Here is a 43,107-nt window from a genome sequence, read left to right on the forward strand (position 1 = left end):
TAACTTCGCTCGTAAGGGCGACCTTAAGAGCGCAGCCTCGCTACCGTGCCGTCCTCTCGCAAGGCGGCCTTCGCCGGAGGGTATCTTTCCAGAAGTTAGAGATCATCATCTCTACGTCGCGCCGGCAAGGGCACCTGGCGCATCGATCGCCTCGAAACGAACAGCATCCGGGGTCCCAAAGGTTTGAGGTGTCCTTGCTGAGGCAGGCGAGCCAACTTTCGCAAGCGTATTCGGATGGCCGTGCCAGGTGAACGCCTATCCGCGCCTGCTACTAGCTCCTAGTCGGGATGCGAGCGAGGCGGCAACAGTTGGGTATTGATCAGACAAGCGGGAACGCGCAACGGAAAGGGGGCTTCAGAACTTTGTCGGCAGTCACTCTACGATCTTCAAAGCCTGAGCAAGGGCAGACCGATGTCCCGCAGCCACACTACGACATACAACGAATGCTGCCGCTCGGCAAATTCCCAAAACGCGAAGTATAGGGGCCCAGTAGCGGTAAGCCTTCCACTATTGCGCGAGCTTCTGGGGTCGCAAACCAGATGCCCGCCACCCCTCGCTTGGAGCACAGATCGTGCAGAAGTGTTCGCAGCGGAGGTTCAAATATCAAGACAATAAATTTCGCGTTCCGGTGTCCCGCGTTATACGTAAAATTACACGCTAAGTGTAATAGTCTAAACTCTTTGACTGGAAGCCCTGAATCTCGATCAACGACAAGCTCCACAAACACATTCCGCCTTGTCGACGGTGTATTCATCACGGATGCAATGACACGAAAGGCTCGCTCGGCATTGTATACCTGCTCCTCATATCCCTCAATATAGTCCAAACCGCAATATTGATACCCCCTCTCGTGTTCCAACCGAAATGGTAGAAATGCTTCATCTCTCGGGCTTCGTAGGGACTGGCGGCATCCCTCACAAAAGATGCTGGGCACTAACCGGTTAAGATCAAAGGTTATGTTCTTTCCACAACGCTCACAGGTCGTCGTCCCGGCGTTGAAAAAGACAAAACTATTGCCACACTTCGAGCAGCTAACCTGCTGCTCGTGATCTGCACATTGGACTGAGAGCTTCGATCCGCAGCCGTCCTCGGGACACCGAAGGGTGACGAGCATGGGCACCTCCTCTCATTCGATATGCGCAATCAGCGCGCGTCGAAAGCTTTCCGCGTCAGCCGGCTTCAGGTTCGCTACATCGGTGATTTCCGAAGCCTCAGCTCTGAGTAGACCATCAAGGTTTTTGAAATGTGTGGTAAGGCGCGTCATCTCATCCTCAGTCAGCCGATAATAGCGCAGTCGAGCAAGGAGTGTATGCGAAATGGCACGACTGAGCCGCTTGTCCATCAGGACCTGTATATCCCGATGAGATGGCGTCCCTTTACGCTCCAACGAAGCTTTTATGGCAGCCGCTATCTCTGCAGGGTCGTCGTCCAATCGTTCATAGGTTATGCTAAGTTCAGCGCGAAGGTCCGCAGGCATCTCCGCACCCGCATTTGCGCTACGAAGCAAGAATAACGGGCCTGCTTCTGCAATCAGCGCTGCACCCACCTCCATCATAACACTGGGATTCGCATCAGAAATATCCGCGATGAAAGCGTCTGACTCTGCAATATGTGCCCTAACGCTTTCGATTATCCTTCCCTCGCGCATAAAGTCTCGCGCCAATACGACTTCAAAAAAGTATGGTTTGTCTTCAAAAACGTCCCGGACAGCTGCCTCCAGGTTGTTGTATCGATTTTCAAAGGGCATAAACAACATCATTCGCGTCGGTTCATCCGAACTCCGAACGCGCCCGCCGCCCACTCCCTTGCTCGAACCGGGCTCTGGTAGGCTGACAGCCAATGACTGCTTGATCTCGCGCAGCAGGTCCATCAAGACCGTGCATATTGAGCCGTATACCGCTTGCACCTCATTGCTGCGCAGCTCTGGCACAGCTGACATGTATGACATGTTGTACAAGGCCCGGCAAACTGCGACCTGTGCGTCGTAGGGGACCTCTCGCAGCTCTCTGATCAGCTCATTGCCTACGTTTAGATAGAAGGCGACGCCTTTGTTCGCTGCTCTGTCCCTCTTGAAGAGCGCCTCGAGATCCTCAACGAATTGCCGCTGTCGATCTCCTGACGCATCCCTGAGGTTATGGAGCAGTTCCTCTCGTCGCTCATGCATAGTCTTGTCTTCAATCAAAATTGCGGGAATATGCAATGGTTCAAACCGACGTAGGTCCGCCGCGATATTGTTTTCGGCACACGCCGACAACAGCGTTCGATACTGTGTCGCGTCGTCAGCGTTCAAAGGGGCGAAAAGCTTATCGGCCAACGCTCTGAAATTGACTTTCTCAATTTCTTCCTTGGCGCAAACGGCGTCGGCAAAAAGGCTATCAGCTCGACTATAAAGGGCAAAAATCGGAATATGCGTCGCATCCGACACCAGATTCGCCGCAAATTCCTGCGCATGGCTCTCAAAACAATAGAGGGTACGGTCCAACTTATGGAAACGACGCAGCTCCTCAAGATAAGCTGGAATAGTCATTTTCCTGGTACGAGCCCGCAATCGCATCTTGTCCCAAACAATTTCCAGCAGCTCAGGATTGTCGACGGCACACTCCTTTATAACGTCGTCGTGAGGGCCTATTATCCTCCAATATTCATCTTCCGTGAGCGTTCGTAAAGTGCGAAACGCGTCATGAATACATTGCGTCAGAAACTTCCTGACGTCTGACGCATTGCTATCGGATTTAACAGTATTTCCAGAAACGATACGACGTAATTTATTAGAATTTATCATGCCTCTTAAGAATCGTGCCCACGATGGAAGAACTATGCTATCGTCGGCCATTACAAACATACGCTTTATGAAAATATCCAATCGACCTTCGTCCTGAATCCTCCGACGCCTAGGGAACCAAAGGACACCTTGCAAATCTAGCTCTTTGGGGGAGCTGTACACTGGAATGATATAGAGCGGCTCATCGTCGGTCATCTTGACTATAGCCTCACGCCAGTCGTTTTCCGTTGCGTGCGCTGGATCGATCCAAGCAGAAGGCTGAGGATTCAATAAATCCCCATTAAAATACAAATCAAACGGAAGTATTTTTGTGAAGTTTTCAAGGCTTCCACTCACGCTAAGTGAGTCTATGGTGTAAAGATTAACTATAGACTGAGACAAACTGCATACAATCATTGTTCCGCCAGATGCCGTGGCCACGCGATGCACGCCGCGGGCTTTGCCCGCTTCTGAGGCCGCAATCTGCTTTACGTTTGCAATGCGGCTCCCCTTGTCAAACGACCAGACGGCGGCCTCTAGAGTTCCCTCAGTGTGGCTAAAGACCTCCACTCGATCACTGACCGCCATTGCAGACAAGAATCCAACCCCGTACTCCCCAATTAGCTGATCGGGTGTTTCTCTCCCTTCTCCATGTAGAGCTTGCTGTAACTCTCGCTTCTCCGAGTGCGCAAAGTTGTTTAGCTTATCGGAGAGCTGATCTGCAGTCATGCCAATACCATTGTCGGCGACGACAAGAATTTTCTCGGCATCGGAGAAATTGACATCAATTCGATGCCGAAACTGCGGCGCGACTGGCAAGCCATCCGTCGAACTCGACGCGATTTTCTCGACGATACCGTCATGAGCGTTTTGAACAAGCTCGCGTACCACCGAACCAAAGTCCGTATACAATGCATCGCCAAAAATACTAATCAGGCCGGTTAGGTCGACGATCAGTTCTACGTCTTGCTCGGTTTCCTGCATAAGCATTTCCCGAATGCTAGTTGTCTAGCCGTTGACATTTCAGAATTCGACAGCGTCTGAAAGCTGCGCGCCATCGGCGTTGCGGAATCCCCTCTGTGTTCGGAACGTCGTTTGCGTCCAACACTTGAAGATATTACTGCCGGAAGGAGTGCCAAGTATGTCTTGGTTCGTGAAGCCTAGGATGCATGATGGCAAGGTCTTCCCCCCAATAATTTCAGCAAAAAGCCGCCTCGTTTTCCAACAGCCTGGCGATAGCATGATGCGGTCAAATTCCTTCAGCAACATGGGGATTTGGTACTCCATGCCTTCGCGCGCCTGCACCTTTCTTCACTATGTCATCGAATCCTAATGCATACAATCTATTCGACCCGCGGCGGGTGGTTCGGCTTCAAAAACCGGCGCATGGAGAGGAACGTGCTGTGTTGGTACTCCCGTCATCCAGGCTTCGCTTTGGTTCCGAACGCCGACAGAACGCGGGAAGGTCGTGTAGGGATATGTTAAGGCAAAACGCCTCGGGATCCCACAGCAAGACGGCACTGTGACCATAGACACTCCGTGATTTGGTTCGGCCATCTCGGTGCCGAGCGCGTGTGGCACAGGGCAACCCCGGACTGATTGCAACCTGATTGTATGGGAACGCCAGCGGTGAGATCGGCATATCCGAACCGAATGGGACACCATGGCTATGGGGAAATGTCAAATCGGTCTACCGCTTCTTCGCGTCCGTTTGTTTTTGGCGAATACTGATCGACCTCCAGTACAGAAAGAGTAAGCTCGGGCGTGCCACACAACCGCTGGGTGGGGAAGATAACCCTCTCCAAAGTTGGCATGCTGAGGTTCTTTTCGCATGGGGGCAAGAATGTCGGTTCTGAGGCTGACTGTCATCTGGCACGGTAATTTTGCGGGGGGAGGGCCCATTGCCGAGGCCCTCGCTGCTCATTTCGAGGGCGCAGAGGACGAGCCAAACTCCAGTGGACTCACCATTCCCGTGCGTGTCCGGTGCAAGGGCGCCGACCCGAGTGATTCGCTGTCTGCCCCGCTTCCGCTCATGACGGGTGACGATACGATCAACATCGTCCTCCTGCTTTTCGAAGGCAATCTCGTGACCGCGTTCGAGAAGCACTGGTCGTCCTTCGCCAACAGTATCCGTGCCGAACTTGATGCTCACCCGGACCGCACGCTTGTGCTTCCGATGAGGCTAGGTGACCGAAGCGCGATCGCGCCTTTTGATGACATACAGTCGATTCCTACATCGCTTTTTCTGGGAAGCGGCTTGTCCGACCCGCGCTGGATGCGCCGTCTCACCCTGACGATCGTCGCGCATATCGGAAACTACCTGCGCCGGCTCGAGCAGTTCGAGAAGGATCCGGCCACGCCGATTGACGAGACGCTGCTAAGCCGCTTCCCCCTGTTCCTCAGCCATGCCAAGACGGACGCCCTCGCCGTCGTCAATGCCATTCGCGATCATCTGGCCAACAACAACTATGGCGTGGACACGTTCATCGATGCCAAGGACCTTCCCGCCGGCCTCGGCTACGAAAAGATGTTTACTGCAGCAATCCGCGCCGGTGCCGTGGTTGCCATCCGTTCCGATGCCTATTCGTCGCGACCGTGGTGCCGATGGGAAACACTAGAAGGCAAGCGGCTGCTGCGGCCGATCGTCGTGCTCGACTTGTTCCGGGACGCAGAACTACGAATGAACCCCTATGGCGGCAATGTCCCGGCACTCCGGCTGGTCGACCCATCCGTTTCCGGCGAAAATGCTCAGGCCGAGATGGATCGGGCCGTCCTAGCCATCATGACAGAGGCGGTCCGTATCATGGTATGGAACAGAAGAGTGATGAGCCTTGAGGCGGCGGCCAGAGCGAAGTATCCTGGCAGGGATATCAGGAAACTGCCACGTCCACCGGAACTCGTCGATATCGCCAACATCCGCATCGAAACGGCCTCGCCTATTGTGGTTCTCCATCCTGGACCGCCCCTGCCACGTCCCGAGGAAAAGATGATCCGGGCAATCGGCGGTGATCTTGAACTCTGCGCTCCGTCCGACCTTGGGGTACCGCTCTGATGGAGAAGATGGTCGCAATCTCCGTCTCGGACGGACCGGATCTACAGCTGTTTGGCTTCCTGCCACAACACCTCAGGAGACTTCTCGCGTCGCTCGCCGCAGCGACCCTCCGCGCCGGCTGGCGAATCGGATATGGCGGCGACCTGCGTCGAGACGGGTTTACCCGCTCGCTTCTAGCCGACATGGCTGCCGCATTCGGTCGCGGTGAATTCCAGGGCCGACCCCAGGCTGCGGTCGTCCATTTCTTCGCGCTTTCCTCGTGGCGGGACTTGTCAGTCCAGACGATCCTGGAACACATGACGGACAGGAAGCTCGGCCCTACCGAGGCGCCGATCGCCCCGGTGGTCGAAACGCGTTTTTTTTTGAAAGGGAAGCCTGCAGGTATCCTGCCTGGCAGCAGCACTGGACCATTCGTCGGCATCGTAGTGCAAGATGGTGCCCTTCGCCTGGTCGAAACCGGAGACGAGATCGAGGAATCCCGCTTCATCTCAATCCTTGAAACTGCTGCGAAAGTACCCTCGACGCCGGGGGCTGCTCTAACATCGATGCGTCGCACCATGGCCGCCGTCTGCCCGCTGCGCATACAGTTTTCCGGCAAGATCGACGCGTACCAAGGGGACCGGCCGGGACTTCTGGAAGAGGCCACCGAGCAGATACGCGCAGGGGGCATTGTCATGCCACTCGGTGCATTCGGTGGAGCTGCCCGCGAGGTGGCGATCGCCCTTGGTCTTCTGCGTGCCGAACGGACGCGTTACACGAGTTATGGCCGCAGCTATCAACGCTCTTTTGCGAAGCTGGCGGGCCTTGCCGAACAGCATGAACGCCAAGCAAGCCACGTTTGGCCATATCTCCAGGAGGCGGCCGGTCTTGGAACACCGCATCGGATCGTCTTTCACCTCAACGCCGTTCTGGCCGAGATGCAGCGAACCCTTGCCTGACAGGTCTCTTTTGCCTCGCACCAATGCCGCGCGATCCCGCGATCAACAGAGGAGCAATTCAGGATGACGATCCAACCCTCGCCGTTTTCTCCCGATCAACTGGCGGCACATGACCTTCTATCAGAGTTGCGGACCCGCATCGCCACGCAGCCCTTGCCCTACCGGTATGGAGTCGAGGCGCGCGCACTTGAAAGCCTGTGGGAGGTGTTCGCATTGGCACGTAAGGCCATGAAGGATCATTCCGGTTGCGCAGAGTTCGCCCGGATAACAACGAACATGCTGAACGTCGAATTGAGGCCGGTCACAGCTAAATGGCACAGGGCGCATAAGGCAGGTCTGCTCGACTCAAAGGACGGCGCCAACGAATTTCGCGCAGATCTGGCGGCAGTGCGGACAAAACTGGTCGCGTTCGCAGAGAAGCTGCAGCTGATGGCTTATGGGACTGCCATTCCGGACGAGACGACGCCGAACGCCCTGGGCGACGACGAGATAGAACGTTGCTTCAGGCCCGTGCCGTTCGGCATTGGGACGGATACCTCCGGCCCCTTTGTAAACGCCAGGGAGATCAACCTGTCAGAGGCAGCGGAGGTCGCAGCCCGACGCGAGGTGTACAAGATCAAGACCGAAGCCGGAACTAATGCAGTTGGGCTCTCTCTTTCTGGCGGCGGTATGCGATCCGCCACTTTCTGCCTCGGGGTCGTTCAGGTGCTCGTCGAGCGGGGTCTCATGAAGGATTTCGACTATCTCTCTACGGTGTCAGGAGGTGGATATGCGGGTAGTTTCATCTCGTCCCGGGTGGGAGGGGGGCAGGACTTTGCCGCGATTGGAAATCCCTATGGACCCGACACGGGACCGGTCAGGCATCTTCGACAGAACGCGAAATACCTCAGCGCAACTGATCTGAAACAGCGTTGGTTGATGGTGACCGGCACTCTGGCGGGATTGTTGCTCAACTGGACCGCACCGTTATGCGTTCTCGCTGCAGCAGCCCTGACCAGCAACTGGGTGGCAACACGTTTCCCTGCCGAAGCATGGCTCTGGGCCGCAGGCATTCTAGGCGCACTGACCGCGATGTCGATGTTCGTATATGGAGTATCGTTGCGATTCGGCGCCGGTGCCCGCTACGGCGGGTTGGTGTTTGGCTGGGGAGCGGCGCTTACACTTGTTTCTGCATGCATCTTCGCAATTGAGCGCTGGTATCCACATTTCGCGGAGGCAGTTCATGCGCATTGGACCCTCCCGGGAGGAGTAGTTGCGGCTTCCGTCGTCACAGGACCGTCCATCGCCCGCTTCGTCCCGATCTTCAGATCTCCTGGTGTGCAGAAAATAGCGCTCAAGATAGCGTTGCTTGCGGCAGGCTTGGTAGTGCCCTTGGTGGCAATCGCATGTTTCTATCTTCTCCGCATGCTCGGCTCGCTCGCGCTTGATCCGGGTGCGCCAGCCCTGTCACCTATGCATTATGTCGACGGCACGTTTGCGCTCGCCGCTCTGGCTGTTGCCACGGGCCTGTTCGCGGTCTTCCTGCTGAACGTGAACCTGACAGGACCGCACAAACTCTATCGCGATCAACTGGCAAAAGCATTCGTCGATCGTGACGCCGATGTGTCCAACCTGCCTTTGAGCTCTCTAAACGGAACGCACCGTGCCCCGTATCACCTCATCAATACCACCCTCAACCTTCCGTCCAGCACAAGCCCCATCCTGAGGGAGAGGAAAGGCGACTTCTTCGTTCTTTCCAAATGCTGGAGCGGGGCGCCGGCTATCGGCTATCTTCCCACCCCCACATGGAATACCAACGGTGAGGAAGTCGATCTCGCCACTGCGATGGCAATCTCCGGAGCTGCAGCCTCTCCTCAAATGGGACTTGCTTCGATGCCAACGCTGTCGGCCCTCCTCACGCTGCTTAATGTCCGTCTCGGATTCTGGATTGCAGATCCGCGTCGGCACGTGGCCGGTGCACCAGGATTCATGTGTCTGTTGCGTGAAATGACGGGCGTCGCGATGTCCGAAAAGAACGCCTGGTACAACCTGTCCGATGGGGGTCACATCGAGAATATGGGTATCTATGAACTGCTTCGAAGACGCTGCAAGTACATGGTCTGTGTCGACGGAGAAGCCGATCCGAAGTCAACTTTCCATGGGCAGATGACGCTCGTCCGGCATGCGCAGATTGATTTTGGCATACGTATCGAACCGCGGCTCGACGAGTTTCGCCCCGATCCCACTTCGAAATTCAGCCGAACTCACTCTCAAACGTTCAGGGTACACTATCCTGAAGCTGGCGATGGACGACCCTCTGCGATCGGCCTGATACTGTATCTCAAGCTGTCCTTGACAGGCGATGAGATGGAGCTGTTGAAGCGTTACCAGGCGATCCATCCCGATTTTCCTCATCAATCGACCATTGATCAATTCTACGATGAGGAGCAGTTCGAAGCCTACCGGCAGCTTGGCGTCCATGTAGCAGAAGGCACGTTTTCTCCAGCGCTGATGACCCAAAAGCCCGATCCCGAGGACGTCGAGTCCTGGTTCAGGCAGCTTGCAGCAAACATGCTGGAGCCGGGCAAAGCATGAGGCTTGCCTTGGGTGCATGGCACGACGTGTCGGACAAAGGGGGGCCGGTAATCTTTGCTCAGTTACACACCTTGCAGGTGACGCACTCTTCATCGGTCAATTGTCGGATGCTACGCTGGACAGCAGCTGATAGAGATCGTCGTCGCTGATTGGCAGTTGATCCAGGATCAGATGCTGCTCATTCCGTCCTGGCCCTTGAGATGTCGAAAGTTCTGCATCTCGACCGCGCAGTTGATGTCTTTCGGTATCATAGGTTACATGCCTCTACTGGGACCTTGTTGGAAATTGCCCTGCAGAATCAAAGTCAGGTCCCCCAGATTCGCCGCGTATGGTCATAGCCAGCGGTTGCAATCTGCCTCTCCCCAAGCTACCCGGAGAGTTCCCTCTGGCTCGACCATCGAGATATTGATCGAACCACTTCCGTGCTCCCAATGAATACCGGTGGTCCGCCTTCGACTTGCAGGACACACAACCCAATTCACCGGCTCATCGCATTCCGCAATGAGACCCAGGACGTCATACAGAACCAGGGCTCCTGTGTGTGACCTGACAACGGCTTTCCCATTTCTGCTTTGGGTTTAATAAGGGCATATCCTTTGGAAAGGGGGACACTGGTATCCAATACTTCGTAGCAAATAAAACAGATCAGGCAGGTGCTGGTGTTTTCCGCCAGATGGTAGCAGGATTGGCTGAAACAGCGCGACTTCACACAAGCTCATGGTGGCGCAATGGTTGTGCAACGAGATTTCAATCCAGTCCGTAGGCTGTTTGATCGCTTTTTCGGCTACGATGTCTTTATCTCGTACTCACGTCGCAACTCGAGCGCTTACGCCAGTTCGCTTGAACAGGAACTGCGGAGAATTGGCCTCGCCTGCTTCATTGATAATGGAGAGATTCCACCAGGAGCAATTCTAAACAGGAGCATTCATTCCGCGATAGGTCGCAGCGGCGCCCTCGTACCCATCATCGCGAAGGGAACAGATCAGTCTACCTATGTTCCGGACGAAATCGCGACCGCGATTGAGGCAGGCAAGCAAATCCTGCCAATAAACGTCGATGATGAAATTCGCGAGACGACGTGGCAGGCGATCCAGCAATACCGCTGGATCGACGAAAAATCTCTTGCCGTGAAGAACGGCTGCCCAAGCGACGGGATCGCGGCGGAGATAAGTCGGACATTCTCCGCACTACGGCGGGCCCAGTTCAGGCGCCTGACGGTGGCCGGGATAGGCCTGGTGGCGCTGGCGATTAGCGCGCTCGCCTATTCCGGATATCGCGACGCCCGAATACAGCAGGCCTTCGGCCTGTTCACCAAGGGACTGGAGGCCAGAACCCGGCAGGACAGCCATGTTGCCATGCTGTTTTTCGCGAAGGCGTCGACGAGAAACGATTCCGTCGAAATCCGCCGGGCCATGACTTCAGTTCTTCAAGGTCCTCGCTGGCTCTGGGACGTCCAGATTCCGGTCGACCCGGAAGACAGGTCGGCCGCTGCTCCAACGATCGCCTTCACCAACGGGACGTCACCAGCACTTCTCGTCGCCTATGGGCACAGACTCACCGTGATCGACCGTCAAACCGGCACCGAGCGTCGCGCCCTGAAATTCCCCAATGAGCTAACCTCGATCACTGTCGGGGACCATGCCGGCACTATCGCACTGGGCGACGCGCTGGGACACGTAATTCTGTTCGCCGATGAACTAACTGCGCCAACAGGATCATGGTTCGTGGAAGGCGCCGTTACAACCTTGGCATTCGATGGCGATGAATCGCTGATCGGCGTTGGAGTTCGCAACGCCGGAATGCGAGTTCTCGATCCAAGGACAGGCGAGCTCTGGTTTCATTCGCCGGCCGATCAGCAGGATGCAACTGTCAACTCCATAGGTTTCTCACACAGATCCAGCCGCCTGTTTTTCAACATGGGGCGATATCTCTATTCCGCCGAGCCTGTGAAGCAATCTTTTGGAGCGGCCGGTCAGCAGAACGATGTCATCAATGCAGTTGCCTGGGCTCCATCAGACGACGTTGTAGCGGTCGCCGGAATAGATGGGCCGATCCAGTTGAAGAGAATGAACGCACCTGCCAATCTGCCGTCCTATCTGATGTCAACACGGAAGCGGGAAAAACCCGAGATATCGGAGGTGGCTGGACAGGTGGCCGGCGTGACGTCGATTCGATTTGTCGGTGATCATGGAACTCTCGCATCGGCAAGCTATGACGGGACGCTCGATCTGTGGGGCACTGATGCTCCAGGGCTCCTGTTATCTGTTCCCGCTAGTCGATCTGCGATCTCTGATTTGGCCGTATCGAGTGACGGAGCATTCATGGCTGCCGTCGGGAATGATCTGCATGTGCGTTTGTGGAAGACGGCCAACGATTTTGGCGCCCGGCTGTGGGATACACACGCCCTGGCTGATCAAACATCTTTCGCTGCGGGTTCCGGCGGTAACGACGTTGCTTCATTGGCCGCCGTCGGCGGCAAACTCATCATCGGGCACTCGAGCGGGTCCATCACATTGCTGGACGGCTATGTGGCCCGGCCACTGCTGTCTCTCCAGCAGGTGATGCCAAGGCCCGGTTATCTCAAGCCCGCCCCCGGCGGCGAAGCCTTCCTGGCTGTGACACCAGTTTTCGAGTCACTCCGCCTTCAGGCATTGCAGATGGAACCGCTCAGGCTTTTCCTCAAATCAGCCGGGAACTGGGCGGAAGCCGACATCAAGACGGACCTGAAGGTGCTCGACGCGGCATGGACAGGCAGCCCGGATGAAATTGCCGTGCTGACCGTCGACCGCAGGATTCACTTCGGGACGGCAAAGGGCGGCGGGTTCAAGGAGTTGCGCTCCCTGAACGTGGATGCAAAAGGGGCACCCGAGTACATTGCCGCTGCCACCAGAAATGCGACGCTGGCTGTCTCTTTCGATGACGGTGATGTTGCCATTTTAAGGGAGAACGTTCGAACAGACGTTCATGTAGATGGTCAGATCTACAAGATTGCCCTTTCTCCCGACGGGAGGTTCCTGACGGTCATCACCTCCGGGCCCGAAGCCAGAATGTTAGTGATGGCGCCGGCCGCCGACATACCTGCCGTTGATGTTCATGACTGGATCCGCGATGTCGCATACGATCCGTCGTCGCGCTACATGCTTGCGGCTTCAGATCCCGGTGGCGAGATTACACTCTACGAGACCGGCTCCTGGACCGAGATCGCGAGGTGGACTGCGGATCGGAGCGGATTGGCTGCGGCAGCCTTCAGCTCGGATGGAGACCGGATCTATGCTGCCGGAAATGACGGAAGTCTGACTTCCTGGCCGATGCAGTCAATCAGCGAGGCCGAAACCGGATCTCCGGACGATGTGCTGGCCAACGCGAAAATGTCAACCGGCCTCGATGTAGACGCAACCAACCAGATATCGCTGACGACAGCCAAGCTGCCAGGCCCATCCGGCCAACAGGTCAAGCTGGATGTCCCCCCACCGGACCCAGACGTTGAGGCTGCCAATAGCGTTTTAGAGGCACAGGGCGATCAGGACCGACTCGCAGACGCGTGCCGGGCGATCCCTGCACCGGACTGGCATTTGGCTACGGGAGACGAGACTACCAATTTCGCTATCGCCGGGTTATGCGCGGATGCCGGCGGAAAACGCGACGTGGCCAAGTCCGCCTTCGACTCGTTTTATGAACAGATTTCCGGCTCGAAGCAGAAGAGAAGCAAACTCACACTATTGCCGGGTCTCAGAAGCGGAGCGCAGGCCTATCTGGCCCATGCCGCCGAGCAACAGTCCATAGACGATCTCGATCGGGCGCTCGAGGTTATCAATGCGGAATATCAAGCATCCTGGCGGAAGGATTCGTTCATCAGACTACCGTCAGCGGGATTGGTCGAAAGTTACAAGGCAGCATTGTCGCTGGATCTTGACCGTGCCCAAGCCGACCGGATTGCGGCGCGCGCAGATCAGTTTCTGAATGGAGTCGGCGCGGACTGGGTGCAAGGCGCTTCGCTGGATGAAGCGACGGCTGTACCTCAACTACTGTTCATTCTGGCCATCGGTCGACAGACCTTGCCCGACGACACGGGGGCATGGAAGTACATGAACCGCGCGGCGGAAGCGGAGGGAGTGCTGGTCGGAAGGGAGGCGATGTCAGGCAACCCCGACGAATCCGATGAACGCCAGGCTTGGGCTCGGCTCCTGCTCGAAGCAGTTGCTGCCGCATGTCAAGTCGTCAAGAATTCGGAGCAAGAAGGCCTGTCAGCAACGGCTGTCAAAGAGATCGTGGATAAGGCAACCGCCGATAACCACAGCCTTTTGGCCCAGGTGCAATCGTCGGACGGTAGCCCCCTCCTCGATCGTCAGATGCTTCAACGTATTGCCGCGCTGGAGGAACAACTTCAAGTCTGCCCAAGCCTTATACCCGAACAATGAAGTAATACAGCCCGGCATCATGTCCCGCAATGTTTGCAAAATCCCGATTCACCGACCGAGCCGTGCCTGGCATGGCGTAAGCCGAAACGTGTTGCCTTGGCGACCCCGAGCCCGTTTCTACTGTCGCTGCACCGAATACGTCTTTAACCTTCAGTGATGTCGGCCGGGTGTTCAACACTGATTGCGGGCTTGTCCAGCTGGGCTGGCCGGGGCTACTTTGCTGAAATTGGATGCTTGGGCATTGGGCTGCAACGCATGGGAAATCCCCCGGTCCAGGACACGCTCGGCCGGCGAAGTCGAGTGGCAATCGTCAGCCTTTTCGATCGGATATCCCGGTTTGCGTCAGCCTTGCGTGCCGAGCGCCTGCGCGACGTCCTGTTCGGGTTCGACGTTTTCATCTCCTACGATTTCGACGAAGCCGGTGACTACGCGACAGCGCTGAAGAAAGCACTGGAGGGTCAGGCCCTTCCCTTGCGCTGCTTCCTCGACCGCGAAAATTTCCAGGTGGGCGATGAACTGAACAAGGCTTCGCGACGGCGGCTCGGCATGTCACGACACCTTGCAGTTATCCTGACAGAAGGCGTTGGCAAACCGGAATCGTGGGTGCCCCGCGAGCTCCAGTTGTTCACCGATGACGGCAGGAAGAACAGTGAACTGATTCTTCCATTGAACGTTGCAGAGAGCCTGCAGGGTTTCCCTCCCGACGCGAAGATCCGAAAATACATCCCGTTTGCGAGCGGCCCGGATGCGGGGGCATCACTGCTCTTCCATCCTGTGTCCACTGGTGAGTTCGCCTCCAGTAAGCCTTCGGATCTCACGATCCGGAGAATCGAGGATCTGGTGGCTGATCGGCGGGTAGATCGACAACGCCTGCGCTTCTTTCAGGCGCTGGCGTTGGTCATGGGTTGCCTGTTCCTTGCCGCCCTGGGTCTTGCCACGTACGCCACGTGGCAGCGGGACGTGGCGCGAGTTCGCCAGTATGTCGCCACATCGGTTGCATCACAGGAGCAAGGCAGCCCCGAGCTGTCCGTTTTCGAGGCCGCTCAAGCCGCTGGCGGAATGTGGCTGTGGGGTCACGCCGTTTTACCTGAGGCCAAGCAGCAGCTGCATCGGGCACTTCGGCTGTCGGGTGTCAGGCTGGCTTTGGTTGGGAATCGAGGCCCCGTCAGCAAGATTGCATGGTCTCCGGACGGAATGCAGATTGCGACCGGGGGCGAAGACGGCACGGTCAGGGTATGGGCAGCGGGAAGCGGCAAGGAGTTGCTGACGTTCGTGCATGACACCCAGGTCCGCGGAATAGCCTGGAGTCCTGACGGTGGACGGCTCGCGACGGGGGAACTGAACGGCGCGTTGAGAATATGGTCGGCGACCGACGGCCAGACGCCACCGCTACTCGTGAACGAGTTTCAGTCACCGATCGACAGCATAGGTTGGCAGCCCGATGGCACAAATCTGGCAGTGGCACGTTGCGATGGCTCGGTTGAAATCCGGGATGCGGGGACCGGGAAGCTGCTTTCCTCGCTTGGCAAAGGCGGTGGCCAACCGAACCAGTGCTATCCCGGCGGAGCTTGGAGCGTCTCCTGGGCGCCGGATGGAAAACGGCTGGCAATTGCGAGGGTGTCCGGCGAGACCGATATCTGGGATGGAAGTGCGGGCACCGAGTCGCAACACTTTGAGTCCGTCGACGAGGCTGCGACAAGCGTTGGCTGGAGCCGGGATGGTAAATGGCTCGCCACCAGCTATGCCGACGGCTCGACCACGATATGGGACATCGCATCGACCCAAAAGCCGCGATCGCTCCCCCCGGCCGGATCCTATGCCCACAGCGTCGCGTGGAGCCCGCGCAATGATACGATCGCGGTCGCCGGAGATGATGGAACTGTAGTGGTCTATGATGTGACCGGTACCCGGCTACTGACCTTGGGCGGGCCAAGGCAGTCCATATACAGCCTGGCCTGGAGTCCCGATGGCCAGAGCATTGCAACCGCGAGCGAAGACGGAATTGCGAGGGTATGGGGACCTGTGGCCGGCTCAGGCATCGAGCTGGCGGCTCTGAAAGGCAACGATCTTGCCTGGGCGCCGGACAATAATGTTCTGGCAGTTTCGGATACGGATCTCAACGATATTGACTGGAATGACGCCGGCGCAACCCTGCTGGCCCTGCAAGGGACCAATGCGGTTGAAAGCACCAGGGTCGTATGGAGCACAGATGGAAAACGGCTTGCGGGAATTTCTGGTGATCACAGGGTCATCTGGGACGCGACGACGGGGAAACTTTCCGAGTCAGTCGCTCTGGACCAGTACGTGTGGCCGGTCTGGAGCCCCGATCTTACACGTTTCGCGGCGACCAGGGGCGGAGAGACTGTCCTTAGAGTGCACAATGCAGAAAACGGCAACGAGCTCTCTGTCTTTGAGTTCGGAAACGAGAACATCTCTGAGATCACTTGGAGCCCGGACGGAAAGCGTCTGGCGATTGTGGGCGGGGGAGGCTCACAGGCCGGCTCCGGCGGATATGGAACGGCCGAAGTCCGGGATGCAGGAACCGGCAAGCTCGTGGCGGAAGGTCCGGTAGAACAAGGCGTGGAATATGTTTCCAGGGTCGCATGGAGCTCTGACGGCAGGCGGCTGGCGACCGACAGTTCAAAAAACGGACTTTACGTCTGGAATGCCGCAACTGGCGATCAACTGTCCGAACTGGTGGATCACGACCATGCCACAACGGCCATCGCATGGAGTCCTGACGACCTCGAGATCGCCACCGGCAGCACCGATGGCACCGCCAGGATCTGGGACAGCTCAACCGGCAGGGAGCTCTATGCCTTCAGGACCGATTCCGGCAATATTACAAAACTTGCCTGGAGTCGGGATGGAAAACGCCTGGCAGCCCTTGGCGTGGACAAGAGCATACACGTTTTTGCTATTGATGTTCCTCTTCTGTTGCAGCTTGCGCGAGTGAGAACCATGGGATCGCTGCCGGATGACGGCTGCAGAAAGTTTTTGCTTGAGGGTGCCTGTCTGCGGTTCCCTTCCCTCTCCTTCTGGTGAGCCACAATATGCAGCTGGTGTCAGAAGTAGCGCCGTCTCGGAGGCGGGTGGCAGTTTTTAACAGGGCGGCCTTGCCGGATACTTGATGCAGGATAGGATGACGCAGAGAAATCGACCATGAACATTGCCAAGATCCAGACCTCCCATGCAACAAGGCAAACTAATTGAGGGAAGCACTCTTGTAGCCATCCATCGCAGCCAGGTATCATCATGGACTATCAGTATGACATCTTCCTGAGTTATCCACGGGCGGGGCCACCGGGGAATGGGTCCGCAACCATTTCCGGCCAGTACTAGAAGACTGCCTTGACCTGGAGATGCAGTCGCCGCCAGTGATCTGGTACGATGAGGATCAGCGCCCGGGTCTGAACTGGCCGTTGAATCTCCAGCAGGCTCTCCTCCATTCACGGCTCCTGGTCGCGGTCTGGTCCCCGCCTTACTTTCGTTCTCCCTGGTGCATGGCGGAATGGCAAAGCATGCTGGCTCGCGAGCGTACGCTTGGGCTGTCAACTGTGCAGAACCCGCTCGGCCTGGTTTATCCAGTGGTCTTCGCTGACGGCATCCACTTCCCACAGGAAGCGCGCGACGTGCAGTCGCGGATAGATCTCAGTACCTGGGGAATACCCTTCCCGCAGTTCAAGAAGACGGAGGAATATCAGCAGTTCTGGGCCCTGATGCGCCAAGTGGCAACTCAAATAGCAGTGCATCTTTCCTCGATCCCGCCCTGGTCTCCGGGCTGGCCGATACTCACACCGCCTGCAGCTGCGCCGCCGCAGGCACCTCTGCCGAGGCTGTGACATGGCACGAGGATCAATCGTCACCTTTTACTCATACAAGGGCGGGGTCGGCCGCAGCTTTGCCCTTGCCAACGTAGCCACGATCCTCGCCCGATGGCGCTTCAAGGTTCTCTGTGTCGATTGGGACATCGAAGCGCCCGGCCTGTCGTACTATTTTGCAAGTTACCTGCCGACTGATGTCATTGGCGGCGGGCTTGTTGATATGCTGGCGGGATTCCCTGACTCCCCAGGCTCCCAACTGCCGTGGAACAGCTACGCCACAACAATGAACCTGCCAGGCGTCGCGGCCATCGATCTGATTTCGGCTGGTCAGCGCGACGATGGCTATGCCGCCCGCGTTCAGGCCCTGAACTGGTCCGAGATGTACAGTCAGGGACTCGGCTCGGCGCTGGAGCAGATGTGCCTGGAAATCCGTGAGGCCTATGACTTCATCCTGATAGACGGACGCACAGGGGTGACGGACTTCGGCGGAATCATCACCGCCCAATTGCCGGACATTCTAGCCTTTCCTGTTTACTGCAAATGACCAGAGCCTCGAAGGTGCAGCCAAGGTAGCGGAACGCGCAGTCCGCCTGCGCAATGATCTGCCGTTCGACCGTCCTCGTCTCCTGCTTCTGCCGGTGCCGGCCCGCTTCGAAGCGAACGTTGAGTACCAGACGGCGCAGTATTGGAAAAGCCGGTACGTTGACAGGCTCGATAGGTTTTACAAATCATGGGCCGTAAAGGATACTCCGGTGCGAACGCTGGTCGATCACACCACCATCCCGTATGTGGCCTATTGGAGTTTTGGCGAGCGCCTGTCAGCTCTCGAAGAGCCCACGGCCAGCCCCAGCGGGATCAACTACAATCTCGAAACACTCGCGGCACTTCTTGCACTCCGCCTGGACAGGACTGATTTACTGGCCGAAAACCGGGACGCGTTCGTCGACGCTGCGCGGCGCCTCGGAGCGCGAAGGAGCGAAGGCGTTTCAGCAGTCTTCATAAGCTACGGATCCAGGGATCGTAGCTTCGCAGATGGGTTGAGGAACGCACTCGTGGAAAGGAACATCAGCTCGATCTACGACAGTGACATCTCGTCAGGCGAATCTTTTTCAGAAGCCTTGGACCAGACCATAAATCGCGCCCAGCATATGGTCTTGCCGATCGGTGCCAAGGGAGTGGAAAGCAACCATGTGGATCAGGTCATCCGCCGTTTTCAGCGCCAGTCGGCCAACGAAGAGAGCAGGACGCGACTTCTATTGCCGGTGTTGCTTCCGGGCGCTTCCCCATCGGCCCTTCCGAAAAGCATAGTAAACCTGCAGTACATGTCTCTTGACAGCCAATCTCTAGACGAGGTCGCGGATCGTCTCGCCGAAATAGTCGCCGTCGAGCCACCCAAGATCGCGTGAGACGCTGGCGAAACCCCGGTCGTCGGGACATTTCCCAAACGAGCCTTAATTGCGATTTGACAAACTCGCAGGCATCAAGAAGAATTCCAAAATTGCGACAGTAACGAATACACTTCCTGTCAGCCAACTGCTTAGCTTCCTCCAGTCGGATCTTTTGGCACTGATGTCGAGTCCGATGCTCCCACCACCGACGGTTGCCGCAGCCAGCGGCCAGGGTGGCGCGCCAACGTCTGGTGAGCCTGCGGCCAGGGCCGTATTTGAGAACAGAGGATTCGCCGCCAATTTGCCCAAAGGCGGCGGGGCCATTCGAGGGATTGACGAAAAGCTCAGTGTGGATGGCTATCGCGGCACGGCACGACTGTCGGTGCCGCTTCCGATCAATCCCGTCCGCGGCGGGGTCATCCCGGAATTGTCGATGGACTACGAGTCCGGTGCCGGCAACGGTCCGTTCGGCGTCGGCTGGGGCGTCAATGCGCCTTCCATTTTCCGGCGCACCGACAAAGGTCTCCCCCGCTACGAGGACGAGATCGACTCCGACTGCTTTATGGCTGCGGGGATGGATGAACTGGTTCGTGTTCTCGACAAGGAAGGAATGGCGATCGTCAGATGTCATTCACTTGACGGTCGCTTTATGGCTTCTCCGCCGGCTGCCGAGCACTACGAAGTGCGCCCGTATCGGCCGCGGATAGACAACGCGTGCAGCCGCATCGAATGGTGGCGAAGGATTGTACCCCTGCCGGACGGCAAAAGTGCCTGTGTCGACAGCTTCTGGCGGATTGTCAGCAGAACGAACGTCACCAGCCTGTTCGGTTTCTCCACCGCTTCGCAGCTGCGGGCGCCCGCGACTTCCGACGAGCCACCACGGATTTTTCAGTGGCAGATCGAGCGGTGCTTTGACGACCGGGGAAACGCTGTCGAGTACGACTACGGGTCGGATCACGGTGAGCTGGCCAGCCAGCCCTTCGCGTCACCGCGCTATCTGGTTTCGGCAAGGTACGGAAATCGGGTCCCTTATGACCGCCGCAACTGGTTGACAGGGTCTTTTCCCGGCAAGCCGCCAGCCGACGCAAGTCCCTGGCTGTTTGAACTGGCGTTCGACTACGGAGATCCGATCGGAGATCCGTTGAAGAGTATTTCCGATCAGCTGGCAATCTTCGAGCGCCCCCTCGACAAGGACCGGCATACCCCCCCTTCGTCGGGCCCGATCCGGCCGGACAGCTTCGTTTCCAGTCGAAGCGGGTTTGCCGTGCGCACACGCCGCCTTTGCCGGCGCATTCTTTCTTTCCATCATATCCCCGGCGCCTATGACGGGCTTACCCGTTCGCTCGAGCTGATCTATGACGAGAACCCGTATCTCTCCAAGCTGGTCGCCGTCACCCAGGTATCGTGGGACGGCGCGACGGGGAAGGCTTTTCCGCCTCTGCAGCTTTCCTATGCAGAGGTGCCCGATCTGGCGAAAGCACGGGTTGAACGCTTGGCGCCCGACGCGTTGCCCACGTTGCGCGCAACGCTCGACCGGCCAAAATACACCTGGGTCGACCTCGACGCAGAAGGAGCGCCAGGCGCGCTGTTTCAGTCCGCTGGCGGCGCGTGGCTCTTCTCGCGCAACAGCAGCGGCGGCCGCTTTGCCGGTCCAACGCCGGTGGACTATCAGCCGTCGCTGGCGGGCGTACCGGGTGCGACGGCCACGACAGCGCCCGTGACGCTGCTCGACCTGGGCGGCGACGGGCTGCTCGACATAGTCGAATTTGGACGGCCTGGCGCCGGCTTTCGCGAGCGGGCGAGCGACTATACCTGGGATCGTTTCGTCCCTTTCACCCAAAGCCCGGCGCTCGGCCCCGACGATCCGAATGTGCGCCTGTTTGATATCGACGGCGATGGGCTTTCAGACCTCGTCTGGTCCGAGCAGGGCGCCTATTTCTGGCAGCGCTCGCTGGGTGAAGCAGGGTTTGCCTCGCCCGAGCGCATCACCTGGGCGAGCGAAGAACGGAGCGGGCCGCGCCTCCTGTTCGCTGATCGCAACAGCACGGTCTACCTTGCCGACATTTCGGGCGACGGCCTCACCGATCTGGTGCGCATCCGCAACGGCGAGGTAAGTTACTGGCCCAATCTCGGTTGCGGACGGTTCGGTCCGCGGACCGCCCTCACGCTCCGCGAGGAAGACGGCAGCGACACCGGCGAGCAGGTCGTCTTTGACCGGTCCGAACTGTTCAGCGCCAGCCGCATCCGGCTGCTCGATATTGACGGCACCGGCTCGACCGATCTCGCATACCTCGGGGCAAACGGAATACGATGCTGGCGCAATCAGTCGGGAAACGGCTTCAGCCGCCCCGTAGTGGTTCCGTCTCCACCGGTGGACGATCCGGGCGCAGTGTCGGTCGTTGACCTGCTGGCCAACGGCACATCCTGCCTGGTTTTTGCGCCGGCCACACCCGACCCGTCGGTTTCGGTTCAGTACCTGCATCTTGTCGGCGCGCAACCCGCTGACCCCCGCGTCTCGTCCGACACAGGCAGCGCCCACAAACCGCATGTTCTGATCCGCCATACCAACAATCTCGGTGGTGAGACCCTCTTCCACTACACCAGCTCGGCAGAGTTCTGCGTGCAGGACCGGGACAACGGCCAGCCTTGGGTCACCAAGCTCGGCTTTCCGGTGCAGGTCATCGAAAGCGTTGAACACCGGGACCTCGTGACCGGCAAGATCCTTGTCAACAGCTACCGCTACCGGCACGGCCATTATGATGGCAAGGAGCGAGAGTTCTGCGGTTTTGCATGTGTCGAACAGCGGGACTCTGTGCGGCACGAAAATCTGTCGGCACGCGGAGCTGCCGCCTTTACTTCGGGGGCCGTCAATGCCGACGCCACGTTTCACCTTGCCCCCGCGGTCACGCGGACATGGTTTCATACCGGCGCGGTCCTGAAGGGCGAAACGCTCAGCCGGCGGCTGGCGTCAGAATATTTCTGCGCCGATACCGACGCCCTGCTGCTCCCCGACACCGCTCTGCCCCAGCTTGACGAGGCCGAAGCGACAGAAGCCATCCGGGCGCTCAAAGGTTCCATCCTGCGGCAGGAGATCTATTCCGGAGAGGAAGACGGGTCCGTGCTGGCCGGAGCGTGTCCATACACCGTGTCGGAACGAAACTATACCGTTCGCCGCGTGCAGGCGACGGGTATCAACCGGCACGCGGTGTTCCAGATTCATCCTGCGCAGCAGATCGACTACCATTACGAGCAGCAGCGGGACGATCCCCGTATCGAGCACCAGTTCACGCTGGATGTCGATGAGTGGGGCAATGTGCTCCAGTCCGCGCATGCAGCGTATGGGCGACGGGCCTCCGGTCTGATGCGCGATATTGCTTTCCTCAGCGACGAAGAACGGAAAATTCAGACCCGCACCTCGCTCGACTATTCGCTCAGGCGCTACACGCACGCGATCGTCGATCCGGTCGCCAATCAGCTGGATCATCAGGTCGCACTTCTGTCGGAAAGTATCGACTGGGAAGTAACCGGAGCCGTTCCCGGAGGGGAGAAGGGCTTCTATCAACCATCTGATCTGCGGGACCTCCACAGTGCCGCAGAACTGGCCGAACTCCCTTACCAGGCGGAATACAGCACTGCCGCCGGGCGCCGACGGATCGAACACAACCGGTTCCACTATTGGGACAAGGCGCAAACCAGGGCCCTGCCGCTCGGCGAAATCGCGATCCCGGCGATCCCGCACCAGACTTTCAGGCTGGCGCTTACAGCCGACATGCTCGGAGGGTTGACCGCCCAGGCCGGCGAGCCGATCGCTGCTGCCCAGCTGAACTCGGCCGGTTACCTGCGAAGGCGCGATCTGCCTCATTCCCAGTTTTCGGGGGCGGACGGCTGGCCGGACGATACCGACGCGGAGGGCTGGTGGGCAGCCTCACCCTTCGAGCAGCACGACGCCACGGCCTTCTTTGTTCCGATCCGGCATTTCGACCAGTTCTATTCAGTAACCACGCAAAGTTTTGGCGCCGGGTCGCTGATGCCCGAGCTGATCATCGATCCCGCGGGAAACGAAACCCGGATCAGGAACGACCATCGACTGCTTCAGCCGCAGCAGATCACCGACCCCAACGGGTCGGTCACGGAGTTGCGGTTTGATCTGCGCGGGATGGTCGCTGCGATTGCCCTGCGCGGAAATGAACACCGTCCAACCGGAGACAGTCTCGGCGGGATCTCGGCCAACCTTGCAGCTGCAGATCTCCGGAAATTCTTCGGGCAGCCATCCCAGCTGGCTCAGTCGGGATCCGGTTCAATTGTCTCGATCCGCAACGCCACGTCGCGGTTCATCCACGATATGTTTGCGGCCTGCGATACGGGAGGGCCTATCGGAAGATCCGCCCCGCGTGAGGAACCCGCGCAGGATATCCGGCCGGTCTGGGCCGCCACCCTCGCGCGCCAGTTTCACGTCGTCCAGGATCCGGATGCGGCTGTCGAGATCGCCTTCGCCTATTCGAACGGATTCGGCGAGATTGCGCAGACCAAGCAGCTGACCGCTCCGGGTCCCCTCGATCATGCGGACACGCGTGCAGGCCCGTCTGAACCGCGCTGGATCGGATCAGGATGGCAGATTCAGGACAACAAGAACTCGGTGGTGCGCCAGTACGAGCCCTTCTTCACCGCGACCCACGAATTCGAGCGCGGGCGAACTGAAGGCGCCACCCGAACGACCTTCTACGACCCACTGCAGCGGGTCAGGGCAAGGCTGACCCCACACCGTGTATTCCTGCCATCCGGAGCGGCCGCATCCCACTCGCCGGTCGGCCACAGCTACGAGAAGCATGTTCAGCGGGCTTGGGGCGACGTGGCTTGGGACGGAAACGACACCCTGCTGCTGGATCCCCTCGCCGATCCGGATGTCCGTGCCTTCTTTCATAAATTGCCGCCAGCCGATTTCGAGCCAAGTTGGCACCGGCAACGCAGTGACGAAGCGCTGATCCGCGCTTCGTGGCCCGGTGATGAAAGGCGGCAGCGCCTGGAACGCGAGGCCGCGATGCGGACCGCTGCACACGCGGCGACGCCAGCGCGCAGCTTCCTCGATCCTGGCGGGCGGGTATTCCTGTCCGTGGAGCATCATCGCCGGGATCCCGAAAGCCCTGACGAGTTCATGCACACGCGCACGGACTACGATATAGAGGGCAACCGACGCGCGGTCGTCGATGCAATGCAACGGTTCGTCATGCGCTGGGACTATTCCATGGTCGGTCTGCCATGGCGCTCCCGCAGCATGGACGGTGGCCGACGCCTGATGCTGGTGGCGGCAGACGGCAAGCCCGCCATTGAATGGGATGCGATGAACCGTCGTATCGTCCACGAGTTCGACAGCATGCGTCGCCCGGTCAGGGTCCGCGTGAGGGAGGCAGGTAGCGAGGACATCCGGGAGTCCTACGCTTACGGCGAGAGCGTGGAAGATGGAGCTGCCCGCTACCTGAGGGGGCGCCTGTACGAACAGGAAGATGGCGCGGGCATCATGACTGTTGGCAGCTACGACTGGCACGGCCAGCCGGCCCGCACTGAACGCGCAATGAGGATTGGCAGCAGCACCGCGCGCTCCGAGACGTACGAGAACAGTTTCGATACCCAATCCCGCCTTGTCAGGTCCTCGTGCGGCCCCTCGACGGTATCGCGAAAGTATTCAACGTCGGGCCAGCTGGTCGAGGTGGCATCGTCGCCGGGCGGTACGGTCGTCACCGGAATCGAATATCGACCCGGCGGACAGCGCATCCTGCTCCGGCACGGCGGCAAAGGTCCGGGAATCCGTTATGTGTTTGATACGCTGACCGGGCGCCTGCATTTCCAGCAGGCCCGGGAGTTTCAGGATCTCCATCACGTCTTCGATCCCGTAGGCAATATCACACACATCGCTGATGACAGCCTCGACACAGTGTTTTACGCGGGCCAGCGGGTCGAGCCGCTACAGCAGTTCACGTACGATTCGCTCTATCGCCTTGCCACGGCAGGCGGGCGGGAGCATTGCAGTCGCACATCGGCCACCTGGAATGAGCAGTTTGCGAGCGGATCGCCCTTCGATCTTGGCGCCCATCCAAACGATCTGCAGGCGTTCCGCAATTATTCCGAGATCTACGAATACGACTCTGTCGGCAATCTGATCCGCCAGCGCCATGTCGCCGGCGCCGGCAGCTGGACCCGCGCCTTTGAGGTCGAGACAGCAAACAACAGACTGCGTGCAGTTACAGTCGGCAGGCTCGCGGTCGAGAGCCTGAGCCATGACGACCACGGCAACATCGTTCGAATGGCCCATCTCTCCAGCCTCGGGTGGGACTATCGCGATCGCCTTGTATCAACCGTGCGCGGCGGCGAGCGCAGCCAGTTCGCATATGATGCGGCGGGCCAGCGCATGGCAAAGCTGGAGCCCCGCGGAACGCGATACTATTTTGGCGACTTCGAGTTCTTCTCCACGGGGTCGGCGACGCATTCCTCCATCATCCGCGATGGCGCCGGCATCCTTGCGATCGTCGACCATGCCGGCGGCGAAAATGCACAGTTGCGTCTGCAGGTTCCCAATCATCTCGGCTCATGCGGCGTCGAAATCGATGGCACCTCAGGCGACCTGCTCGCGCGCGAGGAATTCTTCCCGTATGGCGGCTCCAGCTATCAGGCACCAACCTCGGGCGGTCCCGCCCGCCGCTATCGCTACACGGCGAAAGAGCGCGATGAAACTACGGGATTGAATTATCACGGGGCACGTTACTATGCGCCTTGGCTGGGACGATGGATTTCGCCGGATCCAGCAGGAATCACTGATGGACCCAATCGCTTTCAGTATGTTCATTGCAATCCTGTCCGACTTATCGATGTCGAGGGAAAAAGCTCTGCCGAAGCTCTGTCCGGTGCATGGACGCAAACCAGAGAATTCGCTGTTTCGGCTCTAGAAGGTATGGCAATCGGGATAGGGGTTGCCGCCGTCATTATTGGTGCTGGAGCGATAGGAGGAACAGTGGGCGCAGCAGTTGCGCTGGGCGCAACAGTTGTCTTGACTGCAGTCGCGGCTGTGGGTGTGGTAGCCGCCGCATATAGTGCTGCCAAGGGCGGAGTCGAAGCAATATCCGGCCGCGACAGCTGGGGCACGGGTGCCCGGCTGACGGATTTTGAAAGAGGAGAGAGGGGAGCCGGGTCGATACTCAACGCCGCAACCGCCTTTTTTTCCGCCCGCGCGATAGGTAGAGCTATCCCACAGATAAAACAGCAATGGAGTTCACTGTCGAGCAGAATATTCTCAGAACCTAGTTCAACGAACATATCGCCAGCAAGTAAATCAATAAATACCAACACAGTATCCCGTGAAGAAACTCCTTACGAATCGCTGAAATCAGCGACTGAAAGGCATGACGCTCTCGTAGCAGATAAGGCCACGCGCCTGAGAGCCCAAGGATACATCGTTGAAACTGAAAGAATACGATTGCAACATCCGAGCGGTGATCACTTCTATCCAGACCTGATAGCCAAGCACCCGGAGACGCTTGATGTAATAGTCGGAGAAACAAAAACTGGCGGGGCATTGCTCAGCAAGGGTCAAAACCGCATGTTTGAGGAGGGTTTGGGTTCCTTTCGAATAAGTGAAGGACCTCTCTCGCAACAACGCGCGAAAGCTCTCGGCTTAACGACGGATGACGTTCAGGCTGCACGAAGACTCTATCTTGGCAACTAATCATGGACTTGTCGCCCGCGCCTCTAGATTTTATAAGATCTCTCAATTACACAGTTAGCCCGGCAACAAGACGGCCGTTCGCCTTAGAACAGATACCTAGGCGGCATGGTTAGGTACAGACTTGACGTGCGCATTGCTTTTCAGGCCTAATACGATTTTAGCGCTGCAGTGCGAAGAAGATCTCTAAACAAGCATGGGGAGGGGCGCGGTCGCAATTTTGGCCGCTAGCGTTGAGGGGGCTTGTGTATGCCTTTCTTGCAGTTCTTTATTTTTCTCGGCGACCAGCCAAATTTCATGGGAACGGACAAGCTCGGTCCGGTCAGTGTCGAATTCTTCGAGCGAAAGATCGATGGCACTGATACAGCGCTGCCGGTTCGTGTAGAAGGCAGTGCCGCATTCACTGCAAGCCTTTCAGTCCCGGGTGCCACCCAACTGTTCAACGGCGAGAATCCGCTCGCCAACATCAGCGCAACTCCGGCGGGCGAGGGCGTCCTTGTCTCCTCCTGGAAGCCATGGGCAGAGGTTTGGGCTGAGTATGAACAACTGCCCGCTCCGCCCCTGCCTGGGCCACCGCCCCCCATCCGACACAGGCGTGTCCGCAAGCGCATCGAGATCCAGCGTCCCGCTCCGCAGGGAAACTTTGATCTCTATCTGGTCGTGAAAAGAACGATCGATGGCGCTGACCGAGAGATCGGGCGTTCAGAGCTTTATCGAAACTGCAAAGACGACCTTTCGAACCTGATCAGGCAGAACGGAGAAAGCGCTGTCTGGATCAGTGTGCCCAGCGTGGGTCAGGAGTCTCTCCCGTTCATTCCGGTACCGCCAAGCAAAATCGAATACGCGCGCGTACGCGCTCAAACCGCAGATGTCCTGAAGAACGAAAAGGTCAACCTAAGTGGTCTTTCGGACGCTGCCGTCGAGGAAGTGGCGGCGCAAACAGTGGGGGGGCTCGACACCCTCGGCCTGCCGCCGGACTCTCCGGCGAAGAAATTGTACGACCCCGATTCCAACAGTATGCACGAGCTAAAGGTGCACGGTCTGCGGCTTGCGCAGGAGGCGCTGGTACAGCAGCGGACAAGCGGTATCGATCAGGCGACACGTGATCGAAAAGCGCTGGTTGCCGCACTCAAGACCGGGTTCGAATGCCAGCGGTTGACAAGCGATACAGCAGCAGCGCGGCGTTTTCACTGGTGGATTCCGATCGACCCGGCTGTATGGACTCCAGGGAATCCGAACGACGTAGTTCGTGTTGAAGTATACTCAATCCCCGTATCCATGCTCGAAGTGCCTGCAGCCTATTTTTACGCGCTTACCAGAGATCTCGAACCGTCTACGCCATGGCTCGAACGCTACAATATGGCCGCCGGCGGAATCGAAGACAACCTTCGCGCGAAATTCCGACAGGCAGAGATCAGGAAAGTCATTGGCTCCTCGCACACCCCGATAACTGACGGCGCGGCAATTGCCGGTCCTGCCCTCAGTCATCGCCTCGCTGCGCGCAGATTGCATGGTCTTCCCAGACTGAATCTCGATGGCAGGCCGGATCCGGGCACCGATGACGAGGCGGTCGACCGGAGTTTTTTCGATTGCCGTGAGCTCTTTTCGCATTGGCTTTCGTCGGACATGCCGGATGAAGAGTATTGGCAGACAGAGTTTTTGGGCCTCGACGCCGCGGACCCAAAGCGATTGCAGCACCTGCGTATCGTGCTTCGGGCCACTTGCGCCGACATTTCCAAGCCCGGCGCAGCCATACCCTTCCTCTCCCATCTGAAAGCAGACCCGGCCTGGGGTTCGATTGCGAATGTGAGCGATCTCAAAAGCAAAAGCGAAAAAGACTGGGGCGATCTCTTTAAGGCCTACTGGGGCGTCGGCGATGCCGGCCGCGAACAACACGAAAAGCTCATCCGTAATATACGACGGTATCTCCAGACAACCCCGACTGTAGCCGCGGGTTCACCGTCCTTTGTCGCCACCAGCTTTGCTGCCGCACCTGGCGCGGAAGGCCTGAAGGATTTTTTCGCCGCCCACCCGGCTTTTTCATTTGACCCGCCGACAACGGTTGCGAGCATCAGACAGCTAGTGACTTCTCCTGATGTCATAGAGCAGCTTGTTACACTGCATTTTCTCTATCGTATCGTCGGCGCCGGGGCTCCCAATCTCGTCCCGGAAATGGAGGCGCTGTATTTCCGCGGCTTCACAGATCCATGGCCGATAGCGCGGCTGACGCCGGACCAGTTCCGGGCTGCTCTCATCGGCACTCTTGCCTATGCGGATGCCGATGCAATTCGCAATCGGGCCGTTGCGCTTACGAGAGCCGTCCCGCTTGAATACCCCGAACCGGAGGGCGACCGCGATCCGGATGAGACGACCGCGCGCGCCTTCAGGCCAGTCAATCACGACGGGCTGCTGACCGACTGCATCCCTCCTGATCATCTGTCGCCATTCGGGCCTGCCTCCTACGTACAGTCGCTGCTGAAGACACCTCATCCGGACGGCGCCATTTCACTCGGCGATGCCATTACCGACAGGCGCGGCCCCCTCGGTCAGCTCAACGTTACATCAGCAAACAGCTTTACGCCGGTTCCGGTCATTGACCTGGTGAACGAGGCGCTTGAGAGCCTGGTCAGCAATGCGCAGCCGGATATCGATGCGCACCCCAACGGAGAATTGGCGCCAGGTGTCGCGCCGGCCATTTTCCAGACTTCGGATGATACGTCCGCGGACATGCTTGTCGCCGTTCCCGAGCATTCTACGCCCTCTGCTCCCGATCCCGTTACTGAAGCAGCGGCCCATGCGCGGCAGAAGGACGCCTACGACCGCCTGAAGGAGGATTTTTCCTCCTTCGAGCGCCCCTATCACCAGCCTCTCGATATAACCCGTACCTATCTCGAGCATATGGGTACCAGGCGCTACGAGACGATGCGGACGTTTCGCAAGGACATCCACGAATTCGTCAAGCAGCCGCAGGATATGGCGAACCCGAAGGCGTTCACCCCTTTCCTTCCGCCGGAGTTCGATACCCAGACCCATCTGCGGCGCTACCCGGTGCGCATCGACACCGCGCGCGAGTACCTGAAGATAAGCGAGGACGAGCACCGCGAGGTTTTCACAGGGCCACTGGGCTCTTCCCGGCAGAAGCTCTGGCAGTTCTGGGGCTACAGGTCGGACACCACTACAGGCCACAATGACACGCCTGAGCTGGCCGGCTGGACAGATGATCACCCGGAGGTCATCCCCCCGGACGCAAACCCGCGCCCGGCTGGCGCGCGCCGCCTGGCGGCATTCCTCAGGCGAAGCAGCCTCAGCTACGACGAATTTCGCGATCTGGTGGCATGTGGCTTCGTGCCGATCGCCGAACTGCCGGCGCTCCCCGCAGAAGAGCCTTGTGACATCGGCGCCTACAGCATCGATTTTGCGCCGCTTGGCTCCGAAATCGCTCTCGAACGGCTGGCCGTTTTCATCCGGCTGCGGCGAATTCTGCAGAAACTGCCGCACACGAGCTATACGTTCGAGGGAATTACCGACCGCTTGAATAAAGCCCGCCAACAGATGCTGGGCTGGGGTGGGGCCCGAGCCTCCATCACGTCTGTGAGAAAGGCCGTACAGTCGTTCGTGGCCGCGTTCGAGAACGCCGGTGCAACGCCGATCGCCGAAGACAGGCGCAACGCAGCACACGACGCGATCGTGGCCGCATTTCAGGACCTTTTTGCAGCAAATGCCGGGCTGGCGGCAGCGCGTGCTCCCTTTGCCGGCCTCAGGACCCGGCTGGAAAGGCTGGTGCTATCCAGCAACCGCCAGGTGACGGACGAGATCAGGGATCTTGCCTACCGCGTTCTGGCCAGCATCGCAGCCCAGGACGTGGCCCAGAACAGTTTTCAGAACATCACCAATCAGGTCGGATGGATTGCGGACGGGATTCTCGACGGAAAGGACCGTCAGTCGCTCATGGAACTCGTGCGCGAACTGCGCGTGAGCATCGCCGACTTTGCTGACAATCTCGATTCGCTGGCGCAGCTCACCGGCTCCATCGTCAAGCTCCGGGACCTTCTGCCGGTGACGGCGATTGCCATTATCAAACAGGCGAAAACCCAGGCCGCCGACATCGTGCCTCAGCTGCAGGCCGTGCCGGGGGTGCAGGCGGCCTTGACCGTAGCCGGCCAGAACCTTGAGGTCGCAGTGGCGGACTGGGCTCCTGTCGCGGACCAGAACGCGCCTTCTGAGGAGACGCTGCAGACGCTGACCGAAGCCCTGCGAAGTGAGGCCAGGCAGCTTCGTCTTTTTCCCTCAGGATCGAAGCTGCCGGTCGAATTCCTAGACAGGCTCCACAGGCTGCCGCAGGCGGGTTTCAGCGCGGCCGCGGTAACGGAAAGCGAGGATTTCCTCAAAGCCTTCAACGCCGACCGGCTCCAGGATGAGATCCGCGACGGGCTTCTCCCGATTGGCGCGAAAATCGACACCCTTCCAGCTGCCTTCACAGATATCGCTAGCGCGCGTGCAGACCTCCAGGCGCTGGTCGAGTTGATTGATGCCGAGCCGCAGGACGGCGCCTTCGCCATACCGCTTGCAGAGGTCGGCGTCCTGACTGCGTGGTGGACGCAGCAGGCCGCCAAAGACCATTCATTCATTTCCCTCAAGCACATCTGCGATGTGCTGGGTCTCTACAGGGATCCTCCGGCGCCGGCGCCTCCCGCCGAGATCAATGCCGATTTCGTGAGGCAGCTCGCTGCCATGCAGATGCTGCGCGACGATTTCGGGCTGTGTCTCACCGACGTGCTGCCGCTCTGGCTGCCTGCGCCCGGTGGTGTCGAGGATCCGCTGACGACCCAGGCAAAAAAGGATCTCGCCGACGTTATCCAGGAGCGTGCAGACTGCCTGCGCAAGGAACCCAAATCCAGCCGGCTGCTTTCGGACCATTTTGACGACATCGCGGACCTGACGAGTCTGCGTGCTGATCCCGGCAACGACAGCTATCCTGCATTCCTTCAGCCGACCCATACGCTGCGTTTTGTCGAGGTGTGTTTCAAGCTCGCGCACTCGGAGTTCAGCGTAGGCGAAGTCTCGTTTCTTTATCTAAACAGACACCCTGGGACACCCGAGGACGATCCATTCCGCGTCGAGGACGATGCAGCGATCCTTGAACAGCAGCCATTCGCAGACGAGTTCTCGGGTGCCATCGACGCTTCGATGCTGCGCCTGCAGAGGCTGCTCCGCGGAGCGTCCTATGCCTCGATCCTGTCCGCCTTCCCGGATGGAAAGGCCGCTGACGGTCAGCCGTCATGGAGCAGGGCCAATGGCGACCGAAAAACCCTTGAGAGCAGATTCGGATTTGCAGAAGCCGACCTGCTGCGGCTTGATCGCGCGTTCGCGCCCGCACGCCAGCCGGGCGGACTCTGGCCGGTGCCGAGTGGAACCGGCGGGCTGGTTCAGACCTGGGAAAAACTTGCCGACTGCCTGACCAGGCTTGGCTACGCCGACCTAGCCGCGCTCCACGATCTGCTCACGCTCGACAGTCCGCCATTCACCAGCGACCTTCCCGAGCCCAGGGTGACGCGATTTACGACGCCTCCAGCTGGCAAGAAATACGATTTCAGGCCGCCTCTCACATACGATGCCGCAGCCGGCAAACTCGCGATCGATGGATTGCTTACGCCGGAGGAGATTCTGGCGGAAGTCACACGATACAGGAAATCGGACGGGACAGACCTAGGCGCATGCTCTGACGACGAGGTGAGGGCCATTCGTGATCTTTACGAGCAGCCGCGCCGTACATTGGCGCGCTTCGTCCTGATCCTGCCGGACCAGCGCGAGGCTGCACGTCGCCTGCTGACCCCGAAGACCGCGGCCGAGCGCATGAAGGTGTTCGTGCGATACTATTTCATCTTCCTTCGCCAGTATTTTGTGACAGCTGACCATCTTGCCTCGCACGTTCTCCAGCGCGAGCCGATGAGCGGCGCCGATGACGAGCTGGACGCGCTGTCCGCCACTGCCTTGTATCTGCTTCTGCATCACATCGAGGCGGACGAGAACTGGAAAGACAACACCGGCGCGTTCCATTATCCGGACAATCCGAACGCCAGGGCGATCGCCGGAATCCTCGGCCTGCGCGGCACCGGCATCTGGTCGGAATTCCTGTCGTTCAAGCCATCCGGGGACTATACTGATGTATTCGGGCAGCGTTACGACAAATACGTTGCCAGAGTGCCCGGAGTGCCAGCCGGCGACCCGACTTTTGTATCAGGAAACTACGAAAAGCTTCCACAACCCGGGGCAGGCCAACATTTTCCCGGCTTCCCGAACATGGCAGGTCTGGCACCGGCAACCGGGCTGGTCCGTGAAATTTCCGGATCCCTGAACTACCTGGATCATCCAAACGACGAGTTTGGGGATCCGGTGGACCGGAACACCAACGACTGGCTTTACAATGCGCCGAAGCCGCTGCGCATACCCGAACCGGTCAATCACGTGTTCGACCTGGCCGCGCCGTTGCCCGGGGATGAGAAGCCCGTCGAGCTGAGAAGCGGCTACGAGATACGGAACGCCGATGCCGCTGACAGATCCCGAACCTATGGCGGCGCGGTTCCCTACCTCGTCCGCTGGACCGGCAAATTGCAGGTCACGACTGCCGGCGAGCATCGTTTTGTGGTCTGCTTCAAGCTTCCGGCCGGAGAAAAAGGGCCACTCGGCTCGACGACCATCACCAGTCTCACCGACAACGCCATGCGCATCGATATCAAGGGCGCGGCAACGGCCCTGATGGTGGAAGTGAGCCCGGAGCACAAGGATGCTCCGAACGACTCTGACGCCCTCCAGCAGTTCGGCGGAACCAGGGACGGGATCTTTCATACCAGTCCCGTGACGGCCGTCCTGGACGCGGGGCAATATGACATCGAGCTTTCGTTTGTCGACTATTCGGTCGATCCATCGGTCATCGAGGTCAGCAAAGGTCCGAGCGTCAGCAAGGACAGGCATGTCGCATGGATCGGCGTGTTCGTCGAATCTAGGGAAGTCCGGCCGCTGTCTGAAAAGGCAGCCTCCCCGATTGCCGCCTCGCGGTCGATGCCGAAAAGTCCGCCGCCGCCTCCTGCTGCGGAAGCCGGTAACGCAATCTTCGTGGAACTGCTGGCGCAGTCCCTCTTCATACCCGTGAAGGAGCAGTACGATTTTGCCCCGGATCGCGACGGTGCGTTCTTCTACCCGGAGCCTTATTATTTCAGTTCAATCCGCGATATCCGCCGGACCTATCAGAGGACGTTCAAGGCGTTGTTGTTCTGCCAGCGGTTCGGTCTGGCCTGTGACGAGGTCGCTTTCCTGCTGGGCCGGGGGCCAGATTTCCGCGGCATTGCATTCACCAGGGAATCCGGTGCCTGGCAATCGCGGAAACTGGACTTCGATTTCAATCAGTGGAGCGTGGGCGATGCTTTCCGGCCGCGGGCCGAGGCTAACGATATACGCCAGTATCCGGAAACGCATATGGCCGAGCGTGTCTGGCCGCTCTTCGATCAATGGGAACGCTTTCACGACTACGTGCTGCTTCGGGCGGAGGCCCGGACCACCACCGGGGCCGAAGCGCCACTATGGAACCTGTTTCGTGATGCAACCGACACCGCGGTTCCGCCGGCAGCGGAAGACCTTGTCCGGCTTCGCCTTGGCTTGAATGAAGCGGTGGCCGCCGACGCACTGCTTTACACTACCGACGCCTCGCCCGACTTTGACGTCATCGACAAAGCTGCCCTCAAAACCGAAGAATGGGCGGTCCGGGTCTGGGAGGGGGCGCAATGGCAGTACGCAAGACTGCGGCAGTTCGCAGCCAATGTAGTTGCGCCGACCGGATATCGCGACTGGGCGAAGCTTGCGCCAGATGTGGTGTCGCTACGCGATTACATCAACGGAGCCTATCTCGAGAACGGCCCGGTCCGGCGCTACGCAAACCTGGAGCAGCTGAACGCTGGTTTGCGCGAGAGGGGGCGGGACGCGCTGATCGGATACCTGACATCGCTCGATCGCTGCCGGTTTCCGCAGGCTGCAGGAGCGCTCCCCTTTGCCCGTTCGGCGCGTGACCTTTCCGAGCGCCTCCTGCTGGACGTCGAAACAGGTTCATGTGGCGCCACCCCTCGCATCGAGGAAGCCAGTGCTGCGCTCCGCACCCTCGTTCAGCGGCTGAGGCTCGGGCTTGAGGCGATGTCACCCGACGACATCAGCCCCCGTTATCTCGAAACATGGGACCTCCGTTACGCCGAATATCGCCGCTGGCAGGCCTGTCGCTATCAGGCCGTCTATGCGGAGAATTACCGGGAGGCGGACCTGATCCGGGTTGCAGCCGGAACCGAGGCATTCCAGTTTCTCGAGCGGCAGCTTCCCGAGCTGGATCTGACTGTGGAGGAGAACTGGGCGGACCTCACGCCCCCACTGCTACCCGCCATACCCGGGCTGATCAGGTGGAGCGACAGGCTCCCGTCAATTGCCGAGGCTCTGCCTTCACAACCCCAGGGCTATCGGAAGCTCGACAAACGGGAGCGGGCCGACCATCGCACCGCGCTCAGTTCAGCAAGGGCAAACAACTCGATTTCGATCCGGGAAACAAACTCAATGCGGCTGGAGAGCGAAGCACCGCTTGAGATGGATGGACGGTTCATCCGCCTCCAGTGCACCACGACTGCCTGGCAGGATGATTTCTACTTCTGGCTGGTCGATGGCGTGGCATACGATGAGAAAGCTCAGGATGCAGCCTGGGATTGGGAACAGCCGATCAACCGGGACGACTATCTGGCCGGAATTCCGAGCAACCTGCTGACATGGAAGAGCAGGAAGACCGTGCGGCTCGCATGGTGCCGGGTGCGTGATGACATCGAAGAGGACGTCCGGATCTCGGACTACGGAATTCCGCTTGGCGAAGATGGGGGCGAACTGACTTTCGACAGGCGCGATGGCGACCTGCTCATTTTCAAGGTCGTCGGCGCGGCACAGCCCGGGCAACGGTTTGTCTATGATCCCGGTGAAAATCTCGTCCATATCCTAACGGCATGGACAGTCGCGCCAGCACCAGGTTCCGGCGGACTGCCTTCTTTTCCGCATTTCATCGCGGTTGCTCCGGGGGCTCCGGCCGGACCTGTGACCTTCCACGCTCCCGTGCTCCTAGTCCAGAAGCACCTGCGCCTGCAGGATCGCGGCGACGCGGCAAGATCCTGGCTGGAGTTTCTGTACAAGCCCCTCGCCCGCTCGAACGGATGGCTCGACCCTGAAGGTGTGGCGGCTCGACCAGACTCGCGGGTCCTCCTGCTGAACTGGATCGAAACCGTGCTCGACATCGGCGAGGCACAGCTTTCGCGCAATCGCCTTTCGACGACCGAGCTTTCCCGCGAGACGCTGGCGCTGGTGCGCAAGGTGCTCGGGGAAACACCACGGCGCATCGTGCATCAGGACGGTACCGGCCTCGTTGATCTGGCGGGATTTGTTCCCAAGGAACCGCCCCTGAACCGGCGGGTGGTCTCTCTCTGGGCCCGGGTCGATCGACTTGCGGCGGAAATCCGGCGTTGCGAGAACAGCCGGCAAATCCGGAATGCGCGCACGCAGCCACAACTCGTCCCGTCGCCAGGCACGCTACCTGCCTATGGTTATGGCCGGCTCAACGAGGGCTGGATGTGGCGGCCCGAATATGACGGGAGCGAGCTGGACCGCGATGAGTGGCTGATAACGCCGCCGCACTACAGGTTCAGTTTCCTTATGCAGAAGGCGCTGGAACTTTGCGCAGAGGCCCGGAGTTTTGGAGCCCAGCTCATGGCCGCCTTCGAAAAGGGCGACGCTGAAGAGCTCGCTCTGCTGCGTTCAAGGCACGAGGTGCAGGTCAACCGTCTGATGCTCGATGTGCGCCAGTCACAGTGGCGTGAGGCGGACTGGCAGCTCCAGGCACTACACAAGGCACGCGAGATACTCGAGCTCAAGAAGCAGCATCTCGAGCATCTCATCCGCGTCGGGTACAACCCCGACGAGAGGGCCTATTTCACATTCATGCAGCTGGCCGAGAGCCTTACACTCGGGACGGAAGCTTTCGAAATACTCGCGCAGTTTCTCCTTGCAGTTCCGGAGGTCTATGTCGGTGTCTGTTCGATGGTCAAATTCGTCAGTGGTCAGAAACTGGCAACCGGTGCGAAAATTGGAGCAAGCCTCCTGCACATGTTCGCAACCGTAAGCGGCATGGAGGCCTCGACGGCCGCGACCTCGGGATCGTTCGCGCGACGCGCGGAAGAATGGCAGCATCAGGTCGACGTGCTGAAAATCGAGCTCGAGCAGGTGCGCAGGCAGATCATTGCGGCCGGACGCAGGCAGGACATTGCCTTGCGCGAACTGAATATCCACCAGGACACTATCCGGAATTCGGAGGAGATACAGCGCTTCCAGCAGGGTAAATTCACCAATGCCGAACATCATCTGTGGGTCCAGAACCGGCTCGCGGGACTATATCGCGGCATGTTCGAGGTGGGACTGGCAGCTGCGAAGGACGCCCAGACTGCCTTCCGCTACGAGCGCCACTACTCGGCATCCAACTTCCTCGGCGATGTAGCCTGGAGCAATTACAGAGAGGGAATGACCGCCGGTGAGCAGATGCTCATGGCGCTGAGGCGCATGGAACAGGCTTATCTGCAGCAGAACGCGCGCGAGCACGAACTGAGCAGGAGCATCTCGGTGCGGCTCAGCGCGCCCGATGCGCTGGTTTGCCTGCGACTGACCGGTACCTGCGAAGTCGATCTTCCGGAATGGTTGTTCGATCTTGAGCTGCCCGGGCATTACCGCCGCCGGATCAAGAACGTCGCAATGAGCGTCCTCTGCGCCACAGGGCCTTACCAGAACGTCAATACAAGACTGACGCTGCTTTCGGACGCCGTGCGCGTGTCTCCGGAAGTCTATCCCGAATACCAGGAGCAGGCCGCACTGGCCGGCGACCCGCGCTTTGTCCGGCGCTACGCCGCACACCAGTCGATCGTTACGACATCTGCCCAGAATGACACCGGCCTGTTTGAAACCAGCCTGCGGGACGAGCGATATCTCCCGTTCGAGGGCGCCGGACTCATCAGCCGCTGGCGGATCGAAATCGATCCGGCCGCAAATCAGTTCGATCCGGATTCGCTGACCGATGTCGTTCTGCACTTCCGCTACACGGCCGTGGACGGTGGGGCCGGCCTGCGGGATGGGGCCAGGGCCGCCGCGCGCCAGAACCTGCCGAAGGTGGCAAACCCGGCGACAAGGTATCTGGACGCCCGGCACGACTTCCCGGCACAATGGCTCAATCTGCGCGAAGGCAATTCCAACAAGCTGTCGCTGCAGATAGTGCGCGACATGTTCCCATGGAACCGGAATAGTGAAAATCTGGTCGTGGAAGGCCTTGATATTTTCTATATGCCGGAACCCGGACAGGCACATCCGCCGACGCTTCAGATCCGCGCAAATGGCGAACCTTACGAGGCTATGCTGATCGACCAGGCTTATGGCCCCGTCTATCATGGCCAGGTGTCTCTCGTCTCCCCGTTGGTCCTGGCCGGCACGGAGAGCTCGTCAGTTGAGCTTGAATTCGGCACTGCCGACGGCATCGCGGTTCCGCGGCCCGATGTGCTGCTCGTTTCCCTGAAATACTTTTTTGCAATGCCCGGGCGGACGGTCGCAGCCTGTGACCGCTTTGCTCTGCCTGAGGCGACCAGATGAACGGGATGTGCAGGCGTTTGCGGGAATTTGACAGAGGCAGGACGACCATATCGCGCTGACAAGGTAACGGGGGTGACAGATGGACGCATTCACGAGAGTTCAGGTCGTCTGGGCGGAAACCAGGGATCTGCGAGTGCCGGCGGGCGGAGATCCGGCAACGCTCTCCACGCTTCGGCAGAACGTCGCCGCGATTGCCAACGAAGCGGAGAAGAGCTTTTCGCGGTTCGAACCCGTTCCCGCCCGGGATGATCCTTTTTTCGGATCAGATGTCCTGGACTGCGTCGCCGCGGCCGAGGTTTCCCAGTCCGCAGGGCTCAAGAATCTGCGTGTAATCCTGTGGCCCAGCGCCGACGGCAAAACCCTCAGCAAGGACGATCTGGAACCGCCGGCGCCATGGAACACTGCGGCTCCCGAGACGCTGGAACTGATCGGGCGGTTTACGGTCGAGGGCCACGAGGTATCTGCGTTCTCCAGAGTGGTCGGTGGGGGCGAGGATGCGCCGCGCTTTGTTTCGCTGGTTACAGGAACCGGTCTGCCGCCGGGCACCGGCGTCTACGCTCCGCGGGAAACCCCGAGAACGCGCGTGGACCCCAAGGTCGGCCGGACGGCTTTCCGGCTCGCCATGGCTGCCGTGGCGCTGTTTGCCGTCGCCTGCCTCTGGTCCCTGAGCGTGGGCAATCTGACACGCACGGCGCAGGCCACCTTCACCGTCAACTCTGCCGACCAATCCTGCCCAACTTCAATCGACCCGGGCAATCCGGCCACACTTTATGGTGCGCCGCGGGCATGGCTGCCTACAGCTACGGGCGACGGTGAGTGCCTGAAAGCCTGGAAGGCTGCAACATCCACGGTGCTGGAGGCCCCAGACCGTGACTGGTGGTCACGGATGAAGGGGTGGCTGGCAAGCTGGACGCTGTCCGATTCCGGTCGCGCGTTCTCATTGCGGATGCCGATGCTCCTGATGATGGCATCAATTGTTGTGCTCGCCGCCTCGGTGGGGCTTGGCGTAATGGGGCGCCCGTTCGGTCTCTTTATTGACAGACGCAACCGTATGAGCCTCACCCGAATCCAGTTTGCCGTCTGGCTTGTGATTCTGATGGGAGGGATTGCAACCTACGCACTGTTCAATGTCGGGTTCTGGGCGGAAGACCTGAACCGGATCCACGAGGGACTTGCTTTTGTTGCGAATGCAGGCAGCTCGGACCAGAAGCTGGCCGCATGGTCGGACAGGTTATCCAGTCTGATGGAATACCTGCCGGGAATGGATCTTGCGTTGTGGGCACTGATCGGCATTTCCGGCGGTACGGCGATAGTGTCAAGCTTCATAATGCAGCCAGGCACCTCTGGCACAAAGGCCGGAGCCGGGACGGTCATGCCGCCACGAAAGACGCGTGTCCTCTCGAACCCCGATCCGAAAGATGCGCAGCTATCAGATCTCGTCTATGGCGAGACCGAGGAAGATGACGGCGTTGTCGATTCAACCAGAGTGCAGGCGGTAGTTGTGACTGGCGTCCTTGCAGCGATCTACATCAACCTGGCGCTCGAAGCTGCAGAACGGATCGGCGGATTGACGTCGGCCCAGGCGGTGAACTCCGGAACACAGGTCTTTGCGAGCATGCCCCCCGCGGGTGCGACTTTTCTCTGGCTGCTGGGGCTCAGTCACGGCACGTTGCTGGGAGGCAAACTGATCGGAGCCTACAAAGGGACGGGCACCTAGGTCACCCGCGGATCTGAAGAACTCAGGCTGGTCGCGGAAACCTCAAGCTTCCCCTGCCGCCTGCAGACCGGCCTCGGCCAGAGCGCGATCGGCGCAGTTTCAGCAGCTCGAACATCATTTCGGCTGCAGCCCCTTCCGACGCCACGGTCCCTGACGGTGCGCATCAGGGCGCTGTAGCCGAGCCATAGGGAGGGCTCTTTGCCAGGCATCTTATCGATTGTACCGGGAAGCGCGGACGTGGAGATTGTTAAATGACGGTCGTTCGCAGAAGCTGGGAAGTCGTTCTACTTTGGCTGCGGGTCTTATGGGTTTGCCGGATAGCGGCCCTTAGCGTGGGTTTCGGGTTTCTACTTTTCTCGTGGGCCGAGCCCGCGCGTGACCTGTTCATGGAGGCGGGATCAGGTGGCAGGTACTGGTCCGTTTTCTTCCTGTCTGTCTTCGCCTGGGCGCTGATCCTTCACTATTCGGGCCGGAAGGTTGTTCAGCAGCAAGCCTGGGCGGCGCAAGGCGGGTTGCCGCTTGCTCCGGCCCTATTGGCAGCGCTAAGGGCAAAATATGCGCTTCCTGCAACTGTCATACCGCGCCTGCTCGGTCTTGCCTGCTTCGCGGCCGTCGGTGTTGGCATCTGGCGGGCGGGTGACGATCTTCGGGCTGTCTCAGCGGCGATCGGAGGCTCTTTTCACGATCCCGCGGACAAGCTTTTTCCCTGGCTCTGCGTCTCAGGAATCGTCTACCTCATCTATGTTGTTGCCCGTCGCGGCTTCGTCGGCGGCACCGGCAGATCATGGCGTCTGTTTCTGCACGATTCCGCTATCGGGAAGAACGCGTCCCTGCTTATCGAACCCAGACTCCTGTGGTTTGTCGATCTCCTCACTCGCCGGGGGCGGCGCAGGCGTCCTGGCAAATTGCAGTGGGACTATCTCGCCGTCCTGTTGTTGGCAGGCCAGATAGGCGGATGGCTCCTTATCGTATCTTTCCCTCTGCCCTTTGCCTCGTACTTTCCGCGCGCCCTGTTTGTTGTGCTGATGTTGGCCGCTCCCGTGTCCCTGCTGGCTTTCCTGTCCGCCGCCTCGCACCAGATCCGTTTTCCCGTACCGAGCGCGATCATCGCCACCTGCCTCGTTCTGACCGGCCTTACCCCGTCCTTTCATGATCTGAGATTACTCCCCACGGAGTCAGATATCGCAGATCAGCGGCAAGATCTGCGGATGGCACTGGATGATTGGGCGGCGCTCAATTGCCCGGACACCCCCCTGGAGGACTGCACACAAACACCGGTTATTGTTGCAACAGCCGGGGGAGCGAGCCGGGCGGCCTTCTTCACCGCTACGGTCGTTGGTGATCTTCTTGACCACTCTCCGGACTTCAGCAAACGGCTGTTTGCGTTCTCCGGCGTCTCGGGCGGATCGGTCGGTGCGGTCATGATAACGGCTGCTATGTCTCAGGCATCGGCGCCTTCGGCCGTTCCTTGCGATCAGAAAAAGAACGACTGGCTGTGGTTCAGGCATGATTCTTCTCCCGAGAAATGGCGCGATTGCCTGCAGTCGTTGACCGCCGGTGATTTTCTTTCGCCTGCCTTCATCGGCCTCGCGTTTCGCGATCTCTTCGGCTTTCTCCGTCTGCCACACTTTGATGACCGTGCAGCTCTTCTCGAGAAGGCCATAGAGGCTCGTTTCGATCTCGTGATTGGCGAGGCCGCGGCTCTGCAGAAAAGCGGGGGCGTTCAAACAGGAGACGCCGTGATACAGCCTGGTCCACTCGAACGTCCTTTGGGGAGGATTCCGGGCACCAGGGATTGGCGGCCGCTCGTGTTTCTCAATGCGACTTCAGTGGAAACCGGACGGAGGGTCATCGCCTCCGACATTCTGCCAGCCTACCAGAATGGCGATCGTATCTTTCGCCTCTTTCCGGAAGCGTTCGATCTGTTCGACATGCTGCGCGTGGCCGACAGCGCGCACTGTCAGGGAAGGTGCTACAGGCAGGTTCGACTATCCACCGCCGGCGTGGCGAGCGCCCGGTTTCCCGTCATTTCGCCACAGGGAATTGTGCGCGGCGATTCTGACGCGGTCGATGCCGTGGTTGATGGTGGTTACTTTGAAAATGACGGTCTGACGACGGCACGGGAGCTGGCTGAAGCAATCCATACGATCGCGGGCAATCTCCAGCCGATCATTATCGAAATAACCAATGACCCGGCGCCGGACGCAAATGAGCAGGACTGCGGCCCAGCTCCGGCGCACGGTCTCCCTCCGAATGAAGTTCAGGCGGTAGTTTTCGGCAATGAGATAGCCGCTGACAAAGCCGGTGCGCCAAAGCCCGATCAGGAACAGCCGTCCCGGCCGCTTGCATCAGAGCCGGGACACGGCAACGATGGCAGACTTTGCAATCCGAAGTCCAAGATCACTTGGCACGACGGGTTAACCGGGCCCTTCAAGGCCCTGCAGGACACGCGAGGCGGTCATGCGGCCGAAGCCTATCTCCACGCGGAAAACGATGCGCATCTCCACATCCTGAGCTTTTTCAAATTTCAGGTCTATCGCAGCGTGCCTTCGCTTGATGACGGCGAGACCGGTTCTGAAAAGATTCTGCCACTGACAGAGAACTGCTCGCTGGCCGGATCCTCTCACTCCACGGGCAAGGAGAGGATTGATGACATATCAATGAGCTGGTGGTTGTCGGATGCCGTGCAAGCCTACCTTGACCGCCAACTTTGCCAGGATGGCAATCGATCGCAATATGGCGATTTGCAAAAGTGTCTGGCTGCCAGGGATCCGCAAAGTCGAGCCTACGCATGCCTGCCGAAGCCGGGAGCGCGCAATCCGAAAACAGCAACACAGTAGCGCCGGAGTGGACCTGAGCCCGGGAGCGGCTGCCGAGGGTGTATCCTTCGGCGCGACGCCCCGGGCCGGCACTGAGTGCGCGCAAAGGCCTTCGAGAAAAGGAGGTTCTGCAAAAAGTTTTGGAGAGAGAACGGCGCTTGCTCTGAGGGGCGAGCGGCCATGGCACGGTGGTGACGTTGCGATCACC

Annotated in this window: 12 protein-coding genes and 1 pseudogene; 12 read left to right on the forward strand and 1 reads right to left on the reverse strand. The window is 59.2% G+C overall.

Annotated features, from left to right (window positions below):
* Positions 1-1,126 precede the first annotated feature (1,126 nt).
* The gene (locus NKH33_RS30110; RefSeq protein ID WP_352922967.1) at positions 1,127-3,745 is read right to left on the reverse strand and encodes an ATP-binding protein; all 2,619 of its coding nucleotides are present in this window, start codon (positions 3,743-3,745) and stop codon (positions 1,127-1,129) included.
* 859 nt (positions 3,746-4,604) lie between these two features.
* Between NKH33_RS30110 and NKH33_RS30115 the strand changes: the two genes are divergently transcribed.
* From NKH33_RS30115 to NKH33_RS30170, 12 genes and pseudogenes are all read left to right on the forward strand, one after another.
* Complete coding sequence (locus NKH33_RS30115; protein WP_352922970.1) at positions 4,605-5,813, forward strand: toll/interleukin-1 receptor domain-containing protein; 1,209 nt, start codon at positions 4,605-4,607, stop codon at positions 5,811-5,813.
* Positions 5,813-6,751: a hypothetical protein gene (locus tag NKH33_RS30120; protein ID WP_352922973.1), complete on the forward strand. Its 939-nt coding sequence runs from the start codon at positions 5,813-5,815 to the stop codon at positions 6,749-6,751. The genes NKH33_RS30115 and NKH33_RS30120 overlap by 1 nt, the downstream gene beginning before the upstream one ends.
* 63 nt (positions 6,752-6,814) lie before the next feature.
* Complete coding sequence (locus NKH33_RS30125) at positions 6,815-9,325, forward strand: patatin-like phospholipase family protein (RefSeq protein ID WP_352922975.1); 2,511 nt, start codon at positions 6,815-6,817, stop codon at positions 9,323-9,325.
* Positions 9,326-10,053: 728 nt separating this feature from the next.
* Positions 10,054-13,743 (forward strand): toll/interleukin-1 receptor domain-containing protein, encoded by a 3,690-nt coding sequence (locus tag NKH33_RS30130; RefSeq protein ID WP_352922977.1) that lies wholly within the window; start codon positions 10,054-10,056, stop codon positions 13,741-13,743.
* 300 nt (positions 13,744-14,043) lie between these two features.
* Positions 14,044-16,788 (forward strand): toll/interleukin-1 receptor domain-containing protein, encoded by a 2,745-nt coding sequence (locus NKH33_RS30135; protein ID WP_352922980.1) that lies wholly within the window; start codon positions 14,044-14,046, stop codon positions 16,786-16,788.
* A gap of 281 nt (positions 16,789-17,069) precedes the next feature.
* Positions 17,070-17,585 (forward strand): annotated as a pseudogene (locus tag NKH33_RS30140) (TIR domain-containing protein); the annotation flags it as partial.
* A 1-nt stretch (position 17,586) separates the two neighbouring features.
* Entirely contained in the window at positions 17,587-18,111 is a 525-nt protein-coding gene (locus tag NKH33_RS30145; RefSeq protein WP_352922982.1) for a tyrosine-protein kinase family protein, read from the forward strand.
* Positions 18,112-18,319: 208 nt separating this feature from the next.
* Entirely contained in the window at positions 18,320-18,973 is a 654-nt protein-coding gene (locus NKH33_RS30150; protein ID WP_352922985.1) for a toll/interleukin-1 receptor domain-containing protein, read from the forward strand.
* Between the two features lie 49 nt (positions 18,974-19,022).
* Complete coding sequence (locus tag NKH33_RS30155) at positions 19,023-26,669, forward strand: SpvB/TcaC N-terminal domain-containing protein (protein ID WP_352922987.1); 7,647 nt, start codon at positions 19,023-19,025, stop codon at positions 26,667-26,669.
* Between the two features lie 246 nt (positions 26,670-26,915).
* Positions 26,916-38,363 carry a Tc toxin subunit A-related protein gene (locus tag NKH33_RS30160; protein ID WP_352922990.1) on the forward strand — a complete coding sequence of 3,816 codons (11,448 nt, stop codon included), beginning with the start codon at positions 26,916-26,918 and terminating at the stop codon, positions 38,361-38,363.
* 79 nt (positions 38,364-38,442) lie between these two features.
* A complete protein-coding gene (locus NKH33_RS30165) occupies positions 38,443-40,080 on the forward strand; it encodes a hypothetical protein (protein ID WP_352922992.1) in 1,638 nt (545 codons plus the stop codon).
* 251 nt (positions 40,081-40,331) lie between these two features.
* Complete coding sequence (locus NKH33_RS30170; RefSeq protein WP_352922994.1) at positions 40,332-42,920, forward strand: hypothetical protein; 2,589 nt, start codon at positions 40,332-40,334, stop codon at positions 42,918-42,920.
* Positions 42,921-43,107: the final 187 nt, after the last annotated feature.

Origin of the sequence: Mesorhizobium sp. M1182, from assembly GCF_040318335.1 — a bacterium.
Lineage (GTDB): Bacteria > Pseudomonadota > Alphaproteobacteria > Rhizobiales > Rhizobiaceae > Mesorhizobium.

What these genes read in the sequence shown, in the direction of transcription:
- NKH33_RS30115 (WP_352922970.1), top strand. Translation starts at nt 4,605, where the DNA reads ATGTCGGTTCTGAGGCTGACTGTCATCTGGCACGGTAATTTTGCGGGG.
- NKH33_RS30160 (WP_352922990.1), top strand. Translation starts at nt 26,916, where the DNA reads ATGCCTTTCTTGCAGTTCTTTATTTTTCTCGGCGACCAGCCAAATTTC.
- NKH33_RS30165 (WP_352922992.1), top strand. Translation starts at nt 38,443, where the DNA reads ATGGACGCATTCACGAGAGTTCAGGTCGTCTGGGCGGAAACCAGGGAT.
- NKH33_RS30130 (WP_352922977.1), top strand. Translation starts at nt 10,054, where the DNA reads ATGGTTGTGCAACGAGATTTCAATCCAGTCCGTAGGCTGTTTGATCGC.
- NKH33_RS30145 (WP_352922982.1), top strand. Translation starts at nt 17,587, where the DNA reads ATGGCACGAGGATCAATCGTCACCTTTTACTCATACAAGGGCGGGGTC.
- NKH33_RS30120 (WP_352922973.1), top strand. Translation starts at nt 5,813, where the DNA reads ATGGAGAAGATGGTCGCAATCTCCGTCTCGGACGGACCGGATCTACAG.
- NKH33_RS30125 (WP_352922975.1), top strand. Translation starts at nt 6,815, where the DNA reads ATGACGATCCAACCCTCGCCGTTTTCTCCCGATCAACTGGCGGCACAT.
- NKH33_RS30110 (WP_352922967.1), bottom strand. Translation starts at nt 3,745, where the DNA reads ATGCAGGAAACCGAGCAAGACGTAGAACTGATCGTCGACCTAACCGGC.
- NKH33_RS30170 (WP_352922994.1), top strand. Translation starts at nt 40,332, where the DNA reads ATGACGGTCGTTCGCAGAAGCTGGGAAGTCGTTCTACTTTGGCTGCGG.